The sequence below is a fragment of the Aquibium sp. ELW1220 genome (assembly GCF_030398385.1).
In the GTDB taxonomy this organism is placed as follows: domain Bacteria; phylum Pseudomonadota; class Alphaproteobacteria; order Rhizobiales; family Rhizobiaceae; genus Aquibium.
On sequence record NZ_JAOAOQ010000019.1, the window covers coordinates 55550 to 112113 of the forward strand.

At 66.2% G+C, this 56564-nt stretch carries 54 protein-coding genes, 1 tRNA gene and 2 pseudogenes (2 of these 57 running past the window's edge); 26 read left to right on the forward strand and 31 right to left on the reverse strand.

What is annotated here, in order from left to right:
- Window positions 1-532 carry the 3' portion of a branched-chain amino acid ABC transporter permease gene (locus N1F91_RS17635; RefSeq protein ID WP_289994269.1) on the forward strand. The gene continues 347 nt to the left of window position 1, outside the view, so the window shows 532 of its 879 coding nt (coding positions 348-879); the start codon falls outside the window, past its left edge; the stop codon is at window positions 530-532.
- A 5-nt stretch (window positions 533-537) separates the two neighbouring features.
- The gene (locus N1F91_RS17640) at window positions 538-1518 is read left to right on the forward strand and encodes a branched-chain amino acid ABC transporter permease (RefSeq protein ID WP_289994270.1); all 981 of its coding nucleotides are present in this window, start codon (window positions 538-540) and stop codon (window positions 1516-1518) included.
- A gap of 100 nt (window positions 1519-1618) precedes the next feature.
- On the opposite strand, the gene N1F91_RS17645 is transcribed toward N1F91_RS17640, so the two are convergent.
- The 4 genes from N1F91_RS17645 to N1F91_RS17660 all read right to left on the reverse strand — a co-directional run bounded on the left by N1F91_RS17645 (window position 1619) and on the right by N1F91_RS17660 (window position 6087).
- Window positions 1619-2656 (reverse strand): uroporphyrinogen decarboxylase family protein, encoded by a 1038-nt coding sequence (locus N1F91_RS17645; RefSeq protein WP_289994271.1) that lies wholly within the window; start codon window positions 2654-2656, stop codon window positions 1619-1621.
- 59 nt (window positions 2657-2715) lie between these two features.
- Window positions 2716-4218 (reverse strand): amidohydrolase family protein, encoded by a 1503-nt coding sequence (locus N1F91_RS17650; RefSeq protein ID WP_289994272.1) that lies wholly within the window; start codon window positions 4216-4218, stop codon window positions 2716-2718.
- Between the two features lie 184 nt (window positions 4219-4402).
- Entirely contained in the window at window positions 4403-5218 is an 816-nt protein-coding gene (locus N1F91_RS17655; protein ID WP_289994273.1) for an IclR family transcriptional regulator C-terminal domain-containing protein, read from the reverse strand.
- 11 nt (window positions 5219-5229) lie between these two features.
- The gene (locus N1F91_RS17660) at window positions 5230-6087 is read right to left on the reverse strand and encodes a dioxygenase (protein WP_289994274.1); all 858 of its coding nucleotides are present in this window, start codon (window positions 6085-6087) and stop codon (window positions 5230-5232) included.
- Window positions 6088-6227: 140 nt separating this feature from the next.
- Here N1F91_RS17660 and N1F91_RS17665 point away from each other — a divergent pair, with 140 nt between their 5' ends.
- From N1F91_RS17665 to N1F91_RS17690, 6 genes are read left to right on the forward strand one after another with little or no spacing between them, the layout of a single operon-like run.
- The gene (locus N1F91_RS17665; RefSeq protein ID WP_289994275.1) at window positions 6228-7043 is read left to right on the forward strand and encodes a citryl-CoA lyase; all 816 of its coding nucleotides are present in this window, start codon (window positions 6228-6230) and stop codon (window positions 7041-7043) included.
- Between the two features lie 10 nt (window positions 7044-7053).
- On the forward strand, window positions 7054-8199 hold the full coding sequence (locus tag N1F91_RS17670; protein ID WP_289994276.1) for a CoA transferase: 1146 nt from the start codon (window positions 7054-7056) through the stop codon (window positions 8197-8199).
- Window positions 8200-8220: 21 nt separating this feature from the next.
- Window positions 8221-8604: a YciI family protein gene (locus tag N1F91_RS17675; protein WP_289994277.1), complete on the forward strand. Its 384-nt coding sequence runs from the start codon at window positions 8221-8223 to the stop codon at window positions 8602-8604.
- Window positions 8605-8624: 20 nt separating this feature from the next.
- Window positions 8625-9701 (forward strand): C4-dicarboxylate TRAP transporter substrate-binding protein, encoded by a 1077-nt coding sequence (locus N1F91_RS17680; RefSeq protein ID WP_289994278.1) that lies wholly within the window; start codon window positions 8625-8627, stop codon window positions 9699-9701.
- A 36-nt stretch (window positions 9702-9737) separates the two neighbouring features.
- A complete protein-coding gene (locus N1F91_RS17685) occupies window positions 9738-10295 on the forward strand; it encodes a TRAP transporter small permease subunit (protein WP_289994279.1) in 558 nt (185 codons plus the stop codon).
- Entirely contained in the window at window positions 10292-11614 is a 1323-nt protein-coding gene (locus N1F91_RS17690) for a TRAP transporter large permease (RefSeq protein WP_289994280.1), read from the forward strand. The genes N1F91_RS17685 and N1F91_RS17690 overlap by 4 nt, the downstream gene beginning before the upstream one ends.
- A gap of 50 nt (window positions 11615-11664) precedes the next feature.
- On the opposite strand, the gene N1F91_RS17695 is transcribed toward N1F91_RS17690, so the two are convergent.
- From N1F91_RS17695 to N1F91_RS17745, 11 genes are all read right to left on the reverse strand, one after another.
- On the reverse strand, window positions 11665-12954 hold the full coding sequence (locus N1F91_RS17695; protein ID WP_289994281.1) for an NAD(P)/FAD-dependent oxidoreductase: 1290 nt from the start codon (window positions 12952-12954) through the stop codon (window positions 11665-11667).
- Window positions 12955-12982: 28 nt separating this feature from the next.
- Window positions 12983-13402, reverse strand: a complete 420-nt coding sequence (locus tag N1F91_RS17700; protein WP_289994282.1) for a c-type cytochrome — start codon at window positions 13400-13402, stop codon at window positions 12983-12985.
- 37 nt (window positions 13403-13439) lie between these two features.
- Window positions 13440-14549 (reverse strand): c-type cytochrome, encoded by a 1110-nt coding sequence (locus N1F91_RS17705; RefSeq protein WP_289994283.1) that lies wholly within the window; start codon window positions 14547-14549, stop codon window positions 13440-13442.
- The gene (gene soxC / locus N1F91_RS17710; protein ID WP_289994285.1) at window positions 14533-15804 is read right to left on the reverse strand and encodes a sulfite dehydrogenase; all 1272 of its coding nucleotides are present in this window, start codon (window positions 15802-15804) and stop codon (window positions 14533-14535) included. Before soxC ends, N1F91_RS17705 begins: the two co-directional genes overlap by 17 nt.
- A 130-nt stretch (window positions 15805-15934) precedes the next feature.
- Entirely contained in the window at window positions 15935-17635 is a 1701-nt protein-coding gene (gene soxB, locus N1F91_RS17715; protein WP_289994286.1) for a thiosulfohydrolase SoxB, read from the reverse strand.
- Window positions 17636-17723: 88 nt separating this feature from the next.
- Complete coding sequence (gene soxA, locus N1F91_RS17720) at window positions 17724-18545, reverse strand: sulfur oxidation c-type cytochrome SoxA (protein WP_289994342.1); 822 nt, start codon at window positions 18543-18545, stop codon at window positions 17724-17726.
- Window positions 18546-18629: 84 nt separating this feature from the next.
- A complete protein-coding gene (gene soxZ / locus N1F91_RS17725; protein WP_289994287.1) occupies window positions 18630-18959 on the reverse strand; it encodes a thiosulfate oxidation carrier complex protein SoxZ in 330 nt (109 codons plus the stop codon).
- A 27-nt stretch (window positions 18960-18986) separates the two neighbouring features.
- Complete coding sequence (soxY, locus tag N1F91_RS17730; RefSeq protein ID WP_289994289.1) at window positions 18987-19442, reverse strand: thiosulfate oxidation carrier protein SoxY; 456 nt, start codon at window positions 19440-19442, stop codon at window positions 18987-18989.
- 17 nt (window positions 19443-19459) lie between these two features.
- A complete protein-coding gene (soxX, locus tag N1F91_RS17735) occupies window positions 19460-19924 on the reverse strand; it encodes a sulfur oxidation c-type cytochrome SoxX (protein ID WP_289994290.1) in 465 nt (154 codons plus the stop codon).
- Window positions 19925-20089: 165 nt separating this feature from the next.
- Window positions 20090-20686 carry a thioredoxin family protein gene (locus N1F91_RS17740; protein WP_289994291.1) on the reverse strand — a complete coding sequence of 199 codons (597 nt, stop codon included), beginning with the start codon at window positions 20684-20686 and terminating at the stop codon, window positions 20090-20092.
- 9 nt (window positions 20687-20695) lie between these two features.
- A complete protein-coding gene (locus N1F91_RS17745) occupies window positions 20696-21430 on the reverse strand; it encodes a cytochrome c biogenesis protein CcdA (RefSeq protein WP_289994292.1) in 735 nt (244 codons plus the stop codon).
- Window positions 21431-21520: 90 nt separating this feature from the next.
- On the opposite strand from N1F91_RS17745, the gene N1F91_RS17750 reads away from it, so the two are divergent.
- The 3 genes from N1F91_RS17750 (at window position 21521) to N1F91_RS17760 (ending at window position 23544) form a co-directional block, all read left to right on the forward strand.
- On the forward strand, window positions 21521-21889 hold the full coding sequence (locus tag N1F91_RS17750; RefSeq protein ID WP_289994293.1) for a transcriptional regulator: 369 nt from the start codon (window positions 21521-21523) through the stop codon (window positions 21887-21889).
- 125 nt (window positions 21890-22014) lie between these two features.
- Entirely contained in the window at window positions 22015-22401 is a 387-nt protein-coding gene (locus N1F91_RS17755; RefSeq protein WP_289994343.1) for a metalloregulator ArsR/SmtB family transcription factor, read from the forward strand.
- A 51-nt stretch (window positions 22402-22452) separates the two neighbouring features.
- A complete protein-coding gene (locus N1F91_RS17760) occupies window positions 22453-23544 on the forward strand; it encodes a YeeE/YedE family protein (RefSeq protein ID WP_289994294.1) in 1092 nt (363 codons plus the stop codon).
- On the opposite strand, the gene N1F91_RS17765 is transcribed toward N1F91_RS17760, so the two are convergent.
- Entirely contained in the window at window positions 23545-24492 is a 948-nt protein-coding gene (locus N1F91_RS17765; RefSeq protein ID WP_289994295.1) for an MBL fold metallo-hydrolase, read from the reverse strand.
- Between the two features lie 92 nt (window positions 24493-24584).
- Here N1F91_RS17765 and N1F91_RS17770 point away from each other — a divergent pair, with 92 nt between their 5' ends.
- On the forward strand, window positions 24585-25043 hold the full coding sequence (locus N1F91_RS17770) for a DUF302 domain-containing protein (RefSeq protein WP_289994296.1): 459 nt from the start codon (window positions 24585-24587) through the stop codon (window positions 25041-25043).
- Window positions 25044-25061: 18 nt separating this feature from the next.
- Here the strand turns inward: N1F91_RS17770 and N1F91_RS17775 are convergent, their stop codons facing one another.
- The 7 genes from N1F91_RS17775 to N1F91_RS17805 form a co-directional block, all read right to left on the reverse strand.
- Window positions 25062-26987 carry a methyl-accepting chemotaxis protein gene (locus N1F91_RS17775; RefSeq protein ID WP_289994297.1) on the reverse strand — a complete coding sequence of 642 codons (1926 nt, stop codon included), beginning with the start codon at window positions 26985-26987 and terminating at the stop codon, window positions 25062-25064.
- Window positions 26988-27040: 53 nt separating this feature from the next.
- Complete coding sequence (locus N1F91_RS17780; protein ID WP_289994299.1) at window positions 27041-27622, reverse strand: hypothetical protein; 582 nt, start codon at window positions 27620-27622, stop codon at window positions 27041-27043.
- Window positions 27623-27835: 213 nt separating this feature from the next.
- Entirely contained in the window at window positions 27836-28870 is a 1035-nt protein-coding gene (locus N1F91_RS17785; RefSeq protein ID WP_289994301.1) for an extracellular solute-binding protein, read from the reverse strand.
- A gap of 38 nt (window positions 28871-28908) precedes the next feature.
- A complete protein-coding gene (locus N1F91_RS17790; protein ID WP_289994303.1) occupies window positions 28909-29709 on the reverse strand; it encodes an ABC transporter permease in 801 nt (266 codons plus the stop codon).
- Entirely contained in the window at window positions 29702-30622 is a 921-nt protein-coding gene (locus N1F91_RS17795) for an ABC transporter permease (RefSeq protein WP_289994307.1), read from the reverse strand. Before N1F91_RS17795 ends, N1F91_RS17790 begins: the two co-directional genes overlap by 8 nt.
- Window positions 30623-30626: 4 nt before the next feature.
- Window positions 30627-31721 carry an ABC transporter ATP-binding protein gene (locus N1F91_RS17800; RefSeq protein WP_289994309.1) on the reverse strand — a complete coding sequence of 365 codons (1095 nt, stop codon included), beginning with the start codon at window positions 31719-31721 and terminating at the stop codon, window positions 30627-30629.
- A gap of 323 nt (window positions 31722-32044) precedes the next feature.
- Complete coding sequence (locus tag N1F91_RS17805) at window positions 32045-33712, reverse strand: amidohydrolase (protein WP_289994311.1); 1668 nt, start codon at window positions 33710-33712, stop codon at window positions 32045-32047.
- 261 nt (window positions 33713-33973) lie between these two features.
- Here N1F91_RS17805 and N1F91_RS17810 point away from each other — a divergent pair, with 261 nt between their 5' ends.
- The 9 genes and pseudogenes from N1F91_RS17810 (at window position 33974) to N1F91_RS17850 (ending at window position 42056) form a co-directional block, all read left to right on the forward strand.
- Window positions 33974-35011, forward strand: coding sequence for a histone deacetylase family protein (locus N1F91_RS17810; protein ID WP_289994313.1), 1038 nt, complete (start codon window positions 33974-33976; stop codon window positions 35009-35011).
- Window positions 35008-35877, forward strand: coding sequence for an N-carbamoylputrescine amidase (gene aguB, locus N1F91_RS17815; RefSeq protein WP_289994316.1), 870 nt, complete (start codon window positions 35008-35010; stop codon window positions 35875-35877). Before N1F91_RS17810 ends, aguB begins: the two co-directional genes overlap by 4 nt.
- 189 nt (window positions 35878-36066) lie before the next feature.
- Entirely contained in the window at window positions 36067-37890 is a 1824-nt protein-coding gene (locus tag N1F91_RS17820; protein ID WP_289994319.1) for a monovalent cation:proton antiporter-2 (CPA2) family protein, read from the forward strand.
- Between the two features lie 167 nt (window positions 37891-38057).
- Window positions 38058-39266, forward strand: a complete 1209-nt coding sequence (locus N1F91_RS17825) for an acyltransferase family protein (protein WP_289994320.1) — start codon at window positions 38058-38060, stop codon at window positions 39264-39266.
- Between the two features lie 201 nt (window positions 39267-39467).
- Window positions 39468-39544 (forward strand) — tRNA-Arg (locus N1F91_RS17830).
- Window positions 39545-39712: 168 nt separating this feature from the next.
- Complete coding sequence (locus N1F91_RS17835) at window positions 39713-40051, forward strand: hypothetical protein (RefSeq protein WP_289994321.1); 339 nt, start codon at window positions 39713-39715, stop codon at window positions 40049-40051.
- A 78-nt stretch (window positions 40052-40129) separates the two neighbouring features.
- Window positions 40130-40336, forward strand: a pseudogene (locus N1F91_RS17840) (transposase); the annotation flags it as partial.
- Window positions 40300-40914: an IS5 family transposase gene (locus N1F91_RS17845; RefSeq protein ID WP_289994322.1), complete on the forward strand. Its 615-nt coding sequence runs from the start codon at window positions 40300-40302 to the stop codon at window positions 40912-40914. The pseudogene N1F91_RS17840 and the gene N1F91_RS17845, both read left to right, overlap by 37 nt.
- 45 nt (window positions 40915-40959) lie before the next feature.
- Window positions 40960-42056 (forward strand): annotated as a pseudogene (locus N1F91_RS17850) (IS630 family transposase).
- A gap of 42 nt (window positions 42057-42098) precedes the next feature.
- Here the strand turns inward: N1F91_RS17850 and N1F91_RS17855 are convergent.
- Together N1F91_RS17855 and N1F91_RS17860 are read right to left on the reverse strand one after the other, a co-directional pair.
- The gene (locus N1F91_RS17855; RefSeq protein WP_289994324.1) at window positions 42099-42428 is read right to left on the reverse strand and encodes a helix-turn-helix transcriptional regulator; all 330 of its coding nucleotides are present in this window, start codon (window positions 42426-42428) and stop codon (window positions 42099-42101) included.
- Complete coding sequence (locus tag N1F91_RS17860) at window positions 42425-42826, reverse strand: type II toxin-antitoxin system RelE/ParE family toxin (RefSeq protein WP_289994326.1); 402 nt, start codon at window positions 42824-42826, stop codon at window positions 42425-42427. The genes N1F91_RS17855 and N1F91_RS17860 overlap by 4 nt, the downstream gene beginning before the upstream one ends.
- A gap of 371 nt (window positions 42827-43197) precedes the next feature.
- Between N1F91_RS17860 and N1F91_RS17865 the strand changes: the two genes are divergently transcribed.
- Complete coding sequence (locus N1F91_RS17865; protein ID WP_289994329.1) at window positions 43198-43752, forward strand: carboxymuconolactone decarboxylase family protein; 555 nt, start codon at window positions 43198-43200, stop codon at window positions 43750-43752.
- A gap of 37 nt (window positions 43753-43789) precedes the next feature.
- On the opposite strand, the gene N1F91_RS17870 is transcribed toward N1F91_RS17865, so the two are convergent.
- The 6 genes from N1F91_RS17870 to N1F91_RS17895 all read right to left on the reverse strand — a co-directional run bounded on the left by N1F91_RS17870 (window position 43790) and on the right by N1F91_RS17895 (window position 53232).
- Complete coding sequence (locus N1F91_RS17870; protein ID WP_289994331.1) at window positions 43790-46462, reverse strand: AMP-binding protein; 2673 nt, start codon at window positions 46460-46462, stop codon at window positions 43790-43792.
- A complete protein-coding gene (locus N1F91_RS17875; protein ID WP_289994332.1) occupies window positions 46462-47958 on the reverse strand; it encodes a sugar ABC transporter ATP-binding protein in 1497 nt (498 codons plus the stop codon). The genes N1F91_RS17870 and N1F91_RS17875 overlap by 1 nt, the downstream gene beginning before the upstream one ends.
- The gene (locus N1F91_RS17880; RefSeq protein WP_289994333.1) at window positions 47955-49043 is read right to left on the reverse strand and encodes a hypothetical protein; all 1089 of its coding nucleotides are present in this window, start codon (window positions 49041-49043) and stop codon (window positions 47955-47957) included. Before N1F91_RS17880 ends, N1F91_RS17875 begins: the two co-directional genes overlap by 4 nt.
- A complete protein-coding gene (locus N1F91_RS17885) occupies window positions 49040-51154 on the reverse strand; it encodes an SMP-30/gluconolactonase/LRE family protein (protein WP_289994334.1) in 2115 nt (704 codons plus the stop codon). Before N1F91_RS17885 ends, N1F91_RS17880 begins: the two co-directional genes overlap by 4 nt.
- Window positions 51155-51237: 83 nt before the next feature.
- Window positions 51238-52233 (reverse strand): sugar ABC transporter substrate-binding protein, encoded by a 996-nt coding sequence (locus N1F91_RS17890; RefSeq protein WP_289994335.1) that lies wholly within the window; start codon window positions 52231-52233, stop codon window positions 51238-51240.
- Window positions 52234-52257: 24 nt separating this feature from the next.
- Window positions 52258-53232 carry an ABC transporter permease gene (locus N1F91_RS17895; protein ID WP_289994336.1) on the reverse strand — a complete coding sequence of 325 codons (975 nt, stop codon included), beginning with the start codon at window positions 53230-53232 and terminating at the stop codon, window positions 52258-52260.
- Window positions 53233-53469: 237 nt separating this feature from the next.
- Here N1F91_RS17895 and N1F91_RS17900 point away from each other — a divergent pair, with 237 nt between their 5' ends.
- From N1F91_RS17900 to N1F91_RS17915, 4 genes are all read left to right on the forward strand, one after another.
- Window positions 53470-54411, forward strand: a complete 942-nt coding sequence (locus tag N1F91_RS17900) for a helix-turn-helix domain-containing protein (RefSeq protein WP_289994338.1) — start codon at window positions 53470-53472, stop codon at window positions 54409-54411.
- Window positions 54412-54558: 147 nt separating this feature from the next.
- Window positions 54559-55293 (forward strand): SapC family protein, encoded by a 735-nt coding sequence (locus N1F91_RS17905; protein ID WP_289994339.1) that lies wholly within the window; start codon window positions 54559-54561, stop codon window positions 55291-55293.
- A gap of 294 nt (window positions 55294-55587) precedes the next feature.
- On the forward strand, window positions 55588-56190 hold the full coding sequence (locus tag N1F91_RS17910; RefSeq protein ID WP_289994340.1) for a hypothetical protein: 603 nt from the start codon (window positions 55588-55590) through the stop codon (window positions 56188-56190).
- Window positions 56190-56564, forward strand: the 5' portion of a protein-coding gene (locus tag N1F91_RS17915) for a leukotoxin LktA family filamentous adhesin (RefSeq protein WP_289994341.1). The gene runs 15054 nt beyond the window's last position; only the first 375 of its 15429 coding nucleotides appear in the window; its start codon is at window positions 56190-56192; the stop codon falls past the right edge of the window. The genes N1F91_RS17910 and N1F91_RS17915 overlap by 1 nt, the downstream gene beginning before the upstream one ends.

Sequence of the window (56564 nt, forward strand, 5' to 3'; positions counted from 1 at the left end):
CGGACCCTATCCGATCCCGCAGCCGCTCGCCGTGCCGGGCCATGTCGTCCTCGGCAACGTACACGTGCCGCTGCAGAACCTCTTCATCCTCGGCGTCGCGGTGGTGCTGATGGCGGCCGTCGCCTTCGTGCTGGAACGCACGCGCACCGGCCGCGCCATCCGCGCCACATCGATGAACCGCGAAGCCGCGCAGCTGATGGGCGTGCGGGTCGGCCGCGTCTATGCCCAGGTGCTCGCCGTCTCCGGCGCGCTCGCTGCGGTCTCGGGCGTGATGATCTCGTCGATCGCGACGCTCTCGCCCGTCATGGGCGGCGACCCGATGCTGAAGGCCTTCATCGTCTGCGTCGTCGCCGGCCTCGGTAACGTCTACGGCGCGGTGGTCGCCGCCATCGTGCTCGGCCTTCTCGAAGCCGCCACGCAATACATCCTCGGCGTCCGCTGGAGCTTCGCCACCTTGCTGCTCATCGTCATCCTCGTTCTCATCTGGCGGCCCTACGGGCTCTTCGGGCGGACCCAGGTGGTGCGGCTGTGACTCCCGTGAAACGCGATATCCTGATCGGCCTCGTCCTCGTCGCGGCCGCCTGCGCGCTGCCCTTCCTGCTTCCGGGCCGCTACATCGTCACCCAGGCGACGCTGTTCTTCGTCTGGGCGGTCGTGGTGGTGCAGTGGAACCTGGTGCTCGGCGTCGGCGGCATCTTCTCGCTGGCGCAGATGGCGCTGTTTGCCACCGGCGCCTACGCCACCGCCATGATGGGCTTCTACTGGAAGGTGCCGATGCTGGCCGCGATCCCGCTCGCCGGCGTCGTTGCGGTAGCCATCGGCATGCTGATCGGGCTCGCCTGCCTGCGCCTGCGCGGTCCCTACGTCGCGCTGCTGACGCTGGCGATCGCGCAGGTCATGTATGTCCTGATCGTCAACGACACCGCCTGCTTCACCTCCACCGGCGGCTGCATGCCGCTCTTCGGCGGCGTGCGCGGCATCGGCCAGTTCGGCGACCTCGGCTTCCGCGCGCTGATGCCGAAGAGCTGGCATGTCGCGCACTACTTCGTGGCGCTCGGGCTGCTGGTCGTGGCGGTGGCGATGTCGATCGTCATCATCCGCGGTCCGCTCGGCCTCGCCTTCCGCGCGCTGCGCGACAACCCGGGCTACGCGGTCTCGCGCGGCATCAGCCGCTTCAAGTACCAGCTCTGGATCTTCGCCGTCTCGGCCTTCCTGACGGGCATCGCCGGCGGCTTCTACGCCGTCCAGTTCCGCGTCGTCGGACCGACGGTGTTCTCGTTCCAGCTGCTCCTGTTCCTCATCGCGATGATCGTGGTTGGCGGGCTCGGCACCATCTGGGGACCGCTGCTCGGCGCAGCCGTGCTGATGCTGGCCGACGAAGGCATGAAGGAACTGTCCGACTACCGCAACATCGGCCTTGGCCTGCTGCTGGTCCTGTTCATCATCCTGCAGCCCGGCGGACTCGTCCGGCTGTTCTCGCGCAAGCCGAAGCCGGCCGCCGACGCGAAGACGGGATAGGAGGGGAGCGCTTCCGCCGACCGGCATCCGCCGGCCCGAAACGACGAACGGGGAGGACGCGCGTCCTCCCCGTCCGGATGGCGCGTTCGCGCGACGATTTCTACTGAAGCTCGCGCCGGACGATTGCCGCGCCGTCGGCCATCGCCTTCATCTTGCCGAAGGCGACCTCGCGCGGCAGGTACTTCAGCCCGCAATCCGGTGCGATCACGATCCGCGCCGCATCGACGTTCGGCAGGGCGCGGCGGATGCGCGCCGCCACCGTCTCCGGCGTCTCGATCTCGTGGGTGGAGAGGTCGAGCACGCCGAGGATGATCTTCTTGTCCGGCAGGGATTTCAGCACCGAGGTGTCGAGGTTCGACTGCGCCGTCTCGATCGACACCGACTTGCACGAGCAGCCGGAGAATTCCGGCAGGAAGGAATAGCCCTCCGGACGGTGGTGGATGATGGCGGCGTAGCCGAAGCAGATATGTACGGCCGTCTCGCCTTCGATCCCCTCCAGCGCCCGGTTGAGCGCCGCGAGGCCGTATTGGCGCGCCGGTTCCGGCCGCGCCTGCATGTAGGGCTCGTCGATCTGAACGATGTCGGCGCCTGCGGCGAAGAGGTCGCGGATCTCCTCGTTCACGGCCGCCGCGTAATCGAGCGCCATCTCGGCCGGATCGTCGTAGAAGTCGTTCTGCGCCTGCTGCGACATGGTGAAGGGGCCGGGAACGGTGATCTTGATCGTCCGGTCGGTGTTGGCCCGGAGGAACTTCACGTCGCCCGCCTCCACGGCATGCCGGCGCGAGATCTTGCCCACCACGCGCGGCACCGGGTTCGGATGCCCCGACCGGTCGAGCGCCGAGCCCGGATTGTCGATGTCGACGCCGTCGAGCGCTGTGGCGAAGCGGTTGGAGTAGCTCTCCCGCCGCATCTCGCCGTCGGTGATGATGTCGAGCCCCGCCCGCTCCTGGTCGCGGATGGCGAGCAGCGTCGCGTCGTTCTGTGCCTCCTCCAGATGCTCGGGCGCGACCCGCCAGAGTTCGCGCGCCCGCACCCGCGGCGGAAAGCGCCCGGCCAGTTTGGCGCGGTCGATCAGCCATTCGGGCTGGGCATAGGATCCGACGAGCGAGGTCGGCAGAAGCGGCAGAGTCCGGGCCATCGAAGTCCTCCCTTGCAAAGGCTGGACCGGCGGCGCCTCCTCGCGCCGCCGGGTAGCAATCAGGCTCGGAAGAGATCCTGCTCCACGCCCGCCGCCGAGAAGAGATGGTCGCGGCTGGCCTCCAGCTCGCGCTTCAGCTTCGGCAGGTCGACGTCGAGCAGCTTTCCCTTCCACTTGCGCAGCTTGCCGGCCACCATGACGCTGTCGACGTTCGACCGCTCCATGAGGGTCACGACGGCACCCGGCACGTGGTTCAGCGGCGTCACGTTGATGGCGCCTGCGTCGAGCAGCACGATGTCGGCTTCCTTGCCCGGCGTCAACGAACCGGTGCGGGAACTCAGCTTCAGGCCCTTCGCGCCTTCCAGCGTGGCGAACCGGATCACGTCGCGCGACGTCAGCAGGCGCGGCACGTCGGCGTCGCCGGCCAGCGCCTTCTCGTTGGCGAAGGCGCGCTGCAGCGTGAAGGTCGAGCGCATCTGCGTGAACGGGTCGGCCGTCATGGTGCATTCGACGTCGGACGACAGCGACGGCTGCATGCCCATGTCGAGCGCCTTCTGGATCGGCGGCATGCCGTGGCGCATGGCCATCTCGATCGGCACGGCAAGCGAGACGTGGCTGCCGGCGTCCGCCGCCTTCTGCCAGGCCATGTCGGACATGCCGGTCATGTGGATGAAGATGTTGTCGGGGCCGAACATGCCGGCCTCGGCCATCTGGTCGAAGGTCGGGCGCATGCCGAAGGTGCCCACCACGTGCAGCGCGACGGGGATGCCGAGCTCGCGGCCGATCTTCCAGGACTCTTCGTAGCCCGGAATGTAGATCTCGCCGCCCATCACCATGGTCAGCAGCTGGTCGTCGGAGGAAAAGTACTGCTGTTTCAGGCGGCGCGCGTCGGCGGGATACTTCGCCCGGTCGCCCCAGCCCTCGAAATAGCCGAAGACCGAGCGGCGGCCAGCGTCCTGGAGCGCCTTCACCACCGCGTCCGAATGCTCCGGCGAATGGTGGATCTGCGACACGTCCATGACCGTCGTCACGCCGGTGTCGAGCTGGGCCAGCGACCCGAACAGCTCGTTGATGTAGACGTCCTCCGGCCGGTAGACCATCGAGAACTTCTGCAGGATGTACTCGTAGTAGTTGATCGCGTTCTCGGGCTTGCCGTCGTTGACGAGGATGCCGTCGGCGAGAAAGCTGCGCAGCGCGGTCTCGAACTGGTGATGATGCGTGTCGATGAAGCCGGGCATGACGATCATGCCGCTCGCGTCGATGATCTCCGCGTCGCCTGCGTCGAGGTTCGGCCCGATGCCCTCGATCCGGCGGCCGACGACCAGGACGTCGGCTTCGGCGAAATCGCCCACTTCCGGGTCCATGCTCAGCACGTGTCCGCCGCGAATGAGGACGCGCCGCCCCTCTTCGCCGGTGCCTTGCGGCGTTTCCTGGGCGGACGCGACGCTGGTCGCCGCGAAAACCCCCGCCGCTGCCGCACCCGCGACGAGTGAGGCCTTGAGGAAATCACGCCGCGACTCGCAGTCGACCGGCGGACGACCCAGATCACACAACCTGCACATGTTCTCTCCTCCCGAGAAAATCGTTCCGATGGCAGGCGGCACCGACCTTCCAGCCGACTGACCTGCGGTTAAAGTTTTCGCTATGCGAAATTATTTTCGGAAAGTGTATGTCGCAGCGTCAACATCTGTCAATCGGTGTTTGAGCGCGTAGCAGAGATGGTCGGACGGACGGTGCCGGGTCCGCTCACCGCGTCCCGATGATGGACTCGAGCACCGGGTAGCGCGACAGCGTGTGTGCGAGGCGCGCCGCCGATGCGCGCAGCGGCTGGAGCCGCTTCTCGACGAGGTCCTCGGCGGTGACGAGGCCGGTGTAGCCTGAGGTGTTGAGCGCCGCGATCGGACGGCCCGATGCGCCGCGGATCGGCACGGCGAGCGCCGTGATGCCGTAGTCCAGCTGGTCGGTCGAGGTCGAGTAGTTCTTCTCGCGCACCTCAAGGATGATGTCTTTCAGCGCCGCCTTGTCGATGACCGTCTTCTTGGTCAGCGGCACGGGTTCGACCTCGCGCAGGTAGCGGTCGAAGGCGGCGTCCGGGAGCCCGGCCAGGAGCACGCGGCCGAGCGAGGTGGCGTGCGCGGGATAACGCACGCCGACGACGGCGGTCGGCCGCCGCGCCCGTTGCTCTGAATAGTGTGCGATGTAGAGCACGTCGTGGCCCTCGAGCGTAGCCACCGACGAGGCGTCGCCGAAGGTGCCGACGAGATGGCGCAGTTCCGGCTGCAGGATCTCGTCCACGCGCGCCGAAAAGTAGAAGGCCGAGCCGAGGCTCATCACCTTCGGCCGCAGGTGGAAGCGCTTGTTGGTCTGGCCGACATAGCCGAGCGCCTGCAGCGTGATCAGGCTGCGCCGGGCGGCGGCTGGGCTCAGTCCCACCCGCCGCGCCACGTCGCTCAAGGTCATCTCGGGATGCTCGGAATCGAAGCTTTCGAGGATCGACAGACCCTTGGCCAGCGCCTCGACGAACTCCGCCGGTCGGGCTGCGTCCGGATTGTCTTCGAGCATCGAGTTTCTTCTCAGTCGCCAGGGGCCAGAATGAAGTCGAATTTCAGCATCGCGTCCGGCTTGCGTTCCAGAGGCAGGTCGCCCGCCTTTTCTGCCTTGTAGGGCACGATTTTGGCCAGGAGCGACTTGCGGACACCGAAGACCGCGTCGTTGTCGACATATTCGGTGTTCTCGAAGAAAACTTCCGTCGTGATCGACCGCATGCCCGGAGACCGGATCATGTAGTGCAGGTGCGCCGGACGCCACGCATGCCGGTCGCCCGCCCTGAGCAGTTCGCCGACCGGGCCGTCATAAGGCACGGTGTAGGGCTTGGGCAAGACGGTCGTGTAGTAGTAGCGGCCCTGATCGTCGGCCTCGAAGATGCCGCGCAGGTCGTACTTGTCCTGGCCTGCCTCCTGGATCGGATAGGTGCCCGACCCGTCGGCCTGCCAGGTGTCGACGATGGCGCCAGGCAGCGGATGGCCGAGCGAATCGCGCACGATCCCGTGGCACAGAACCGAAACGCCTTCGCGCGGTCCGGCGAGATCGGCGCCCAGCGTCTTGCGCGGCGCGTTGTCGAGGTAGAACGGTCCGAGGTTGCTGCCCTCCGTCGCGCCGCCGCGCGTGTTGATCATGTCGACCAGCGCCGACAGACCGAGCACGTCCGACAGCAGGATGAACTCGTGCCGCTCCGGCGTGGAGATCTTGCCGCAGTCGTATAGGAAAGTCAGCATCCGCATCCATTCCTCATGCGTCATGTTCGTCTCGCGCGCGAAATCGTGCACGTGGTCGATCAGCGATCGCAGCAGGAACTCGAAGCGGGAGCCCTCCTGCGTCCGGAAGCTCTTCTTCACGGCCTCGGTGATCGTGAACTGGTTGATGTCGGCCATCGGCGCTGGTCCTCCCCTCATCTTCGACGGACGTGCGGTGTCTGCAAAGGACGCCGGCACTTGACAGAAGCGTAAGGCGGCCCGTAGTTTCCGACAAGAGAAAAAATTTTCGGAATGCGAAAAACCAGCTGGGAGGCACGATGCGAATCGGGAAGCAGGAGGGCGCGTTCACGGCGATAGCGACTTCCGACGCGCACTCGATCACGGTGAGGGGGCACGATCTCTGCTCCGACCTGATCGGCAAGATCGATTTCACCGACTATTTCTGGCTGCTCGTGCTCGGACAGAAGCCGACCGAGACGCAGCGCGCGGTCGCCAATGCCTGCATGGTAGCCATTGCCGAGCATGGGCTCGTGCCGAGCGTCCAGGCCTCTCGCATGACGCTGGCCGCCGCGCCGGAAGCCTGGCAGGGCGCCATGGCCGCAGGTCTGCTCGGCATGGGCAGCGTGGTGGCCGGCAGTTCCGAGATCGCCGGGCGCTACCTCGTCGATGTAGTCGCGGACGCCCGCCGTGACAGCGTCGACCTGACGACCGCCGCGCGCCGCAGCCTCGAAGGCCTGAAGGCCAGCCGCGCCAAGGTGCCCGGGCTTGGCCATCCGCAGCACAATGCGGGCGACCCGCGCGCCAACGTGCTGCTCGCCTTCGCCGACGAGCGTGGCGTTTCGGGCGACCATGTCGCCTGCTTGCGGGCGCTGGGCGCAGAAGCCCCGGCGATCATGAACCGCCCGCTGCCGATCAACGTCTCCGGCGCGATCCCGGCGCTGATGCTCGATGCAGGCTGGCCGATCGAGGCGATGAAGGGCATACCGCTGCTCGCCCGCGCAGCCGGGCTGGTGGCGCATCTCTACGAGGAATCGCAGCGCTCCATCGGCTTCATTATGTCCCACAAGGCCGATCAGGCGATCGCCTATGACGGCCCGGCCGGCGCGCACGCCGGCGACCGGAAGACCGCGTGAGGGCCCTCCGATGACCAAGATCCTCAAGGACATCCGCGTCATCGAGATGGGGACCTACATCACCGGTCCCGCGGCTGGCATGCATCTCGCCGATCTCGGAGCCGATGTCGTCAAGGTCGAACGGCCGGACGGCGGCGACCCGTTCCGCGCCTTCAAGGGCGGGCTCTATTCACCGCATTTCCAGACCTACAATCGCAACAAGCGCTCGATCGCCCTCGATACGGCGAAGGGCGGCGACCGTTCGGTCTTCCACGATCTGATCGCCGGCGCCGACGTGTTCATCCAGAACTTCCGGCCGGGCGTCGCTGAGCGGTTGGGCGCCGGCGCCGAAGAACTGCAGCGCATCAATCCGCGCCTCGTCTATTGCGCCATTACGGGCTTCGGCCAGAGCGGACCCGCGCGTGACCGGCCGGCCTTCGACACGGTCGCGCAGGCCGCCAGCGGCTACCTGCGCCTCCTGACCCCGCCGATCAATCCGCGCGTCATCGGCCCCGCCATCGCCGACGCCGTCACAGGCCACTACGCCGCGCTCGGCATCGTGGCGGCCCTGCTGGAGCGGTCGACGAGCGGCAAGGGGCGGCGTCTCGACATCTCGATGCTCGAGGCCATGTGCCACTTCAACCTCGATTCCTTCACCCACTATTTCTCGATGGGCGAGGTGATGGGGCCGCTCAGCCGACCGATGGTCTCGCAGTCCTACACCTTCCCCTGTTCCGACGGGAAATGGGTCGCCATCCATCTGTCCTCGCCGCAGAAGTTCTGGGAAGGGCTGACCAAGTCGATCGGCCGCGAGGAACTCCGCTTCGATCCGCGCTTCGAGGACAGGCTCGACCGCATCCGACACCAGCAGGACCTGATCGACATCATGTCGCCGATCTTCGCCGGGAAGACGCGCGACGACTGGTGCGCGATCCTGCTCGAAAACGAGGTGCCTCATTCGCCGGCATACGATTCCGACGAGGCGCTGGAGGATCCGCAGGCCCGCCATCTCCACATCGCGGTCGAGGCCGAACATCCCACGATGGGCGCCTTCAGGACGGTGCGCGCGCCCTACAGCTTCGACGGCGCGCCGGACCTCGAAATCCTGCCGCCGCCGACGCTCGACGAGCATGGCGACGAGATCAGGACGGAAGTGGCAAGGCGCAAGGCCGGCTGACGGCGGCAGGGGGAGGAGAGCATGGGCATACCGGTCGAAGGCGTGATGCAGGCGAGCAGCGCCATGCTGCAGAAGCAGCTCTACGCCATCTTCACCCGGCCGACGGGCGCCATCGAAGCGGTGCTGGCCAACATGGAAGAGCATCTGGCCTTCCAGGTATCGCTGGAGAAGGACGGCGTCCTCTATGCTGCCGGCCCGATGTGGTCGGACGACGAGAAGACCTGGGAGGGGGAAGGGCTCGTCGTGGTCCGCGCCGGTTCGCGCGGCGAGGCGATCGCCATCGCCGAGCGGGATCCGATGCATCGCAGCGGCGCGCGCGAATTCACGGTCAGACCGTGGATGATCAACGAGGGAACGGTGACGGTCCGGCTCGACATGTCGAGCCAGACTTTTTCGATACTTTAGTTTTCAAGGGAGGAAACGACATGAAGACGCTTACCGGACTGCTGCTCGCCAGCGCCGTCGCCTTTCCGGGCGCCGCGTTCGCACAGGAGACGATCAACCTGACGGTCGCCTCGAGCCACCCTCTGGTCATTCCGTGGGTCGGCATGATCAAGTCGCATTTCATGGCCGAGACGGATCGTCTGCTGGCCGAGAAGGGCAACTACAAGATCGAATGGCAGGAAGCTTTCGGCGGCCAGCTCTACAAGGCGAACGCCACGCTGACCTCCGTCGAGGAAGGCGTCACCGACATCGGCTGGGTGTTCTCCTTCCTCGAGGCGGCCAAGCTGCCGCTGAGCCAGGTGTCGAGCTACGCGCCCTTCGCCACCGCAAATCCGCCCGTCCAGCTGGCCGTCATGGCCGAACTGCTCGAGACCAATGATTCCTTCAAGAAGGAGTGGGAGCAGTACAATCTGAAGGTTCTCGGCCTGACCGGCACCGACAGCTACGACGTCTACACCAAGCAGCCGATCTCTGGCCTCGCTGACCTGAACGGCATGAAGCTGTCGGCGCCGGGCGTGCTCGCCAACTGGCTGCGCGGCACGGGCGCCAACGCCGTCGACGGCGCGTTGACCACCTTCTACACCGACATCCAGACCGGCGTGTCCGATGGCGTCCTGTCGCTGGCGCTCGGCGTCCTGCCGGCCAAGCTCTACGAGGTCGCGCCGTACATCACCCGCGTCGACATCGGCACCGCCTTCTCGGGCGCGGTGGCGATCAACCGCGACTCCTGGAACGATCTGCCCGAGGAAGTGCAGAACGCCATGGTCGAGGCCGGCAAGTTCTACACCGAGGCGCACGGCAAGGACCTGCTGGAGCGGCATGAGGCGGCCTTCGCCAAGATGCAGGAGATCGGTGCCGGCCAGAACCCGCCCGTCACCATCTCGCAGATGTCGGCGGCCGATCGTCAGGCCTGGGTCGACGGCCTGCCGGACGTGGCCGGCGAGTGGGCGGCAGATGCCGAGGCGCGCGGCCTGCCCGGCAAGGCGTTCCTGTCCGCCTACATGGACGGCCTGCGCGCGCGGGGCGAAAAGCCTGCCCGTGACTGGGACAAGCAGTAAGCAGCGGACGGCGGGGCGATCGCCATGGACGCTGGCATGAACAAGGGAGGCGCCGCCGATGGGCGGCGCCGGCCCTCGGCGATCGCGCGGCTCTGGGGTCGTTCCGTGGACGGCCTTGCGGCGCTCGGCACGCTGATGATCCTCGTCCTGATGGCGATGATCGCCTGCGACGTGGTCGCCAGAAACGTCATCGGCGGCTCGCTGCCGCTGATATCCGAGCTCGGCGCGCTGACGCTCGTGATGATCGTCTATCTCCAACTGGGCACGACCATCCGCAACAACCGGCTGGCGCGCACCGACTTCTTCTTTGCACTCGTCGAAGGGCGCAGCCCCCGCCTCGCCGCCTTCGTGTCGGGCTTCTGGGACCTGTTCGGCATCGCCGTCTGCGCCGGAATCGCCTGGTCGACCTGGGGCATCCTCGTCAAGGATTTCGATCACGGCGAGTACATCGGCGTCACCGGCGTCGCGACACTTCAGACATGGCCCTTCCGGGCATTGATCCTGGTCGGCGCGGCCGTTGCCGCCGCCCAGTTCACCGTCCAGGCCGTGCGGTCCTTCGCGATTGCCGCCGGGCGGTCGGGGGAGCAGGCATGAGCGGTATCGAGATCGGCATTGCCTGCGTGGCGGCCCTGATCCTGCTGATTTCGCTCGGCATGCCGATCGGCGTCGGCATGATCGTGGTTTCCTTCGCCGGCGTGAGCTTCATCCGCAACGAGACCGTCGCCATGCGCATGATGGGCTCGGTGGCCAATGACAGCCTGGAGGAGTACCTCTTCGCCGTGGTGCCGCTCTTCGTGCTGATGGGTCTGCTCGTCACCGTATCCGGGGTCGGCAAGGACACGTTCGACCTTTTCGAACGCCTGCTGCGTCGTGTCCGGGCCGGGCTCGGCGTCGCGACCGTCTTCGCCAACGCGGTCTTCGCGTCGATCACCGGCATCTCCATCGCCTCCGCCTCGGTGTTCTCCCGCGTCGCCGTGCCGGAGATGACCCGCCACGGCTACCGGCGCAGCTTCTCCACGGGTGTCGTCGCCGGCAGTTCCGTGCTCGGCATGCTGATCCCGCCATCGCTGCTGATGATCGTCTACGCCGTGCTGGCCGAGGAGTCGGTCGGCCGAATGTTCCTGGCAGGCATCGGGCCGGGCATCCTGCTCGCGCTGCTCTTCTCGGCCACCATCGTCATCATGGCCACCTGGTGGAAGGACAGCGTCTTCGAGCGCGCGCCCGACGTCGAACCCGCCGTCGAGGACGATCGTTCGCTGGGGGGCTTCGTCCTGTCGAAGGGAACGCCGATCATCGTGCTGGTCGGGCTGGTGCTCGGCGGCCTCTATGGCGGGTTCTTCAATCCGACTGAAGCCGGCGCCGTCGGCGCGCTGGGCGCGCTGGTGATCGCGCTGATGCGCCGGTCGCTCGGCGGCGGCAGGATGTGGTCTCTCCTCGTCGAGACCGGTCAGGTCACCGTTTCGGTGCTGTTCCTCATCATGGCCGCGACCTTCTTCTCACGCATGCTGGCCATGTCGGGCCTGCCTGCGATGCTGGCCGAGACCCTGCTGCAGAGCTCGATCGGCCCCTATGGCTTCCTGCTGATCTTCATCGTTCTGATCATCGTTATGGGCTGCCTGATCGATTCCATCTCGATCATGCTGATCCTGCTGCCGATCGCGCTGCCGGTAGCGAAGGCCGCCGGATTCGACCTGATCTGGTTCGGCGTGCTGACCGTCGTCGCGGTGGAAATCGGCCTGCTGACGCCGCCCTTCGGCCTTTCGGTCTACACCATCAAGTCCGCGATCGACGATCCGACGCTGAAGGTCGGCGAGATCTTCCGCGGCACGCTGCCCTTCGTCTTCGCCATGATCGTGGCGCTCGCCATCCTCGTCGCCTTCCCGCAGATATCGGTATGGCTGGCGCGGCTGTGACGGTCACCCGGGCGACGCAAGCGCCGCCCGGCCGCGAACGGAGTTTCCGGTCAGCTGAACATGTCGGCGACGATGCCGTCGTACCAGCCGATCGATTCCTCGTAGGTCGCCTTGCGCAGGGCGGCATCCTCGCCCGTCTGCGAGATGAAGCCCTCGACTGAAGCGATCTTGCCCTCCTTCGGCTCGTACTGCGCGCCGACCTTGACACCGTCATCCGTGTCGATCAGCGACCAGCAGGTGTTGGAGTATTTCGCGGGGAAGGCCTTCGAACCGGTCAGGTCGGCCCGGATCGTCATCGCAGCCACCTTCGCCTGGCTGTTGGCCGAGAAACCGGACTTCGGCATATCGCCGGCAATCGACGCGTCGCCGATGACGAAGATCGCCTCGTCCATGGTCGAGCGCATCGAGGCTGCATCGATCGGGCAGAAGCCGCTGTCGCCCGCCACCCCGGCTGCGGCCGCGATCGCGCCGGCCTTCTGGGCGGGGATGATGTTGAGAAGCGCGCCCTCGAAAGTGTCGAGATCCGTCTCCACCGTTCCGGCGGCGACGTCGACGGACTTGATCCCGCCGTGGACGTCGGGCCCGTACCATTCGACCATGCCGGGATAGTGTTTGTCCCAGCCTTCCTGGAAGAGGCCCTGCTTGGAGAACTTGTCCTTGGGGTCGATGACGAAGATCTTTGAATTCGTGAACCCCTTCGATTTCAGCACATGCGCCATCATCGACACCCGTTCGTAGGGGCCGGGCGGGCAGCGATAGGGGTTGGGCGGGGCGATCATGACGATGTTCTGCCCGTCGGTCAGCGCATCGAGCCTTGCCTTGAGGAGTTCCGTCTGCGGGCCGGCCTTCCAGGCATGCGGCGCCGTCTCAGCGGCGTCTTCCGAATAGCCCGGCACGGAGCCGTAGATGATGTCGATGCCGGGCGAAAGCAGCAGCCGGTCGTAGGGCACGACGGCGCCATCCGCCATGGTGACCGTCTTTGCCATGCGGTCGACCGCCATCGCCAGTCCGGTCACCTTGCGGATGCCATAGGTGGAGACGAGTGCGTCGTAGCCATGGGTGATCGAGTTGAAATCGCGGTAGCCGCCGAGATAGAGGTTCGAGAAGAAGCAGGTCGTGAACGTGTCGCTGTCCTCGATCAGCGTCACGTCGATCGCACCCTTCGAATCCTTCGCGACATACTTGGCCGCGGTCGCGCCGCCCGCTCCGCCGCCGACGATGACGACGCGCGGCTTGTCCTGCGCGCGCAGGTAGGTCGGCAAGGCAAGCGACGCGACCCCTGTGCCGGCGAGCAATCCGAAGCTTCGTCTCGAGATCGTGCCTGTTCTTGTCGTGCTCATGGTATCCTCCCGGGTGAGCCGTTGCAGGTCAGTCTTCCATCCCGGCGATGTAGACGGCCAGGGCCGCGATCTCCTCGTCGGAGAGCCGGGCGGTCATCAGTTTCATGACGGAATTGGGCCGGGCACCGAGCTTGTATTCGATCATCGCCTGCACGGCGTAGTCGACCGGCAGCCCGCGGATGGGCGGAATGCCGCTCGCCGCACCCGAGGCCTGGTGGCATGTCACGCACTCGCCGCCGAGATACTCCCCGTAGGCCGGATCGCCGTCGATGGCGAGGACACGCGTCACGACGTGTTCGACCTCGAGCGCCAGAGCCGCGTCGTCCGACGCATTCGCCGGTGCTGCAGGCCATGCCAGTAGCGCAGCGGCCATGGTGGCGACCGTCCGGCCCGCCAGCAGCCTGACGTTGGCGCCGCCCGGCCGGGGCGGCATGCAATGTCGGATCACCAGGCGCTCCTCCCAAAGGCCCGGGCCGGCGGGATCGTCAGTCGATGCCGCCCCCCGATGCGTTCTCCTCGCCGCCGTCCTCCGGCGTCACGTCTAGCACGGCCGCATGCATGGTGATGGCCGCTGCCCCCGGCCTGCAGTCCGTCATGCACGGTTCCGACCTGTCGGCATAGAACGGCTCCTGCTCGCGGTCGTCATCGAAGAAATTCTCCTCGTTCGGCAGCCGGATCGAGGTGAAATTGTCCTTCGACAGCTCGAACTCCTCGTCGTCGACGATGTCGTTCAGATACAGCAGGTATGCCGTCAGCGCGTAGACATCGTCGTTGCCGAGCGAGCGCGCGTCGCCGAACGGCATGGCGCGGTGCACGTAGTCGAAGACGGTGGACAGATAGGGCCAGTAGGAACCGATGGTCTTTTCCGGCCGCTCGGCCTGCAGCGTGCCCTGTCCGCCGGCGAGCACCGGCCAGCGGCCGACCGCCTCGCCGAAATCGCCATGGCAGGTGGCGCAGCGCTCGTCATAGATCTCCATGCCGTGCGCGACGGTTCCCGACCCCTCGGGCAGCCCCACGCCATCCGGCCGCACGTCGGTGTCCCAGGCGGCGATCTCCTCGGGCGTCGCGGCACGACCGAGACCGCGCTCGCCGTCGGCGACGCTTCCGGTCGTCTCCGGCGATGGCGCGGCGGGTTCGGCGGTTGCCGTCTGAGTCGCATCGGGTGCGGGCGCGGCCGACTGCTTGCCCGGGACGGCCGGCTTCCCGTCCGCGCCGAAGCTCGCGAGATAGGCGATGACGTTGACGACGTCCTCGTCCTTCTTGAGCCCGGCGAAGGCCATCTTGTTACCCTTCAGGTAGGCTTTCGGGTCGTGCAGATAGCCGGCGAGGCTTGTCTCGTCCCAGACGAGACCGTCAGCTCCCGCCTTCGACATGGCCGGCGAGTACTTGAAGCCCTCGATGGTGGCGGCCGCACGGCCGACGATCCCGTTGAGCACCGGGCCGACGCGGTTCTTGGCGTTCTCGCCCACCATGTGGCAGGCCTTGCACTTGGCGAACACCTTCTCGCCGGCCTCGATATCCTGCGCCTCGGCCCCGCCGATTGCGCCCGCGATGAGGGTTGCGGCCAGAAGGATGGCTTTAGGAGATTTCCACATTCTCGATCACTCCGTCGGAATTGACGTGCCAGGTCTGGATGCCGTTGTTGTGATAGATCGAATTCGCGCCGCGCACGGAGCGCAGCTGGTCCTTCGTCGGCTGCACGAAGCCGTGCTCGTCGATGGCCCGCGACTGCAGGAACAGCTCCGAACCGTCCCAGTCGAACTCGTGGTAGAAGCGGTGCAGCGCCTTGGGCAGGCTCGGTCCGTCGAGCCGCGCGGTCGTCCAGTTGCGACCGCCGTCGGTGGTGACGTCGACCCGGCTGATGCGCCCCTTGCCCGACCAGGCCAGACCGGAAAGCACCAGCGGCCCGCGTCCGTGCAGGATCGGCGCCTGCGGGCTCGGATTGGTGATGACCGACTTCACGTCCATCTCGAAGGTGAAGCGCCTGGCCTTTCCGTTGGCCATCAGGTCGGTGTATTTGGAGGTTTCCTCGCGATGCTGCCAGGGCTGATCGCCGATCTCGAGCCGGCGCAGCCACTTGACCCACATGTTGCCTTCCCAGCCCGGAACCACCAGGCGGATCGGATAGCCCTGCTCGGGGCGCAGCGCCTCGCCGTTCATGCCAAAGGCGACGAGACAATCGTCCATCGCCTTGTCGAGCGGGATCGACCGGCTCATGCCGGACGCATCTGCGCCCTCGGCCAGCAGCCACTTGCCCTCCGCCTTTACCCCCGCCTCGTCGAGCAGGTGCTTCAGCCGGACGCCGGTGTACATCAGGCAGTGCAGCATGCCGTGCGTGAACTGGCAGCCGTTCAGCTGCGCGCCGCGCCACTCCATGCCGGTGTTGGCCGCGCATTCGAGGAAGTAGACCCGGTTCTCGCGCGGGAAGCGCTTCAGGTCGGCCATGGTGAAGACGAGCGGCTTCTCGACCAGCCCGTGGATCATCAGGCGGTGGCTGGCAGGATCGATCTCGGCGACGCCGGAATGATGGCGCTCGAAGCACAGCCCGCTCGGGGTGATGATGCCGTCGAGTTCATGCAGCGGCGTGAAGTTGATCGACGAGATCGTGTCGGACGTCAGCCAGGGCACGTTCTTGCGCACCACATGCGCCTCGAACGGCGAGGGCGTCCCGTAGGGCCGCGCATCGACACCGTCGCCGGGATAGCGGTTCCAGTCCTGGATCTCGGTGATCACGCTCTCGCTGGCGGCCGCGCGGCTGGCTGCTGCACCGCCCGCGAGGGCTGCCGCGCCCATGAGCCCGCCCTTCAGAACGGCGCGGCGCGACGCGCCCGGACGCGCATTCGATGTCATCGGCTCCTCCCAGATACCAGAAGATAGTTACATATGAATTTTTATATGTATTGGCGCGACAGTCAATCGGTTTGTTCGGCACCTGCCGGTCGATCCGCCGCCGCGACCGGTCCGGCCGTGCAAGGCTTCGTCACATCACGATCTTGACGGTCCGCTCGTCCGGAACGCTCACGGTTCCCTTGCGACGGATGTGGTCTTCCATCAGGTCGTAGATCGCCGGCCCTTCGACGCCCTCGTTCACCGAAGCCCAGCCGCCGACGACATAAGTCCTGGCCGGGTCGATCGGCTCCCCGGTCGCCGAAAGCCGCATGTCGGAGATGCGGTTGCCGATCGTGCCGTTGACGGCGCAGCTGTAGGTCATGCCGCCGACGCGCACCATGTCGCCGCCCTGCTGCAGGAAGGGGTCAGGGTTGAAGAGGTTGTCGCAGACGTCCTCCAGCACCTCCTTCAGCTGCTGGCCGGTCATCTCGTTGCGATAGACCGCCGGGTAGCTCATCGACGTCTCGGTGTAGAGGTCGTCGCGGGTGATGTCCTGTCCGGGCAGCAGCGTCGTGCCCCAGCGGAAGCCCGGCGACAGCGCGATCTGCGTGTCGCGCTCCTCGATGATCCCCTGGCAGATCAGGTCGTCCCACGTGCCGTTGAAATTGCCGCGCCGGTAGAGCAGCGTCTCGGTGCGCCCCAGCACCTCGGCCGTCTCCGCCTCGAAGGGCGCGCGCACTTCGGCGATCTTCGCCGCCATCTCCGGATCCGACGCGACGACGTCGGAAAACACCGGGATCAGCTTCGAACTCGAGCCGGTGACCTTGCCGTTGGACACGTCCAGGTCGACGCGGCCGAGATATTTTCCGTGCGAGCCGGACGACAGGATCAGCGTCTCGCCCACCCGCACCGCCTCCGGCACGGCGTCATGCGTGTGTCCGGTCAGGATCACGTCGATGCCGGAGACGACGGTGGCGAGCTTGCGATCGACATCGAAGCCATTGTGCGAGATCAGCACCACGACCTCGGCACCCGCCGCCCGGGCGGCATCGACATTGGCCTGCAGGACGTCGGGGCGGATGCCGAACGACCATCTCGGGAACATCCAGCGTGGATTGGCGATCGGTGTGTAGGGCATGGCCTGCCCGATGACCGCGACCTGGACGCCGCCCTTCTCGAACATCTTCGTGTGCTCGAACACCGGCTCGTCCCACTCGGCATCGAAGATGTTGGAGGCGAGGAAAGGATAGGCCTGGCTCTCGACGATCTCCGTGAAGCGGTCCTCGCCGAAGGTGAACTCCCAGTGGCCGGTCATCGCGTCCGGCTTCAGCAGCGCCATGCACTCGACCATGTCCTGCGCGGCGGTCTTGAGCGAGGTGTAGGAGCCCTGCCAGGTGTCGCCGCCGTCGAGGAAGAGCACCTTGTCGTCGCCGCGATCGGCCCGGATGGCCTTGACCAGCGTGGCCGTACGATCGAGCCCGCCGAGCCGGCCGTAGGCTCTGGCCATGTCGACATAGTCGAGGAAGGTGTGCGCATAGGCATAGGCGCTGCCGCGCGCGATGCCGAACTCCTTCAGGAAGGCCTCGCCGACCAGATGCGGCGGGATGCCGGCGAAGGCGCCGACGCCGATATTGGTGTCCGGCGGGCGGAAATAGACCGGCAGCAGCTGGGCGTGCACGTCGGTGAAGTGCAGCAGCGTGACCTGGCCCTTCGCGTCGAAGCGCAGCAGGTCGTCCTGCGTCAGCTTCTGCTGCGCGAGCGCGCGCAGCGGGCTGGCGGCATAGCCTGCCGCCCCGAGCGCGACGCTCGCGTTGAGGGCGAACTGAAGGAAATCGCGTCTTGTGTGGCTCATCGTCAGTCCTGTGGGCCGGCACCGGGATGCGTGTTTCTGGCCCGGCGGAAGGATCCCGCCGGGTGCGGCCGGTTCGGCTCCGGCGCGCTTACTGGCGGACGGCGGGCGTCTCGACCGAAAGGCCGGTGCCGCGCCAGGTCACGTAGACCTCGAGCGCCATGAGTTCGTCCGAGAACGCCTTGGGCATCTCGGCGCGGGTGTCGCGGATGCAGCCGCGGAAGCGGTTGTGCAGCGAGACCATACCGGCCGTGTTGAAGCGGTAGGTCGGGAAGCCGTTCACCTGGCCCTGGCTCAGATGGTCGGCCCGGATGTACTTGCCCATGGAAGCCTCGTGGCACGAGGCGCAGGCGAAATCGAGCTGGCCGGTGCGTGTGTAGTAGAGGTCCTTGCCCTTGTCCCACCATGCCTGCAGGTCGCCCTGCGAGAGGTCGACGCTCATCGGCGTGCCGAGCGACTGGTGCTTGATGAAGGTGGTGAGGGACTTCTGATCGTCGTCGTCGAACTTGTAGGCTTCGGCACCCATGTTCTCGACGCGGCACTTGTCGATCTGCAGCTCGACGTTGATCGGCCGCTTCGCGTCCGCGTCCCATTTGGGATAGGCCGCGCCGACGCCCTTCATCGACACCGCCGCGTCGTCGTGGCAGGACGCGCAGGACTTGCCCATCGTGCCATCGACCGTTTCCCAGATTTCGGCACCGCGTTCCACGGCGAGCATGCCCGGATTCTCGAAGGAATCGGCTTCCGTTGCGCGCGTTTCCGCCTCGCGGAACAGCCAGCCCGACAGGACCTCGTCGAAGGGATGCCCCTCCGGCGCCGCCGCCCGGGTGATCATCGGCACGCCGTCGATTTCGAGCGTGTCGTCGACCGGATCGCCGAAGGCTTTTCCCACGGCCAGTCCGGTCAAGAGCAGACACAGGGCCGTACCGGCCGCCAGTGAAATCCTGTCCACGTTCGTCCTCCCGCTGCACCGCGGCCGTTGCGCCGCGGTTCTGGCCTATTCGACCTTGATGGATTGCTCGTCGGTGTAGACGGAGCCGTCGTCGTCCACCCATATGAACGTGAAGGTTCCGCTTTCGGGCACCCTGGCGCTGAACTCGAAATAGGGGTTGGCGGAGACGGCCGGGTCGAGGTCGCAGGAGAAGACCGGCTTTCCGTTGAACGCGCACGAGAATTTGTTGATGATCTTGCGCGGGATCGGGTTGCCGTCCTTGTCCTTGCGTTGACCGGACTCCATCTCGTGGCTGATGAGCGTCTTGATGACGATCACCTCGCCGGCGGACGCTGTCTTGGGTACCTTGACCCGGGGCTTGGGAGCAGATGCCATGTTGTCGTTCCTCCGGAGTTCGCCGCCTCAGCCGCCGCAGCCGCCGATGGTGACCTTCACTTCCTTCTTGTCCATGTAGACCGAACCGTCCGCCATCCGGGCCAGCGCGATCACGTTCTGGGTTCTGGCCAGACGCATGCGCGTGGTCGCGGCCGCACTTCCGCTCATCGCGGTGAAGTGGAAGGTGGCGACCTCGGGCCTCGGATTGCCATCGGCCAGGATCATCACCGCGTCGACCATGTCGGCGCCATCCATGGCGCTGTCGACATCGACCGAAATCGGCACCGTGTTGCCGTTCTCGGCGATCTCGGGAGCCGTCAGCGTGATCTTGCCGGTCTGCGGCTCCTTGCCGCCCGAAAAATCCGCCATCATCTTGGTAACGTCCTCGGCCGCGGCGAAGGCCGCGCCCGGGAACAGTTGCAACGCGGGAATGGCCGCCGCTCCGGCGGCCAGCATCAGCACACGACGCCTGGACAGTGTCATGCGAACCTCCTCTTGTGCTATTCCTTGAGCGTGGCCAGGAAGGCCACGACGTCTTCGACCTGCTGTGCCGTCAGGATCGTCTTGCCGACCAGATCCTTGCGGACGTTGATGCCGACGTTCAGGCTGTAGAAGGCCGGCATCATCGTTTCCTTCGTGAAGACCTGCTTGGAATCGACCACGATCGCGCGAAGCTCCTCGACCGACCAGCGGTCCGCCGCTCCGTCGAGCGAAGGCGCGACGTCGCCATGGAACTGTTCCTTCGAGAGCGCCGAGACGGCATGGCAGGCCAGACAATTGCCAAGGCCGCGATTGGCGAGCGCCTTTGCGCCTTCCTCGGGATTACCGGGCATGTCCGTCAGCGACGTCGTGACCTTCAAGTCATCGAACGCGACGTCGCCTGGGGCGATCTCGCCGGCAGATGCCGCCAGCGGATGGACGACCAGCGCCACGGCACAGGCCATGCCCGCGAGAATGCGCCTCATGGTTTTCTCCTCCCACCTGTCGGATCGCCGGGGCGGTCCGTTCCTCCATTTGCGACGATAGATCGGCTCGTTGCGCTAATCAATACAAAAATATGAATTTCTGCATGTATTGGTTTGGCGAGCCGGGCGAGGCTGCCTGGACGGCATTTCGAGCGCGATCGGCAGTCAGTCGTCGCCCTCGCCGAGCCGACCCTCGGCGCGCAGTTCGGCGATGATCCGGGCGTGGTAGTGCTGGAAGTGCTCGCCGCTTTCGTAGCCCTTCTCGTTGACCCATCGGAACATGTTGAGGAAGGTCCATTTGCCGAAAGCCCCGGGCATCGTCGCCACCGCGGCCTGCGCCACCGTGTCGCCTTCGGGCGCCTCTTCGGGCAGGAAGACGATGGTCGGCGTGAAGACGTAGCCCCATTTGCGCGCGGCGGTCTTCTCGGTCAGGACCTCGCCGTCGAGATCGGTGACCTCCTCGTCGCCGAACATGTTGTACTGCACGACCATGAAGTGCTCGCGGATGTAATCGCGCACCTCCGGGTCGGACAAGAGCTTCTCGTGCATCTCGCGGCAGTAGATGCAGCCGCGCTGCTCGAAGGTGATCGCCAGCCGCTTGCCCTCGCTGCGTGCGTGTTCGATGTCTTCCGCGATGTCGCGGAAGGTCATCGCGAACCATTCCTGCTTGTGGAGCCCGTCCTCGCCGATCTCGACGGCCATGGCGGGCAGCGCGGCGGCCGCCGCGAAGAGGAAAACGACGAGCGATGCGATGCGGGACATGATGACCTCCTATCCGATGGTCTGGAAGATCGGGAACGTTTCGAGAAGCCAGAACGAGATCGTCGACATCTGGCCGGTGATGAACAGGATGCCGGTCAAGACGAGCAGCGCGCCCATCGCCATCTCCACCTTGTGCATGTGGCGCTTGAAGCGCGCCGCCCAGCCGAGGAAGCGGCTGGCGAACACCGCGGCGAGCACGAAGGGAATGCCGATCCCCAGCGAATAGGCGGCAAGCAGCAGCGCGCCCTGCGCGGCACTGCCCTCGCTTCCGGCAATGAAAAGGATGGCGGCCAGCACCGGCCCGACGCAGGGCGTCCAGCCAAAGGCAAAGGCGAGCCCGATGACATAGGCGCCGATCATGCCGGCCGGCTTCCGGGCCACCTGGACGCGGGCCTCGCGATACAGCATCCCGATCCGGAACACGCCCAGGAAGTGCAGGCCCATGACGATGATGATGACGCCGGCGATGACGGACAGCGTGTCGAAGTATTGTGCGATGGTCTTGCCCAGGACGCTGGCCGTCGCGCCGAGCGCGATGAACACCGTGGCGAAGCCGAGCACGAAGGCGATGGCGGCGACGATCACCCGCCGCCGCTGAACCGCACCCGGCTCCGTGTCCTTCAACTCGTCGAAGCTCACCCCTGCCAGCCACGCGAGGTAGGGCGGCACGATCGGCAGGATGCAGGGCGAGACGAACGACAGGAGCCCGGCAAGCAGCGCTCCCCCAAGACTGACATCCAGCATCGTTCCTCCCAACGCCACCCGGTCCGGCATCACCTTGGCAGAAGCATTCAAAAAATGCTATATTTATATGCAACAGGGGAGCATTGGACCATGAAGCTTGCAGGATTGGCCCGGTGGGGCCTCGTCGCGGCGGGCCTCCTGGCGCCCTCGGCGAGAGCCTGTGCGGCGGAACTGCTGATGCTGGAGCAGCCGGGCTGCGTCTGGTGCGCGCAGTTCAACGCCGAAATCGCGCCCGCCTGGCCGAAAACACCGGAGGGACGTCTGGCGCCGCTCCGGCGCGTCGACATCACAAGGCCCTGGCCGTCCGACCTCGAAGGGGTTGCGAAGGAGCGGTTCACGCCTACCTTCGTGCTGATGGACGGCGGCCGGGAGATCGGCCGCATCCGTGGCTATGTCGGCGACGAGTTCTTCTGGTACCGTATCGGCGAGCTGCTGGCGCTGCTGCCGGTCCGTCCCTGAAACGGCCCGCGGGCCAGGGATTTCCGGATCGCTTGACCTGGATCATGCTGCGCGATCTGGACATTTGGCACGCTTCGCGCCATGTCCAATGAACGCCGAAGAGACCAAGGGTGCTGTCCGTTCTCATGAGCTTGCCCAACATCAAGGACGCGCAGACGCCGGAGCAGTTCAACGAACTGCTTGCGCAGGCGCGCGAAGCCAGCGAACTCCTGAAGGCGCTCGCTCATGAAGGTCGCTTGCTGATCCTGTGTCTTCTTTCGGAAGGAGAGAAGTCCGTTTCGGAGCTCGAGGAGGCGATGCGCCTGCCGCAGGCGGCGGTATCGCAGCAACTCGCGCGCCTGCGCTTCGACCGCCTCGTGAACACGCGCCGCGACGGTCGCGTCATCTATTATTCGATCGCCAGCAAGGAAGTGTCCTCCGTGATCGAAACGCTGTACAATCTCTTCTGCGCTCCGGTGCGAAAACCGGAGGGAAACGACAAGAACGGGGCGCCGGGCAACGACGCCGACTGAAGACGGCAGGCTGGAGACCTGCCGGTGGGCGCAAGCCCGCGGGAGGGAAAAATGAGCCTGGCCACATATGCGTGGTTTCTTCCGGCCGCAGGCCTGTGCGCCGGTGCCGTTCTTGGCTTCGCCGCGAGGGCCAACCACTTCTGCACCATGTCCGGGCTGGAACGCTACTGGTACGCCGGTGACGGGCGCGGGTTGCGCACCTGGATGCTGGCCGCCGTCGTGGCGCTGGTCGCGACCCAGGCACTCCAGGCGACCGGCCATGTCGACACCGCCGACAGCTTCTACATTCGCTCGGACTTCGCCTGGATCGGTGCCATCGCCGGTGGAATTGCCTTCGGATTCGGCATGGCCCTCGTCGGCACCTGCGGCTTCGGCGCCCTGGTGCGGCTCGGCGGCGGCAGCCTGCGGTCGCTGATCGTGCTGATCGTGCTGGGTCTCGCCGCCATGTCGGCCCAGAAGGGCGTGATCGCCCAGGCCAGGGTCGCGCTGTCCGACAACCTCGCCATCGATCTGTCCGGCGTCGGCGGCCAGTCGCTCGGCGCCATTGCCGGGCATTTCGCCGGTGTCGACCTCACCATCGCCGTCACCGCCGTCGTCGCCGCGGCACTGCTGGGCTGGATCTTCGCATCGGCCGACTACCGTCGCCGCTTCGGGTCGATGGCGACCGGAGCCACCGTCGGCCTCGTCATCGCCTTCGGCTGGTGGGCGACCAGCCAGGCGGCGGCCCATTCCTTCGAGATCGTCCAGATCGAGGCCGGATCCTTCGTCGTGCCGGTCTCAGACACGATCCTGCAGTTCGTCACCTTCACAGGCATCCTGCCGGATTACGGCGTCGGCCTCGTCGTCGGCGTGGTGCTCGGCGCGGCCGCCTGCGCGCTCTGGAAGCGCGACGTACGCTGGGAGGCCTGCGACGATGCCCGCGAACTCGGCCGCCATCTGGCGGGCGGACTGCTGATGGGCGTGGGCGGCGTCTTCGCCATGGGCTGTACCATCGGCCAGGGCGTCACCGCCGTCTCGGCGCTCGCGATCTCGGCGCCCGTCGTGCTGGCGTCGATCTTCCTCGGCGCACGCATGGGACTGTCCTATCTCATCGAGGGCTCGCCCTTCGGCGCCTTCCGGGCGGCCAGTGCGCCGGCGGAGTGATCAGACGGGGACGTAGCGGTACCCGCCGTCCTTCCGCTCGACGAGGCCCGCGCCGGGATGCGGGAAGTGGAAGCCGATCGCGCGCGCCCGGTCCTCCGCCAGCCGGTCGAGCAGTGCCAGCCGCGTCCGTGCGCCGAGGTCGGCATCCTGGTCGCTGCCCGACGGCCAGTCGGGCCGCGCAAACGAGATCACCGTATTTGAGATTGCGTCGCCGACGATCAGCACCGGCTCCGCACCCTGGATCATGAACGACAGGTGCCCCGGTGTGTGGCCGGGCGTCGCCACCGCCTCGATTCCCGGTATCACCTCCTCGCCGTCCTCGACGAAGATGATCCTGTCCTCGATCGCGGCGAAGCGGTTCTGCGCCCCCACCACGAAAGTCTGGCGGTCGGCGGGAACCTTCGAGAGCGTCTCCGGCGCCGACCAGAAGTCCCACTCCGTCCTGCCGATCCGGTACTGCGCATTCGCAAACACCAGTTCGTCGAAATCGTCGGTCAGGCCCCAGAGGTGGTCGGGATGCGCATGCGTGAACACCACGTCGGTCACGTCGGCGGGATCGACACCCGCCGCGGCGAGGCCGTCGGCGAGCTTGCCGGCCGTCGGCATGAAATTGGCGCCGGCCCCGACATCGAAGATGACCAGCCTGTCGCCGATCCTTGCCAAAGTCACGTTGCAGTCGGGCAAAAGCGCGTCGGCGGGCATGGCGTTTTCGGCGAGCAGCCTCGCCAGGTCCTCCGGCGGCACCTCCGGATAGGCGAAGCCCATCGGCAGCACGAGATGGCCGTCGCTGACGACGGTTATCTCGGCAGCACCCGTCGACAGCGTCTGTGCGTGGGCAACCCGCGGCGCGACGAGCCCGCCGGCAAGCGCCATCACCGTGGTCGACCCGGCCGCCGCGAGAAAACGCCGGCGGTCGAGGCCAGGCGACCCAACGCGCCTTGAGTTCATGCCGTCCTCCCATGCAAACATATTATTTTTTGCATATTTATGAGAACTCGACTACGCTTGTCGAGGGGCAAAGCGCCTCAAGGGAGGAAAAGATGCGCGGATATGGACTGCCGGCGGTGCTGGCCGCACTTGTCGGGCTGTCGACCCCGGTGCTGGCGGAAGAAGCCGTCACGACCCGGGAAACGGGGGCGCCGTTTGCCGACGTCATCGCCGATCTCGAGGACGCGGTGGTGAACCGCGGCTACAAGATCGACTATCACGGCCATATCGGCGAGATGCTGAAGCGGACGGCGGGTGACGTCGGCGCCGCGGGGCTGCTCTATCGCGATGCCGAGTTCCTGCAGTTCTGCTCGGCGGTGGTATCGCGCAAGGCCATGGAGGTCGACATCGGCAACATCGCCTTCTGCCCCTATGTTCTCTTCGCCTACGAGGCGGAAGCTGAACCGGGAAAGGTCGTGGTCGGCTTCCGGCGCCTGCCTTCGGGACCCGGCCGCGACGACGTCAACGCCTTGCTCGAGGAGATCGTCGAGGACGCGGCCGAGGGGTTCTGAGCACAGCGCTCGCGCGCCTCAGAACTCTTCCCAGCCGTCAGCCTCGGCCTCGATGTCGAGCGCGTTCGCGCCATGGGTGGCGGCGCGGGTGCGCGGCGGCTCGCGCCAGCTGTTGGCGGGCTCCGGCCTGCGGCTCGGCGCGACCGACGCCAGCGCCGGTGCGCGACGGGCCGGCGCCAGGCGAGGCGCGTCGCGACGCTCGTCGCCATGGCTCTCGGCGCCGCGGAAATGCGCCATCAGCCGGTTCAGCTCCTCGCCGTCGCGGGCGAGGCCGCGGCTCGTCGAGGTGAACTGCTGCGCCATCGCCGCACCCTGCTGGGTAGCGGTGTCGATGCCGTTCATGGCCGAGTTGATCCCGCGCAGCGTTGCGGCCTGCTCCTCGGCGCCGCGGGCGATCTCCGTGACGATAGAGTTGATGCTCTCCACCCGCGCCGCGATCCGGCCGATGACGTCGCCGGTCTCGCCGACCAGCTTCGCGCCGGTCTTGACCTGCGTGGCGGAGGTCTGGATGAGCTGCTTGATCTCGCGCGCGGCGTCCGCAGAGCGCTGCGCCAGGCCGCGCACCTCCTGCGCGACGACGGCGAAGCCGCGACCGGCCTCGCCCGCGCGCGCCGCCTCAACGCCTGCGTTGAGGGCAAGCAGATTGGTCTGGAAGGCTATCTCGTCGATGACCCCGATGATCTTTGAAATCTCCTCGGACGATTTCTCGATCCCGCCCATTGCCGAAATCGCCGCGCCGACGACCTTGTCGCTGTGGCCGGTGTCGGTGGTCATGTCCACCACCGCGGCGCGGGCCTGTCCGGCACCGGCGGCTGTGGCGGAAACGGAGCGCGTGATCTCGCCGACGGCGGCCACGGTCTCCTCGATCGTGGCGGCCTGCTGCTCGCTGCGGCGGGCCAGTTCGTCGGCGGCGCGGCTGATCTCGTCGGTCCCGAGTTCGAGCTGACGACCCGTCGCGACGATCTGCTGCATGGCATCCTGCAGCCGGTCCATCGCCGTGTTGAAGTCTTCCTTGATCTTGCGGTAGTCGGGCGGGAAGTCGACCTTGAGCCGCGTCGTCAGGTCGCCGTCTGCGAGACGGGCGAGCGCTGCGCCGATCAGCTTCACGACGGCCGCCTGGAGCTTGGCCGCCGAGGCGCGCGAGGCGTCGTTCTCGTCGCGCTGTTCCTCCATCTGGCGGCGCTGGGTGTCGAGTTCCCGATCAGCCTCGAGCTTTTCGAGCGAGGCCTTGCGGAAGCCTTCGAGCGACCGGGCGATGATGCCGACCTCGTCGGAGCGATCGAGGTTCGGGACGGCCGATTGAAGGTCGCCGTTCGAGAGCTTCTCGATCCGCGCGGTGATCGCGCCGAGCGGACGCCCGACCACGAGGCGGATGCTGAGGAAAAGCAGGGCGAGGAGCAGCAGCGCCGAGATGGCCTGGACGCCGATCGCGCCCAGCCGGAGCGAGGACCGGGCATCCTCGACCGGTCCGGTGTTCCACGCGACGGCAACGTAGCCGAGCGGCTTGCCTTCGCCACTCGTTCCAGACGGAGCGACCATCAGCACGTTGCCCTCGATGGCCTCGACCGCCGTGCCGTCGCGCGGCGCGGCGAGCAGGCGGCGAAGCGAGGCATCGATCCCGCCTGCGACGACGCCCGGCGCCGTGAATTCGGCGATCACGTTGCCGGTGGGATCGAAGGCGATGGCGCGGGACAGGATCCGGTCCTCGTTGTCGAGGTATCCCGCCCAGGCGTCCGCCACCACCTCCGGTTTCTTCCACTTGATGCCGCCGGCCGCGGCCGTGGCGATCTGCCCGGTCTGGATCACCCAGGCATCCGTGGCGAGGTCGTAGAGACTGTTCTCCGCCGTCCGGTCGATGAGGGCCACGGATGCACCGAGGCCCGCAAGGCTGACGCCCAGCGCCGCCAGCACCAGCTTGAACGTGATCGATCGATTGCCGAACATTCCAGACACCACCCCCGTACTCATTGCTCGATACGACGCGTCCCGCGAAGGCCTCAGAGGCCTTCGACGTCGATCCCGAGCGTGATCGCGCCGATGGCCTGGCCCGTGGCCGGGTCGCTGATCGCGACGCTGACCTGCGACTGCAGCGTCTGCGTGGATTCGTCCTTCTCGACGTCGTCGACGAAGATGGCGCCCGCGCCGGCGCCGAAGGATTTCTGCCACTTCGCCTCGTCGCCCTGCCAGTAATCGGAGGTGACGTCGCTCTGGCCGACATTCAGGCCCTTGTTGTCCATGACGAAGGCTTCGGTGATCATGCCGCCCGCTTCCGCCTGCTTGGCGGAGAGGAATTTCGACAGGGCGTTGCCCAGCACCTTGTCGATCATCGGCTTGCTTCCGGCCTCGACCTCGGCGCGCCACTGCTTGTCGAGCGTGTCGATGTCGGCCTGCGACAGGCCGGCATGGGCGGCGTTCTGTTCGTTGATCGCGGTAATCACCACCGGATCGGACAGCCACGTCGCCACATTGGCCTTCACGTATTCGGTGATCGGGCCGACGTGGTCCTGCGCCAGTGCCGGACCGCCGAACGCACTCGCCCAGATGACGGCCGACAAGGCCGACGCTGCAAGTAGTCTCATGTTCCACCCCCTTGGTGCCTGACGGCAAACCCGGTTGCGAAGCGTCGCGCCCCGCCTGCGAATCGCCGCACGGATCGGAGCATCAGGGAGAAAGGTTTAACGATGCTTAATCAAATATGAACGATACCGTACATAGTTGGATTTCCAATGGTTTGAACGCAAAAAAGCCCCGGCGGGAGACGCCGGGGCTCGGGTGGGGCAGGTGCGACGCTGCTACTTCTGCAGTTCGGTCCAGATCGCGGTGTAGAGGTTGCGCGCCTCCTCCGGGCAGGTCAGCGCGAAGGTGCCGGCCGCCTGCAGTTCTTCCGGCACGACGATCTCCGGCGCGTCGGCCATGCTGGCCGGCATGAATTCCTCGGAGCCGTCGATGCCGTTCGCATATTTCGCGAAGTCGGAAATCATGGCGGCGTTCTGCGGGTCCATGATGAAGTTCATGAACAGCTTGGCGTTCTCGACGTTCTTGGCGTCCTTCAGCACGGCGACGTTGTCCATCCAGATCGGATAGCCTTCCTTCGGATAGCCGTACTTGATGTTCGGGTCCTGCTCGCGCATGCGCAGCGACGCACCGTTCCAGTTCACCGTTGCCAGGAAGTCGCGCTTGGTCATGGCTTCGATGTTGCCGTAGTTCATCGAGATCCACTTCGGCTTGGCTTCGAGCAGCTTGTCGCGCACCTGCTTGAGGATCGCCTTGTCTGCCGTGCAGGGCTCGCCGCCCATGTAGGTGATCGCGAGGTGCATCACGTCCGCCATTTCCGGAATGACGTTGATCTTGCCTTCGAGCTCGGCCGGCGGGTCGAGGAAGATCGCCGAGGTGTTGATGTCGCCCTTGTAGTCGGCGGTGTTGACCGACAGGCCGACGGTGCCCCACTGCCACGGCACGGTGTACTTGCGGCCCGGATCGAACGGCACGTCCTTCCAGCGTTCGGCGACGTTCTTGAAGTTCTCCATCTGGTTCGGGTTTGTCTCGAGCAGCAGGTCTTCCCGGATCCAGATCGGGATCACGCTGGCCGACGGCACCACGATGTCGAAGCCGTGGCCGCCCTGGCGCACCTTGGCGAGCGCCGTGTCGTTGGAATCATAGTCGGTCAGCGTCACCTTGACGTCGAACGCTTCCTCGAACTTCTTGATCATCTCGGGACTGGTGTAGTTGCCCCAATTGTAGATGTTGAGTTCGCCCGCGGCATTCGCGAGCCCGGAAGAGGCCAGCATCGCGAGGCCTGCGGCGGTCGCGGTCAGTTTCCAGTGCATCGTCGTTCTCCCATTGATTGGCGTCGTGGCATCGTTCTTCAGGTCTTCTTCCTGCTGATCAGGAAGAAGACGGTGACGATAGCGACCGACAGGACGAGGAAGGCGGTCGATATCGCGTTGATCTCGGGCGTCACGACGCGACGCAATTGCCCGAGCATGTAGGTGGGCAGTGTATCCTGACCGGCCGATTTGACGAACTCCGTAATCACCACGTCGTCGAGCGAGATCACGAAGGCCAGCATCAGGCCGGCGATGATGCCCGGCCAGAGCAGCGGCAGCGTCACGCGCCGGAAAACCTGCCAGGGCGTTGCGTAGAGGTCGGCGGCCGCCGTCTCCAGCGCTGTGTCCATGCTCTCGAGGCGCGCCCTGATCGGCAGGTAGGCGAAGGGAATGCAGAACGCCGCATGCGCGATCATCAGATAGCCGAGGCCGGAATAGCCCGTGGCGATCTTGATGCGTGAGAAGAAGATCAGCAGCGCCACCGCCGTCACGATCTCCGGCACCATCAGCGGCTGGTTGATGAAGGCATATTTGAAGGTCAGCCCGCGATAGGGCCGCGTGCGGGTGGTGGCCAGCGCTGCCATCGTGGCCGCCACCGTCGCGATCACGGCGGCCACGCTGGCGATCTGCACCGAGCGGATCGAGGCGTCGACCACCTGCTGGTTGCTCCAGGCCTGCACGAACCAGCGGAACGAGAACCCTTCCCACACCGCGATCGACGTGCCGGCGTTGAAGGCGAAGATCACCACCACCGACAGCGGCAGGTACAGCAGGAAGAAGCAGAACAGCGCCACCGTCGGAAAGCCGGTCTGGCGGCGGATGTCGAACCGGCTAGCCATGGTTGCGTCCCCCGGTGCCGGCATAGCGGATGTAGATCAGCAATGCCGCCATCACGATGACGAGCAGCGTGATCGACAGCGAGGCGCCGAGCGGCCAGTTGCGTCCCTGCCCGAACTGCAGTTCGATCAGGTTGCCCAGCATCAGGTTGCGACCGCCGCCCAGGATCCGCGGCGTCACGTAGGCACCCAGCGAGGGGATGAAGACCAGGATGGAGCCGGCGACGATGCCGGGCTTCACCATCGGCAGGATGATCCGCCGCAACACCTGGAAGCGGGTGGCGTAGAGGTCGTAGCCGGCTTCGACCAGCCGGAAGTCGAGCTTCTCCATCGAGGCGTAGAGCGGCAGCACCATCAGGGGCAGATAGACGTAGAGCATGCCGATCATGATGGCGGTGTCGGTGTAGATGATCTGGATCGGCGCCGAGATCAGCCCGAGCTTCATCAGCGCGACGTTGAGCAGGCCCTCGTTGCGGATCACCTCCTGGATCGCGAAGGTGCGGATCAGGAGGTTCGTCCAGAACGGGATGGTGATCAGGAACAGCCAGAGCGCGCGGGTGCGCTCCGGCCGGGTGGCGATGAAATAGGCCGTCGGGAAGCCGAAGAGGAACGCGAACACCGTGGTGGCGAGCGACAGCAGCACCGACCGCCAGAAGATCGCCACATGGGCGTCGGCGATCGAAAGCGTCTCGTCGAAGATGTCCCGCTGCAGGATGACGCTCACCCAGGCGTCGGTCGAGAAGGTCCAGCGCACGTCGCCGTAGGAGCCGGGCTCGAGGAAGGAGTAGACGACGACGATGGCAAGTGGCCCCGCGGCGGCGAAGAAGATGATCAGCAGCGCGGGAGCCGAAAGCAGCCAGCGCTTGCGGATGTCGTCGCGCTCGGCCTTGCGGGCGGTCTCTGCGGCGCCGGCCATCCCCTCAGTCCCTCAGGACCTGGGCGGCACCCTTGCCGACGACGATCGACACCCGGTCGCCCTCGCGGGCGCGGCGGCGGTCGTCGCGCGTGTTCTGCTCGCGCACGATGAAGGTGCCGCCGACGTCGAGATCGACATGGAAATGCGTGTCGGTGCCGAAATAGACGATGTTGGAGAGCTTTCCCGAAAGTTCGCCGCCCGCCTCGGCAAGCCGCGCGTGCTCGGGACGGATCACCACCGTGACCTTGCCGGTGGACGAGAATCCCTCCGGTACGGAGGCCTCGATCACGGCACCGGAGCCGAGCCTGACGCCGGCCCGTCCATCGGAGGACGATTCGACGGTGGCTTCCAGGAAGTTGGTCTCGCCGATGAAGTCGGCGACGAAGCGTACCGCCGGACGATCATAGATGTCCTTCGGCGAACCGACCTGGAGGATGTTGCCCGCCGACATGACGGCGATCCGGTCGGACATGGTCAGCGCTTCTTCCTGGTCGTGCGTGACGAAGATGAAGGTGATGCCAGTCTCGTGCTGCAGGCGCTTCAGCTCGATCTGCATCTCCTTGCGAAGCTTGAAGTCGAGCGCCGAGAGCGGCTCGTCGAGCAGAAGCACCTTGGGCTGCGGCGCCAGCGCGCGGGCCAGCGCGACGCGCTGCTGCTGGCCGCCCGAGATCTGCGCCGTCGAACGGTTGCGCAGTTCCTCCATGCGCACGAGTTTCAGCATCTGGGTCACGCGCGCGTCGATCTCGGCCTTCGGCCGGCCGAGCATCTCGAGGCCGAAGGCGATGTTCTGCGCCACCGTCAGGTGAGGAAACAGGGCATAGCTCTGGAAGACGGTGTTGACCGGCCGCTTGTAGGGCGGCAGCGGAGCGATGTCCTGTCCGTGCAGCAGGATCTCGCCATCGGTCGGGAAGTCGAAGCCGGCGATCAGCCGGAGAAGGGTGGTCTTGCCGCAGCCGGAGGGGCCGAGCAGCGTGAAGAACTCATTCTCGCGGATGGCGACCGAGACGGTGTCGAGCGCCTTGACCGGGGCGTCACCGCCGCCGAAGAACTTGCTGACACGGCGGATTTCGATTGCATTCCGATCCGGACTTTCCGGCACGTTGACGCCTCACTCTCCACCCCGCGCCAGGCGGGCCCCATCCATGGTCGATGTGACCATACGGCCGCGATGTTGGCAACCCGGCAGCTTGAATGACAGTTCAATATCGGAACAGGCACCGGCGGTCCGGTGAGCCGGGTGGCTATCGAACAAGCCGCTGCGCAATCGGCAGGCAGACATGCCGCCAGGAGAGGCTTTCGGAGCTGGCTGCCCCGTGCCGCGAACCAGAGGTCCGCAGGCCTGCCCGAGGCTGTGGTAGGGCCACATGCGGAACATGCCGTGGCTGACCACGGCGCCGCAGGCCGCGTCGTCCCCTTCCGCTTCTATGCCCGGTAGGTGACGCGGCCGCCGCAGATCGTGACGACCGGCCGCACCTCGTGCAGCGCTTCGGGCGCGACAGCCTCGATATCGCCGGAGAGCACCACGATGTCGGCGAGGTAGCCGGGCTTGAGCCGGCCCTTGCGGTGTTCCATGAATTCCGCGTAGGCGCCTTCGACCGTATAGCCGGCAATCGCCTCGTGCAGGGAAAACGCCTGGTCGGGCAGGTCGTCCGCCCAGCGCTTGCGAACCACTGCGGCCTGGATGCCGGCGATCGGGTCGATCGGCGACACCGGCCAGTCGGAGGCGAAGACGACGTGCGCCCCGGTGTTCTTGATCGTCCGCCAGGCATAGGACAGCCGCCACCGGTCGCGACCGATCTTCGAGACCGTCGGCTCGAGCGGCAGGCCCATCGAGCCGGGCGGATGCGGCGGCTGCATCGAGGCGATGACGCCGAGATCGGCATAGCGCGGCATGTCCGCGTCGGTCGTCACCTCGATATGTTCGATCCTGTGGCGGCTGTCGCGCCGGCCGTTCGCCTTCGCCGCCGCCTCATAGCCGTCGAGCACGGTGCGCACGGCTGCGTCGCCGATCGCATGCACCGCGATCTGCAGCCCGCGCCGGTCGATCTCGGTCGCCAGTTCGGCGAACTCGGCATCCGAGAAATAGGGCTCGCCGCGCCAGTCCGGCATGTCGCCATAGGGCTCGATCATGTGTGCGGTGCCTGAATCGAGCACGCCGTCCATGAACACCTTGACCATGCCCGAAGAAACCCACTCCGACCTGTAGTCCTGCGCCATGCGCGACGCCTTCTCCAGGTCGGCCAGCGTCATGAACGGCTTGAAATGGAACGGGATCTGCGCGCGGCAGAGGAGGCCGCCCTCCTTCTCGATCTCGGCCAGGATCTCGAGCTGATAGAGATTGCCGTCCATGTTGTGGAACGAGGTGATGCCGTGGCTGGCGGCATAGTCGAGGCCGCGGCGCATGATCGCCTTGTCGGCCTCCCATTCCTCCGGCGTCGGCCGGCGATCGGGCTCGCCGCCCGTCTGGATGCCGAGCCGGACCCGGCTTTCGCCGGCGAGATGCACCACGGGCGTCATAGCCTCGGATTCGCGCAGCTCGCCCGTAGCCAGTCCGTCGGCGCCCACGACCACCTCGTTGCCCGGGTTGCAGGCCTTGCCGTGCAGCAGCCCGGCCATCTCCAGCGCCTTCGTGTTCGCCCACATCGTATGATGATCGGGCGCCACCAGCGCGACAGGGCGGTCGGCGACGATGCGGTCGAGATGATGGCGCGTCAGCGGCTGGCCGACCCCGAGGATCGTGTAGTCGCAGGACTGGCCGAACAGCACCTTGTCGTCGGGCCGCTGCGCCGCATAGGTCGTCAGCGCCTCGCTCAGCGCCTCCAAGCCGTGCACGCCGAAAAGCTGCAGGTGCACGAGTTCCGCCGCACCCATGAACAGGTGGACGTGGCTTTCGATGAAGCCCGGCAGCACCGAGCCGCCCTTCGCGTCGATGACCCGCGTGTCCGGACCGGTCCACGCCGCCGCGTCGGAAGCCGTGCCGACGAAGGTGATCTCGCCGTCCTTCACCGCCAGTGCTTCGGCGCGAGGCGCGCCCTCGTCCATGGTCAGCACGCGGGCATTGGTGACGATGAGGTCGGCAGGCGTCGGCATGGCGGATCTCGTTTCCGGATTTTTTCAGAGGCTAGCACCCGGATGCGCGCTGACGCCAGACCAGCTGGCAGGGGCCCTTTGGCCCAGCAGATTTTCTGCCTGCCTCACTGGAAGACACCAGCGGAGTTTCGGAAAACCATCCTATGGTTTTCCACCCGAGAACCCAGGCTTTCCGGGACGTGCGGAAGGCGAAACATTGGCGAAGTCGCGCAAGTCTGCTTAAGGGTTTTTGCGGAGAGACACGCGACCAGTGGGGGACGCATGAAGACCATCTATTCGCCGAGACACGCCGGCCATGCCGGCAATGTCGAGCTGATGACGGGCAGGATCATGCCGGCCTTCGAGATGCCGTCGCGTGCCGAGTTCATCCGGTCGCGGGCCGAGGAGGTGGGTCTGGGGCCTATCCTGCCGCCCGACGCGTTCGAACTCGACACCGCCCGGCGCGTGCACGATCCCGCCTATGTCGACTTCATGCCGACGGTCTGGGAGCGCTGGACGGCGGCGGGCTTCGGTGGCACCGCGCTGCCCTACACCTGGCCGACGCGGGGCCTGCGCGGCGACGTCGTGCCGGACGTCATCGAGGCGCAGCTGGGCTACTACTCGTTCGACGCGGGCGCCGGCTTCGTGGAAGGCACCTGGGACGCCATCAAGTCGTCGCACGACGTGGCGCTGACCGCCGCCAGCCTGGTGTCCGGCGGCGAGCGCGCCGCCTTCGCGCTCTGCCGTCCGCCCGGCCACCATGCCGGCCGCGCCTTCATGGGCGGCTACTGCTACCTGAACAATGCATCGATCGCCGCGCAATGGCTGCTCGACAATGGCGCGCGCAAGGTCTCGATCCTCGACGTCGACTACCATCACGGCAACGGCACGCAGGAGATCTTCTACGCGCGCGGCGACGTCCAGGTCCTCAACCTGCACGGCGATCCGAAGATGGAGTACCCCTATTTCCTCGGCTACGCCGACGAGCGCGGGGAGGGGGAAGGAGAAGGCTTCAACCACAATTATCCGCTGGCCTGGGGCACCGGCTGGGACGGCTGGGGTGCGGCTCTCGTCGACGCCTGCCTGAAGCTGATGGCCTACGGGCCGGACGTCGTCGTCGTGTCGCTCGGCGTCGACACATTCGAGCGGGACCCGATCTCGAAGTTCAAGCTCGTCACCGAGGACTATCCCAAGATCGGCCGCCGCATCGAGGCGCTCGGCCTGCCGACGCTGTTCGTCATGGAAGGCGGCTACGCCGTCGAGGAGATCGGCGTCAACGCGGTCGGCGTGCTGACCGGCTTCGAGGAAGGCAACACGTGAGCGCCACAGTCACCCTCGGCGTCGTCCAGTTCGCCTGCTCGGACGACGTCGCGGAAAACGTCGCGACGGCTTCCCGCCTGGTGCGCGACGCAGCCGCGCGCGGTGCCAACGTCGTGCTGGTGCAGGAACTCTTCGAGGGGCACTATTTCTGCCAGGAAGAGGAAGCCGCCCATTTCGACCGCGCCCGGCCGCTGCAAGGCCACCCGACGATCGCCGCCTTCGCCGACCTCGCGTGCGAACTCGGCGTGGTCATTCCGGTCTCCTTCTTCGAGCGCCGCAACCAGGCCTTCTTCAATTCCGTCGCCATGGTCGACGACACCGGCACGGTGCTCGGCGTCTATCGCAAGTCGCACATCCCCGACGGGCCGGGCTACGAGGAGAAGTTCTACTTCACGCCCGGCGACACGGGCTTCAGGGTCTGGCACACCCCCTTCGGCGCCATCGGCGTCGGCATCTGCTGGGACCAGTGGTTTCCCGAGGCGGCCCGCGCCATGGCGCTGACGGGGGCGGAGATGCTGCTCTATCCCACCGCCATCGGCTCGGAGCCCGGCCGGCCGGACTTCGATTCCATGGAACACTGGCGCATCACCATGCGCGGCCATGCCGGCGCCAACCTGATGCCGGTGGCGGCCGCCAACCGCATCGGCACCGAGATCGTCGGCGGCCGGACCCAGACCTACTACGGTTCCTCCTTCATCGCTGGTGCGGCAGGCGAGCTTGTCGCCGCGGCCGGCCGGGACGGCGAGGCGGTGCTGACCGCCAGCTTCGACCGCGCCGCACTCGCCCGCCAGCGCGCGGCCTGGGGCCTGTTTCGCGATCGCCGGCCCGGCCTCTACGGTGCGATCGCCACGGCCGACGGCGGCTGAGAGGATGTGAAAGAATGCCCGTTTCGGCAGTTTAAGCCAGGAATCTCAGGGATTTCAGGGGGCATTCTTTCGCATACTCGATTGATTCACGCACTCTGACCGCTTCGTGATGCCTGCCATGCGGCGGGGTGCTGGCACCCGTCGCGCAACTGTGGTGTATCGAGGGATCGGAGCAGGGAATCCGGCGGCATGGCGGCAGAAGCGGGCGGCAACGAACTGGTCCAGGTGGTGGTGCTGCTGGCGGCGGGCGTCGTGGCCGTGCCGATCTTCAAGCGGCTCGGCCTCGGCTCCATCCTCGGCTATCTGGCCGCGGGTCTCACCATCGGACCCTTCGGCTTCGGCCTCTTCGACGATCCGGAGGCGATCCTGCATGTCGCCGAAATGGGCGTCGTCATGTTCCTCTTCATCATCGGCCTGGAGATGCGGCCGTCCCGCCTCTGGGGCCTGCGCAAGGAGATCTTCGGCCTCGGCCTGCTCCAGGTCGCAGCCTGCGCGGCGCTCTTGACCGGCGTCGGCATCGCGCTCGGTCTCGCCCCGATGGTCGCCTTCGTCGCCGGCTCCGGCTTCGTGCTCACCTCGACGGCGATCGTCATGCAGCTGCTCGAGGAGCGCGGTGACATCGCAACGCCCGCCGGCCAGCGCATGGTCTCGATCCTGCTGTTCGAGGACCTGATGATCGTGCCGCTGCTCGCGCTGATCGCCTTCCTGGCGCCGGGCGGCGAGGAGGCGACGCTCGCCGGCCGCCTCACCGACGTCGGCATCGGCGTCGGCGCCATCGCCGGCCTGCTCGTCGCCGGTCGCTGGCTGCTCAACCCGCTGTTCCGCATCCTTGCCGACGCCCATGCCCGCGAGGTGATGACGGCCGCCGCCCTGCTCGTCGTGCTCGGTTCCGCGCTCGCCATGCAGCTCGGCGGCCTGTCGATGGCAATGGGCGCCTTCCTCGCCGGCGTGCTCCTGTCGGAATCGAGCTTCCGCCACCAGCTCGAGGCCGACGTCGAGCCCTTCCGCGGCATCCTGCTCGGCCTGTTCTTCCTCGCTGTCGGCATGTCGCTCGACCTCGCCGTTGTCGCCGACAACTGGGGCATCGTGGCGCTGTCGGTGGTGGTATACATGGCCGTCAAGGCGGCGGGCATCTATGCGGTGGCGCGCGTGCTGCGCCATGGCCATGGTCAGGCGCTGGAGCGCGCCGTCGTGATGGCGCAGGGCGGCGAGTTCGCCTTCGTGCTCTATTCGGCCGCGGCCGGCGTCGGCCTTATCGACGGCACCACCAACGCGGTCCTGACCGCGATCGTCATCATCTCGATGGTGCTGACCCCGCTGGCGATCCTCGGCCTGCGCCGGATGGTGCCACGCCCGGCCGAAAATATGGACGGCGTCGATGTCGCCGACGGGCTCGACGGCAGCGTGCTGGTCATCGGCTTCGGCCGCTTCGGCCAGGTCGCCGCCCAGCCGCTGCTGCTCAAGGGCATCGACGTGTCGATCATCGACAACGACGTCGAGATGATCAAGGTCGCCGCCACCTTCGGCTTCAAGGTCTATTACGGCGACGGCGCCCGGCTCGACATCCTGCACGCTGCCGGCGCCGGCCGCGCGCGCGCGGTGCTCGTCTGCGTCGACAAGGCCGAGACCGCCATCCGCATCGTCGAGCATCTCAAGGCCGAGTTCCCGCTGGTGCCGGTGCTGGCGCGCGCCTGGGACCGCGGTGCGGCGCTCGACCTGATCCATGCCGGCGTCGACTTCCAGATCCGCGAGACGCTGGAATCCGCCTTCGCCTTCGGCGAGACCACGCTGAAGACGCTCGGCCTCGACGCGGCCGAGGCGGCCGAAATCATGGAGGACGTGCGTCGGCGCGATGCCGAGCGGCTCGAGATGCAGCTCACCGGCGGCATCTATGCCGGCACCGGGCTTCTCAAGGGCAACGCCCCGACGCCCGCTCCGCTGTCGCAGCCACGGAAGCCCGGCCAGGTGATGAATCCCGGTGCGGCGCCGTCCCCGCCGACGGGCGGCAGCTGACCGTCCGCGCCCCGGGCGCCGTCGGCTTGCCGGCACGGCACGGCAGGCCGCCGGCAGTCGTCCTTGCGGATCGATAAGACTTTCCCGAAGGGGGAGGCATGGTCGTTAAGGTTGTCGCGCTAGCATTCCTCCCGCGGGCGTCGCGCGGCGGCGTCGAACGGGGATCGATGATCGTGACGACAGGCAGGCTCCATTACGTCGACTGGCTGCGGGTTCTCGCCTTCGGCCTCCTCATCCTCTACCATTGCTCGGTCGCCTTCTTCCCCGACATGTCCTGGCTGGTGAAGAGCGACGAGACGAGCCAGGCCCTGTCATGGGCGATGGATTTCCCGCGCGCCTGGCGGCTGGCGCTGCTTTTCTTCGTCTCGGGCATGGGCACGTGGTTTGCCTTCCGCTCCGCGCCGGGGCTCACCTTCCTGCGCGACCGCACGCTGCGCCTGCTCGTGCCGCTGCTCTTTGCCATGGCCGTCGTGGTGGTGCCGCAGGTCTGGCTCGAGCGCGTCATGGAAGACGGCTACCAGGGTTCGCTGCTGACCTTCTGGATCGAGCGTTACTTCACCGAGGGAAAATATCCGGCAGGCAACATCACCTGGGCCCACATGTGGTTCGTGGCCTATCTGCTGGTCATGGCCGTCGGCCTGTTCCCGATCTTCCGGTTCCTGCAGTCGCCGTGGGGCGTGGCCCTGTCGCGGGCCTTCGCCGCCCTGGTGCGCTCGCCCTTCGTCTTCCTGATTTTCCTGGTCCCGCTGGCGCTCAACCTGGCGCTGACGCCGTTTTTCCCGCGCCAGACCAACGCACTCTACAATGACGGCGCCTGGTTCGCGGTCTGGGCCTCATGGTTCGGCTTCGGCTTCCTGTTTGCCCGCCACCATGCCGAGATCATCGGTTCCGTCGTGGCCCGCCGCTGGACCAGCGCCGCACTGGCGGCGGGCCTCACCGCCGCGCTCTACGCCTTCTGCTTCCTGCCTGCCGACGATGCGGCCGGCTCGCTCGGCTCCTGGGAAAACCAGACGCCGGTCTTCAAGGCGCTGGTCTTTTCGCTGGCCTGGACGATGATCCTCGCCGCCATCGGCTTCGCCGCCCTGCATCTCGACCGGCACAGCGCAGCACTCGCCTGGCTGAACGGCAAGGTCTTCGCGCTCTACATCGTCCACCAGACCGTCATCGTCTGGGCGCTCTATCACGTGCTGCCCATCGAGGCGGGCGCCTGGACCAGGTTCGGCCTCGTGGTCGCGATCACCGCCTGCCTCTCGCTCGCCATCGCCGTCGCAGCCGAACGCCTGCCCTGGCCGCTGCGCCTCGCCTTCGGCTTCGCCGACCGCCCCGCCGCACGGCGCGGTGTGCCCGCCGCCTCCACGTCGCGCCCGGCAAGCTGATGCACGTTTCCCCGAAGCGGCTTCGGTTTCAGGACGAATACAAGCAAACACCCGAAGCATCTGGAGCACGCCTGGACGGGAGCGACACGCTTCAGACCCGACATCCCCTGTTGAAGCGCCGCGCCGCTTCGGCTATGAAGCCAGTGCCCGTGCCGCTTTCTCGCGGCCCGGGCCGATGCGGAGACCCTGTCCTCGCGGCGCGCACCCGTAGCTCAGCTGGATAGAGTGCTGCCCTCCGAAGGCAGAGGTCACAGGTTCGAATCCTGTCGGGTGCGCCAATAAAATCAATATTTTAGATGGAATTCCCTCTTTTCGTACGGAACCGGTACGGAAAAGGGGTGACTGCGCCGTACCACTTAATTTGTTCGCGGGTGATTCGCTGATTGAAGTATGACGCCAGGAGGTCAACTGGCTGCGGGATAGCTCGGGCAGGGGAAGGGGGAGCCATGAACATCAACCTTTGCGTTCAATGCGACGAGTGTTCAAGCAAAACCAATTGCCGCGTTGGCATGAGCAACCGGGATGTTCAGCCACTTAAATTCTCCTGCAAAGGGTGCGGCTCGCTGATTTCCCTGGACTTTGATGTGCGTGGTGCGGACACCCTCGACAATCGCGCTATCGAAGCCATCTTGGCGGGCAAGGGGCCGAAAGACGTACGGTTAAATCAGGGTGCTACGCACAAAATCAGCGGCGCGACTGAGGTACCGATTGAGCGCGGTTTCGACCCGGGCATCGACTTCGTGGATTTGCACTTAGGCCGTGTGGACGAATTGGCTCAGGTATAGGTTTGAGGGTTCCGCCTCGGAATCCGATCTGATTCATAGATAGCCGACTGATTCTGGAGGTCGGCGATGTCCACAAGGATGACGGAAGCGGATTGGGCGCACACGCTGGAGGTGTTCCGGGCCTGCCTGCCTCGACGCGGGCGCAAGGCGGCGGACGACCGGTTGTTCCTGGAAGCGATACACTTCTTCACAGTGGAGAACGTGCGCTGGCGGGCGCTCCCGGAGCGGTTCGGCCCCTGGAATTCCGTGTGGAAGCGCTTCGATCGGCTGAGCAAAGCGGGCGTGTTCGAGGCCTTCTTCGACACGCTGGCGTCGATGAGCACATCGGCGCATCTGATCCAGATGTTCGACAGCACCATCGTGCGCGCCCATGTCTCGGCGGCCGGTGCAAAAGGGGGCAGCAGGGTCAGGCGCTCGGCCGCTCGCGCGGCGGGTTCACGACGAAAATCCATGCTAAATCAGACGCATCGGGAGCCGTGATTGGTTTCGACCTGACTGGCGGCGAGAAAGCCGACGCACCACACTTCTCCATCCTCCTCGACATCGGACCGGACATCGCGCCTCGTGCCGCCATCGGCGACAAGGGCTATGCCAGCAAGGCGAACCGGGCCGCCGCACGAGCCAGAGGCATCGCTCCGGTCATTCCCTACAAGGCCAACGAGAAGGACAAGCCCGCGTTCTTCGCAAAGTTCCTCTACAAGGATCGCGCCCGCATCGAGCAGGGCATCGGCGTCGTAAAGCGCTTCAAGCGTGTCGCCCTGCGGTGCGAGAAAACGGCCCGCAATTATCGATGCATCGTCAGCTTCGCAGCGGGACTATGCTTGCTTAAATTCGTCCACACGACCCACCTGGAACTAAAGTAGGCATCATTTTGTTATACTTCTGTAGCAACGGTAGGAGTGTGACTGATGGTCGGCAGGCAAGCGGACCTTGTCGCTCTGAGCGACGAGGATAGGAATTTTCTTGAATCGCAGGTGCGTCGGCACAAGGCGCCGCGCTCGTTGTCGGATCGATGCCGGATGGTTTTGCTGTGCGCACAGGGCCTGCAGAGCAAAGATGTTGCCGAACGCCTTGGCGTCCACGAGCACACGGTTGGCAAGTGGCGCCGCCGGTTCGTGCAGGATGGCATTGACGGCTGACCGACGAATATCGCGCGGGTCGGCCACGAACCGTCTCTGACGCCCAGGTAGCCGAGGTCGTTGAACGGACATTGAACACCACCCCGAAGGATGCCACGCACTGGTCTATCCGTTCGATGGCAGCCGACCGTGGGCTGTCGCACACCACCATCCGTCGAATATGGACCGCCTTTGGTTTGCAGCCACATCGCTCGGAGACATTCAAGCTCTCTTCCGATCCGCTGTTCGTCGATAAGGTGCAAGACATAGTCGGCCTTTACATGTCGCCACCGGACCGGGCAGTCGTGCTATGCGTGGATGAGAAATCGCAAATCCAGGCACTGGATCGCGAGCAGCCGGTTCTGCCCATGGCGCCGGGCATCGCCGAGCGGCGCACCCATACCTATGTCCGCAACGGCACGACATCCCTGTTCGCCGCGCTCGATGTTGCGACTGGCGCGGTGATCGGCCAGTGCTACAAACGTCACCGGGCGACCGAATTCCTCGACTTCTTGAAGCGAATTGACGCCGAGATGCCCAAGGGACCGGACGTGCATCTGGTGATGGACAACTATGCGACCCATAAGACGCCGAGGATCAAGGCCTGGCTCGCACGCCGTCCGCACTGGCATGTTCACTTCACACCAACTTCAGCCTCCTGGATCAATCAAGTCGAGCGGTGGTTTGCAGAACTGACGCGCAAGCAGTTGCAACGCGGGGTCCATCGTTCCACTGCTGAACTGGAAGCCGACATCGACGCGTTCATTACAACGCACAACAAGAATCCCAAGCCATACAGATGGGTGAAATCCGCCGACCAAATCCTCGCTTCGGTCAAGCGTTTCTGCCAAAAAACAATGAACCGAACTTCAGATTCGGGTGACTAGGCGCGACGCGAGCAAGCGCCTGATCCCCGCGTCCCCAGGCATCTATGATGGATGCAGGGCTGGCTGGCCTTCACGCGGATGCACATGGACTGATACGTCCACCTTCTGGTCAAGGCGCCCAAGAACGGCCATGAGCCGGTCGATCGTAAAGCGATCAAGCTTTGCCTTGCGGATCCTCGAAAAGTCAGCCGCCGCAATGCCGGTGATGTCCTCGGCCTTCCTGGTGCTGAGCTCGCGCGCGTCCATCACTCCGATGATCTGGGCGGCGAGAATGGATTTGAGCTGCTCGGCGTCGGCGTTCGCATAGCCGAAATCGCGGAATACGTTTCCAGAGCCTCTGATGATTTCGAAGTCGTCGTTCTTGTCGGTCATGATAGGGCCTCCTTAAGTCGTTTGATGCGTGTCCGGATCAGATCCACCTCGTGCTGAGGCGTGCTGATGCCGGACTTGGATTTTTTCTGAAACGCGTGAATCACCCAAAGATCATCGCCAATCTGGGTGGCGTAAACGACGCGGTAGGCGTCGGTGCGATACCGCAGTACGATTTCAAGGATTCCACCTCCATGGCCGGTCAGCGGCTTGGCGTTGTCGGCCTTTTGCCCTTCGGCGGCGATCGTCAACGCCCGCAAGGCTTCGGTTTGAACGTCGCGAGGGAAATCCTCGAAATCCTTCTTCGCCGCCTTAATCCATGAAATTGATCGTGTTTCAGTCATGCAATGACTGTAGTCAAATATGACAACACTTGCAAGGTTTTTCTGTCCCGTATTCATCTTACGCCCTTCAAAGGGCCGAAGGTGTGAATCAGCACCAAATCTTGCCCCCCATTCCGACACCCAATAGCCCTCTGATTTCCGATCTGAAGCCGAGAATTGGTGGGGTCACCATCGGCGCCGATGGTGACCCCACCAAGACGGCAAATTCCGTCGAAGAATCATGCGCTCGCCGCCATCCGAGTTGGGGGTCAAGATTCGGTGCTGATTCACATCAGGAGCCTTGACGGTACCGCCGGTTCCATCCAGTTCCGCGCCCATGCCCGGTGTCGCGGAAAACCCCGCAGGCATGCGATCGCTCGACCTTGCCGGGCTTCGCAGCATCGGGGCAAGGCCGCGCGTACCGCGCGCCGATCGCCGAGAGGAACGTCATGCCGCCCACTTGCCCGCCGCTCACGGATGCCGACTGGCCGGAGGACCTCGCCGCGATGCGGGAGGGCTTTGCCGGGAAACTCAACGTCTACCGGGTGATGGCGCATCACCCCGCGCTGCTTGCGGCCTGGGCGCCCCTCCGCAACCACGTGGTCTCGGCCGATGTGCTCGGCAAGCAGCTGAGCGAGGTCGCAATCCTGCGCACGGGACATCACATGCGCTCCCGCTATGAATGGAGCCACCACGTCAGCAGGGGCCGGGCCTGCGGCATGTCGGACGCGCGCATTGCCTCCATCGCCGGCGAGACCGGTCAGATGTCGGCCGAGGATGCAACCGTGGCCACGGCCGTCGACGAGTTGTTCGGCCACGGCCGCCTCGAGCCGGATACGCTCGCGTCGCTTGCATCGCTGGTGGGGATGAAGGGCGTCTTCGACGTGATGGCGACGGTCGGCATGTACGCGACGCTCGGCTACATCGTGAACACGTTCGAAACGCCGCTCGATCAGGCCATCGACGAGGAACTGGCGGCGCGGCCGCTGTCCGTGGGGACCTGATCCGGCTTCGGTTCACCGTCCACGTCCCGCGCCTGCCTCACCGGCCGTCCCGGAAGACGGGCATCCGCTTGCCGCGGAAGGCCGCCAGCCCTTCGGCGAGGTCGGTGCCCTCGAGATGCAGGCGGAAGCGGTCGATCTCGGCGCGCAGGCGGGCCTGGCGGTCTTCGTCCGCAGAGGGGCGCGTCAGCGCCTTGACGTGCCGCACCACTTCGGGGCTCGCCGCGCAGATCTCACGGGCGATCTCGATCGCGCGGATCATCAGGCGGTCCTGCGGCAGCACCTCGTCCACCAGGCCCCAGGCGGCCATGGTCTGCGCGTCGACCAGAGCGGCGGTGTAGAACAGCCGCGCGGCGCGGCCCCGGCCGATGCGCTCCGTCAGCCGCACGGTGGCGCCGCCGGCCGGCACCACGCCGTATCTTGCATGTCCGTCGCCCATCCGCGCGCCGTCGGCGGCGAGGATCATGTCGCAGGCGAGCAGGAGTTCCAGCCCGCCGGCCACGGCCGTGCCGTTCGCCGCACCGATCACCGGGACCGGCAGGTCCTCGATCATCTGGATGACGGTCTGGTTGTAGGCGAGCGCGTCGATCAGCGCCGTGCCGCCGGCTTTAAGCAGCGCCTCGAACTCGATCAGGTCGCCGCCGGCGCAGAAGGCGCGGCCGGTTCCGGTCAGGATCACGGCGCGCAGGCCGGGCAGATCCGGGACGGCTCGGAGCCGGCGCTCCAGCGACCGCATCATCGCCGCCGAGGCCGCGTTGAGGTTTCCGGGCCGGTTCAGCGTCAGGATGGCGATGCCCGCCTCGAAGGACAAGAGCACGGGCTCCTCCGCTTCGGCCGGCATCGCCCGCACGACATAGGTCTGCGGCAGCGGCATCAGCGCGGCTTCCAGCGCGGCGACTTGCTGCGGCGCGGCACCGTCCACCGCGACCTCCACCCGGATGCGCATCTGCGCGTCCGATGCCACGTCGACCGATGCAACGGCCTTGGGGCCGCAGGCGCGCTCGACCTCGACCCGGACCTTTTCACGCACTGCCAGTTCCCGCAGCGCCGGCTTGAAGATCTTGCCGACCGCGGTCACCGGCAGCGCCGCGACGATCAGCACGGTGCGCGGCCGTGCCGGCGGCTCGTGGATGTGTTCCCCCAGATGCCGCTGCAGCGCATCGAGATCGATCGCGGTGCCGGGCTGCGGCACGACGAAGAGCGCGGGCACCTCGCCCGCGTGCTGGTCGGGCATGCCGACCGCGGCGCTGATCTGCACGCCCGGGAAACGGTTGGCGACGTCCTCGATGGCCGCGGGATCGATGTTGTGGCCGCCGCGCACGATCAGGTCCTTCTCGCGGCCGGTCAGCACGAGGCGGCTGTCGGCGGTCAGGTAGCCGACGTCGCCCGTCGTCAGCCAGCCGTCGGGGGCGAGCGTGCCGCGATCATGCGCGGGATCGACATAGCCGGGAAAGACCTGGCGGCCGCGCACCTGCACCAGCCCGGTCTCGTCCGGGCCGCACGGTTCCTCGCCGGCTCCGAACCGCACGACCCGGATCTGCGAGAACGGCGCGCGGAAGCCGACGCTGCCCGCCACCGGCGACCCCCTTCCGGGATTGAAGGCGATGGCGGCGGCCGTCTCGGTCATGCCGTAGGTCTCGTGGAGACGGATCCCGGTCCGCGCCTCGAAGCGGTTGCCGACGGCGGCCGGCAGCACCGCTCCGCCGGTGACGGCCATGCGCACGGCAGACACGTCGGTTCCCTCGCGCCAGCTGTTGGTGATCGCGGCGATCGAGGTCGGAACCCCGCCGACGACGGTTGCGCGGAAGGCCTCGACCAGGCTCCAGTACCGCTCGATCACCTGCGGCGGGCGCAGCCCGTGCGGCGAGGGCACCACCACGTGGCCGCCGGCCGCCAGCACCGAAAGGCCCACTGTCATCGTGCCGCCGACATGAAACAGCGGGAAGCCGTTGATGACGACGTCGCGCTCGTCATAGCCGAACACCTGCGCGAAGCCGAAGGCGGCGTGGATCTGGTTGCCATGCGTGAGCTGCACGAGCTTGGGGCGGCCCGTGGTGCCGCCGGTATGGAACAAGGCGCAGACGGCATCGCGGTCGTCGGCCGGCTCGAAATCGAGCCGGTCGGACCGATGTCCGTAGAGCGCATCGTCCAGCCTCTCCCATCCCTGCGGCAGATCCCCGGCGCCACCGATCACCAGCACACGCTGCAGCATCGGCACCGCGGCAAGGATGCCTTCCGCCTTCGCGAAGCAGGCCGCGTCCAGCTCCGCTGCCGGCACGACGAGCACCGTCGCCCGCTCAGCGTCGAGCAGGTCGACGATCGCCTCGCGGCTGAGCAGATGGTTGAGCGTGCTTGCCACGCCCGCCACCTGCGCACCCAGCAGCAGCGGAAACAGTTCGGGCACCGTCGGCGACAGGAAGGCTGCCACGCCGTGCCCCGGCACAAGACCATGCGCGCGGAAAAGGTTGGCCGCGCGCGTGACCGCGCCGAGCAGTTCGGCATGCGTCAGGGAAATGCCGACATCGGCGGGGTCCGGCGAGCGCAGTACGGTGAGGGCCTTGCGCGAGCCGCAATGTTCGGCAGTTGCCAGGAAGAGATCGTAGAGGTTCCGTGCCGTCACCACTTCGTCATAGGGCAGCGCTTCGATCGCCTCGACGTCCGCGATGGTGCGGACGGCGCGGACGGGACGCGTCGTCTTCAGAACGCGCGCCATCAGTGCACCGCGGCATACATGATCGTTTCCTCGTCGGTGCGCAGCCCGTCGAACTCCTCGACGATGCGCCCCTGCCGGCAGACCAGGATGCGGTCGGAAAGCTGCAGGATTTCCGGCAGGTAGGACGAGATCACCATCACCGCGATGCCGTCGTCGGCGAGCCGGTTGATCAGCTGGTGGATCTCGGCGATGGCGCCGACGTCGACGCCGCGCGTCGGTTCGTCGAAGATCACGAGGCAGGGCTTCTGCACCAGCGCCTTGGCGACGACCACCTTCTGCTGGTTGCCGCCCGACAGTTCGATCACCTTCGCATCGGCATTGATCGCCTTGACGTTCAGTGCGGCGATCCACTCCTGCGCTACCGCGCGCATCTCGCTCATCGACACGGTCGCCGATGTCGTCCGCCCGCCGGCCAAAGCGCCGAGATGGATGTTCTCGGCGATCGACATGGTCTCGAAGAAGCCTTCGAGCTTGCGGTCCTCGGTGACGTAGATGATGCCGTCGCGCACCGCCGGCCGCGGCACGCGGTAGCGGACGGACCGTCCGTCGAGCCGCACCTGGCCGCCGTGGAAGAGGTCGCGCTTGAGCACGCCCGACACCACCTTCGCCGTCTCCGTGCGCCCCGAGCCGATGAGCCCGAACACGCCGGTGATCTGCCCGGCGAAGAGCGAGAAGGACGTGTTGCGCACGACGCTGCCCATCGACAGGTTCTGGACGCTGAGCACCTTCTCGCCCGCCGGGCGGATGCGGCGGCCTTCCGTCGAGCCGTAGATCTCGCTGCTCAGCGTGCGCCCCACCATCGCCCGCACGATCTTCTCGCGGTCGAAGGCCGAAGCCGCGTCGGTGACGACATGTTCCCCGTCGCGCATGATGGTGATGCGGTCGGCGATCGCCAGAGCCTCCTCCAGCGCGTGGCTGATGAAGATGATCGAGACGCCGCGCTGCTTCAGCCGGGCGACCAGCGAGAAGAACTGGTGCTTCTCCTCCGGCGTCAGCGTCGCGGTCGGCTCGTCGAAGATGATCACCTGCGCGTTGTGATGCACGGCGCGTGCAATCTCGACCATCTGCTTCTGGCCGGCACCCAGCGCCGACACCATCGCGGTGGGGTCGACATGGAAGTTCAGCGACTGCAGGAACTGCTGGCCGGCGATGTAGATGCCGCGCAGGCGGTGGAAGCGCTGTGCGTCGGTCATGTAGATGTTCTGCGCCACGGTGAGCGAAGGGACGAGGCTCGTCTCCTGATAGACCATCGCGATGCCGCGCTTCAGGGCTTCCGAGGGCGAGCCGATGTCGGCCTTCGCGCCATCGATCCAGATCTCGCCGGAGGTGGGCTGCACGACGCCGGCGATCATCTTGGTCAGCGTCGACTTGCCGGCCCCGTTCTCGCCGAGCAGCGCATGCACCTCGCCGCGCTCGAGCGTGAAGGACACGTTTCGCACCGCGGGTACGCTGCGATACTCCTTCGTGCCGTTGCGGACTTCGACGATCGGATTCACGCCGCATCTCCCTTCACGTCCGAAAGCGGGATCCGCGCCACGACGCCGTCGCCGCGCGCCGCGACGATGATCTCGCCGTCATGCTCGATCACGCTGGTCACGCCATGGGTGGCACCGTCCGCGCGGCTCTGCAGGCTGACGCGAGGCTGGAAGGCCCGGTCGAGACGCGCGCAGAGGCCGAACGACATCGTCGGCGCCCATGGTTTCAGAAGCCCCAGATGCTTCACCCCGCCGCCCTGCAGCGGCTCGTAATAGCTGCGGCCGGACCTGAGCTTCGGGGCGACCCAGAAGGGCTGCGCCACCTCCGCCATCATCCGCCGCCGGTAGACGGGTTCACGCAGCACGAACTCGACCAGCTGGCTGCGCGGCGCAAACAGCGAGAGCCACCAGCCGTCCGCGGCCGGCGAAAGGCGCCCGGGGTAACCCGGCAGGTCGGCCAGCATCACCCGGTCCACAGTTCCGCCCGCGTCGAGCCGGACCAGGCGATGCCGCCAGGCTTCCGAGACGACGAGCCCGTTCCCTTCCGGCGCGATGCCGCAGGGCCAGGCGAGGCCGCTGGCGATGCGCGTGCCGGCGCCGCTGCCGAGGTCGATGCGCCAGACGCTGCCGGAGGCATTGCGCTCCAGCAGGTCGCGCTGCCACTCTCCGGCGTCGTTGGTGGCCGAGCCGTTGGCAAGGTAGAGCGCGTCGCTGGTCGCGGCGATCGCCGTGATGCACCGGATGGCGGGATCGACCCGGTATCGCCGCCCGTCGAAGGGGCCACCCTCGATCACCACGTAACCGCTATCGAGCGCGACGGCCAGACCGTCCGGACCGACGGAGGCGATGCAGACGACGGGCGAGCCGTAGGTCCTGCGCAGCATCCAGCGTCCGTCGGGCAAGGCGGCATGGATGTCGCTCCCGGCGGATGCGACGAGCACGCTGTCGTGGAAGGCGAGGCAATCGACGTCCGGCAGGGGCATCCGCGACCGTGCCGTGTCGAGGAGGCGGTTCGGCCTCAGGGCGCCGTCGAGCGGCGGCACGGTGACGGCGGCCTCGCCGCGGCCGAGCAGATTGTCGAAGGTGCGGGAGAGGAGGCCGATCATGACTGGCTCCAGTAGGAGGACTGCCCCGTCCATTCCGGGTCCATGCCGTCCAGCTTCAGTCGTCCGACACGGTTGTTGAGGATGCCGCCGATGTAGAGATGGCCCTTGTGCTCGCGCATCGAGGTGATCATCGGATGATTCTCGCCTCCGGAGTCCCACAGCGTTTCGATGACCCGGCCCGTCTCGTCGAAGCGGACGACACAGCCCGTGTTGATGTTGGGATACATCCATTCGTCCGGCGCGATGCGGCGCGCCATGCGCTTGCGGAACCCCGGCATCTTCAGCGCCAGGTCGAGCGACGGCGTGCGGATGCCGACCAGCGCCAGCCAGTAGCTGCCGTCGGAGGCGCGATTGATGTTGTCGGGATAGCCGGGCAGGTCCGGGATCACGATCTCCACGGTGCCCCGCTTCGGCCCGTCGAACCAGTAGCGGCTGACGCGGCAGGCCCAGGTCTCGGCAAACAGGAAGGACTGTCCGTCGTGCGTCATGCAGATGCCGTTCGGAAAGACCAGGTTCTTCAGGACCGTGCGCGTCGAGCCGGTGTTGGGGTCGTAGCAGATGATCCGGCCGTTGCCGCGCGATTCCAGGCAATCCACCGGCCATTCATGCATCTCGTAGCGCACGGTCGCCTCGCTGAAGAAGACGCGGCCGTCGGGTGCGATGTCGAGATCGTCGGCGAGCCTGAGGCGCGAATCGTCGATGATCGAGAGCCAAGAGCGATTGGTCTCGTCGGTCAGCTTCGCGACGGTCCCGTCCCTGCCGATGCGGTAGAGGCCCATGCCGCCGATGCAGACCAGCAGGGCGCCATCGCGCGCGAAGGCCATGCCGAGCGGCCGCCCGCCGGTATGGGCGAAGACTTCCTGGCGCACATAATCGGGCGCGAGGAAGCGGACGATGTCGCCGGTGCGGTTGCCGACATAGATGTTGTCGTCCTCGTCCAGGATCACGTCTTCCGGGCCATCGATGCGGTCGAGGCCGATCGCCTCGACGCTGCGCAGCCGGTCGTTCAGCGCATAGGCCGATGCGCCCGATGTCGCGGGTGCCGCGGGCAGCTCCGAATAGGTCGGCGACACGTAGACCTTCGACAGGAACTTGTGCCGGTTCTTCAGCCAGCGGACGTCGATGGCGACGGCGAGGAGCAGCACGGCGCCGAGCAGCAGAGAATTCGCGCCGCTGGTCACGCCGAGCCGCACCAGGCTGTTGACCATGATCATCACGATGACCGATCCGATCACCGCCTTCGCCGCCGAGCCGCGGCCCCCGCCGAGGCTGTTGCCGCCGAGCACGGCGGCAGTCAGCGCGGCGATCTCGAGGCCGATGCCGGTATCGGCGCCCGCACCGCCGAGCCGCGAGGCGAACAGCGCGCCGGCGAGCGCGGCGAGCGTGCCCGAAACGACATAGGTCGAGCAGATCACCCGGCGGACCGGGATGCCGACATTGTGCGCCGACCGGCGCGAGCCGCCGACCGCGAGCACGTGCCAGCCCGCGCGGCTTCGGCTCAGGAAGAGGTGGAGGACGATGGCAAGCGTCACGGCGACGACGACGCTGAAGGGCACGCCCAGCACGTAGCCTTCCCCGAGATAGTACCAGACGTCGGAGTCGGGATAGACGGCCGCGATCGCGACCGAGTACTTCAGCAGCAGCATGTCGACGACGGCGCGCACGATGATGAGCGTCACCAGGGTCGTCAGGAACGCCCGCAGCCGCAGATAGCCGACGAGCAGCCCGTTGACGAGCCCGACGGCCGCACCGCAGGCCAGCGTCGCTGCGATGACCGCCGGCACCGGCCATCCCGCGACGCTGAGAAGTCCGAGCGCGACGATGTTGCCGAGCGCGAACACCGACCCCACGCTGAGGTCGATGCCGCCGGCCACCATGACGATGGTCAGCGCAAGCACGATCAGGCTGAACTCGCCCCATTGCCGCGACAGGTTGGAGATGCTCGCGGCCCCGAAGAAATCCGGGATCAGCGACCCGAACACGCCGATGACGATCAAGAGGATGGCGAAGGGGATCGCGTTGTCGACCCAGCGCTTGGTGAGGATCTCGCCGACCAGATGGTCGGGCACGATCCGGTAGCGCCAGCGTGCGATCGTGTCGGATGCGGCCATGTTCATTCTCGCAGTGAAAGCAGGACACGGGCGGCGGCGCCGCCCGTGAGGCGGCCTTCGCCGCCCTTGTCGGCCGGGCCGGTTCAGCCCTTGGCGGGCAGGTCCCAGCAGGAGGCCGCGGTCATGTTGTCCTTCGTCAGGAAGGTGAGCGGCGTGAACAGCGTGGTTTTGGTGGTTCCGGCGGGCTGCTTGAGCTGCAGCAGGTGCTTGATCATCGTCGCCATGTCGCGCGCCTGGCCGGGCACGAAATAGACCACGACCTCCGAATAGGTGCCGTTGGCGAGGCCGTCGCAGGCCATCCGGTTGCCGCCGCCCTGCGTCAGCAGGTAGACGTCCTTGCCCGATTCCTTGATGGCGGCCGCCGTGCCGACGTCCATCACGTCCCAGAAGCCGGTGATGGCGCAGAGGTCCGGATGCTGCTGGATCACGGTCGCGGCGATGTTCTTCGCCTTGGTCGCGTCCCAGTCGGCCGCCTGGTTGGAGACGAGCTGGACCTCGGGATGCTTCGACAGCACGTTGCTGATGCCCTGCATCTGGTAGACGCTGGCGGCCGCCGTCAGGACGCCCTGCGTGATCGCCACCTTGCCGCTGCCGCCGTTCGCCGGCGAACATTTTTCGACCAGCCGCTCGCCGATCCGCTCGCCCATGCCGACATAGTCGGCGCCGATGAAGGCGTCGGTGGAATAGCTCGAGCGCATGTTGACCTGCACCACGTAGATGCCGGCCTCCTCGGCCTTCCGCAGAAGGCGTGCGTAGGACTGGACGTCGGGGTTGTGGACCACGATGACGTCGGGCTTCTCGGAGATCAGCGAGGTGATCGCCGATGCGCCGGCGTCCGTGCTCCAGTTCGGATCACGGATGTCGAAGGTCACCCCCAGCGGCTCGAAGGCTTCCTTGAGGCCGGCGGCCCAGCCTTCGGTCAGGTCGAAACCCATCGCCACGGGCACGTAGGCGATGCGCTTGCCCTGGAACGAGTCGTAGTAGGGCGCGCGGGTGGGGTCGTCGATGCCCTGGGCAACCGCGGCGCCGGCGGTCAGGGCGAGCGTCGCGGCCAGCATGCTTGTCTTCAGCAGTCTCATGTTTTCCTCCCAATGAGAACGAGCCTAGATGTCCCCTTGCTGAGCGGTCTGCTCGTCGCGGGGGTTGATGATCGTGTCGATCACGATCGCGGTGAGAAGGATGACGCCCTTGATGACGTTCTGGACGGTGTACTGGATGTCGAGGATCGTCATGCCGTTGAGCAGCACGCCGATCAGCAGCGTGCCGACGACGACGTTGCGGATGCCTCCCCTGCCGCCCGACAGCCCGATGCCGCCGAGCACGACGACGAGGATCACGTCGTAGACATAGGTCGAGATGGCGACGCGGGTGTTCATGCTGGCGACGGAGGCCGCGGTCACGATCCCCGCCATGTAGCCGATCAGCGAGGAGATCACATACTGCAGCACGACCACCGGCCGCGTCGGAACCCCGGTGATGCGGGCGGCGAGCAGATTGTCGCCGACGGCGCGCAGGTAGTGTCCGGTCCTGCTGTAGCGCAGTAAGAGATGGCCGCCGAGGCAGACCCCGGCGAAGAGGAAGATCGGTACCGGGACGCCCTGGATCGTGCCCTGGCCCAGCCAGAGCAGCGGCCGCGCGGCGTCCGACATGTAGACGACGTCGAGACCGAACAGGAAGTAGCGGCCGAAGCCATAGATCAGGGTTCCCATGGCCAGCGTCGCAAAGATCGCGGGGATTTCCACATAGGCGACCAGCCAGCCGCTGAAGGCGCCGACGGCGAGGCTGAACGCCAGCCCGAGCGTCAGCGCCAGGGGCAGCGGGATGCCGCTGCCGACGAGGTGCAGGGTCCAGGCGACGGAAACCGCCATCAGCGCGACCAGCGACAGGTCGATGCCGCGGCCGATGACGACGAGCCCCATCGCGACGCCCAGTATCCCGAGGATCGAGACGCTGCGGACGAGGTTCAGGATGTTGCTGGTCGTCAGGAAGCCCGGCAGGGTCAGCGCGAAGACGAGACACATCAGCAAGGCCAGGGCGAAGACGATCTGCTCCTGGCTGAGCCGTCCCAATGGTTGCATGTCCGCCCTCCCGCAGATGCCGTCGACGGACCGAACCGCCCGACCGACGCCGGCAAACTAGCGGCCGGGCCGGAGGCGTTCTTTCGTGACCGTGCACAAGTTTTGCTCGAGAGCGCACAAGGCCCGCGAACCGCTGGACGAGGTCGATCCGCAGGATTACGCTGCGGAATTGCCGGATCGGTCTGACGGGAGGGGTTGTCGGACGTATCGTCGGCGCACGGCTCGGGAGGGGAAACCGTGGACCTCGTCTTTTCGACGGACGATCACGAACCCGCGCGCCGCTACGCGGCCTGGCGCGACGCCATCTGCGACGTCTACGTGCATGTCGACGTCGCCGCGACAGACCCGGATCGCTATCGCGGCTTCATCCGCGAGGCGAAATTCGGCGAAGTCGCGATGACCGACATCCTGCTGTCCGAACAGCGGATCCAGCGCAACAGGCAGCATATCTCCCGGCTCGACAAGGACTGCTACTACCTGCAGCTCATTCACCGCGGCAATCTGAGCGTGCTGCAGCACGGCGCGACGCACCGGTCGAATGCGGCCCGCGGCGCACTCTTCTGCGCCACGGAGCAATATGAACTCCAGTGTCACGGCGAGGTGAGGTCCTTCTATCTCGAGATTCCGCGCGACGAGTTCGCGCAGCGTTTCCCGCGTGAGCGGATACCCGTCTCGGCCTCGATCAACACGACGCAGGGGCTCGGCCGCATCGCGACCGAGTTCTGCGCGACACTGGCCACGGAGGGATCCAGGCTCGACGATCCGATCCGCGCTGGTCTCGGCAGCCAGCTGATGGACATGCTGGCCTTCACCCTCCTGTCGTCCGAAGGCGACATGCCGGCTGCCGAGGGTTCGGTGAAGAAAGCGCGCCTGATGTCGGTCCAGCAGTGGATCGAGACGCATATCGGCGAGCCGGACCTGTCGCTGGAGAAGATCGCCGCCGAGAACGGCATGTCGCTGCGCTACCTCCATCTCCTGTTCAAGCCTTGCGAGATGTCGGCTTCGGAGTGGATATGGAATCGCCGGCTGCAACTCGCCTACGACCGGCTGGCCAAGGGCGACGCACGCACTGTCACCTCCGTCGCCTTCGACCACGGCTTCAACAGCTCGGCCCATTTCTCGACCATGTTCCGGAAAAAATACGGGATATCTCCGCGCGACGTCGGGCGGCCGCGCTGAAGCCATCCAGCCGTCCGCGTCCCTGATCGACGCACAAGGCGACGTCGCGGCAGGATGGGCATTGGACCGAGCGATTATTCCGTTGTTCCGCGGCCACGCTATGCTCTACCGTGCGCCCACCGAAACGCCGACAAAGATGCCGAGGCCATGAAGAACCCGCTTTTCTACAAGAAGATCGTCCCGCTGGACAACGTCAAGCACCGCGAACTGCGCATGGCGCGGAAAGGCAACGTGTTTCCGTTCGCCCGCGGCGCCAACCTGGTGCCCGCGGTGATCGACGAGTTCGGCGCGGCGATGGCGCATCTTCCCATCGCCTTCCTGCCGGGAGCCAAGCAGCCCGCGGCGGTGTTCGTGCTTGGGCTCGAACCGGGCAACAACCTGTTTCTCGAAGGCGACGACAGCTGGGCCGGACGCTACGTTCCCGCCTATCTGCGCCGCTATCCGTTCATCGTCGGCGACGTCAAGGGCGGCGAAGCCCTGCTTTGCATCGACGAGGCCGATGAAGGCGTCAGCCGCAAGGACGGCGAGCGCCTGTTCACCGACGGTGGCGAAGCTGGGCCGGCGGTGACGCAGGCGCGCGACCTCTGCGCCAACTACAAGCGCTCGGCCGACCGCACCGACGCGTTCTGCGCGACCCTTCAGACGCTGGGCCTGTTCTCGTCGGTGACGCTGAACGCGCAGACGCCCGGTCGCGGCAACATGGTCGTGCACGGCCTGTTCACCATCGACGAAGCCGCCGTCGACCGCCTCGGCGCCGACGACGTGAAGCTGCTGCACGAGAAGCGCTTCCTGAAGCCGATCTTCCAGCACCTCGCCAGCATGGGCGCGATCACGAAGCTGGCCGACCGCAACGCCGAACGGTTGAAGGCATCGGCAGCCTGACGGCATTCGCACCTGAGCGAGCTTGCGATACTCGAAATTGCACGGCCAGTTCAGTCGAACTGAGCCATTTGCATTCGACTTCATGGGCTGGACCCGATTTAATTCGGGTTCGGCCTTTTGCTTTGAAAAATTTCGGAAAATTACGTTTGAAGGTATATTTTCGGTACCAACCCATATAGCTTTCCACGACTGTGGGGCTGGAGTGGGAAAATCTTGCATAATATTTTTATTGTTGCGCGCGAAGCGTGCAAAATATTAGTCGTTTCCGCCGTCGGGCTGGGCGCATTTGCTGGTGTGTCGGCGCATGCCCAGAATCCGGCCAAGTCGGCTGCTCCCGCGGCGGAGGCCGCCGCTGCCAAGGCTGTCGTCGACGGTTTTCGTTCGGCCAAGTTCGGCATGACCATGGACAAGGTCCGCAAGGCGATAGCAGCCGACTTCAAGCTGTCGGGCGATGCGGTGGGCGAAGGCGAGAACGTGGCCGAGCGCACGGCGCTGCTCACGATCCGGGTCGATGACGTTCTGAAGGATGGCGGACCTGCGCAGGTATCCTACGTCTTCGGCTACGACTCGAAGACCCTGATCCAGGTTGGCATCCTCTGGGACATCCAGTCGAGCAGCGAGGCGAAGCTGCTGGCGAATGCCGAAGTCCTGTCCTCCTACTTTCGTACCGCAGGCTACGATCCGGCGACGGTGCGGTCCAGCCTTGCGCTCGACAACGGTCTCCTGATCTTCCGCGGCGAGGATGCCGAAGGGCGGGCGACCGTCCTCCTTCTGCAGGGAACCTTCACGGACGCTGGCGACCAGCGCCGCTCGCTTGCTCCATCGGCACTCGCGCTGCTCTACGCCGTCGATGCCGACAATCCGGACGTCTTCCGCATCCAGTCAGGCCAATTCTGATGAACAAGCGAGCCGCAATGCCCACGATCGGTCGGTCGGCTCGCGTTTCTCAGCTCAGGCAGCTGCGACAGGGATTGCTCGGTCGCGCCAGCCCCTTCGTCATCGGACTGGTCGCCGGACTGCTTCCGGCGGGACAGGCCCATGCGCAGGCCGTCAATCTCGACGGAGGGATGACGAACATCCTCGCCGATGGACGCACGCGAACCCGCATCGAGACGACAGGCAACCACACCACCATCCGCACGGACACCGTTTCGAAGGGGACCGGTTTCAATTCGTTCTCGGATTTCCGGCAGGCGGCCGGCAGCCAGGTCGACCTCTACGTTCCCGACAATGCGGGCAACCTCGTCAACATCGTCCGCAACGGCCCGGTC

Coding starts and splice junctions, on each gene's coding strand:
- N1F91_RS17665 (WP_289994275.1), top strand. CDS start 6,228: ATGCGAATCGGGAAGCAGGAGGGCGCGTTCACGGCGATAGCGACTTCC.
- N1F91_RS17820 (WP_289994319.1), top strand. CDS start 36,067: ATGGCGGCAGAAGCGGGCGGCAACGAACTGGTCCAGGTGGTGGTGCTG.
- N1F91_RS17765 (WP_289994295.1), bottom strand. CDS start 24,492: ATGAACTCAAGGCGCGTTGGGTCGCCTGGCCTCGACCGCCGGCGTTTT.
- soxC (WP_289994285.1), bottom strand. CDS start 15,804: ATGACATCGAATGCGCGTCCGGGCGCGTCGCGCCGCGCCGTTCTGAAG.
- N1F91_RS17655 (WP_289994273.1), bottom strand. CDS start 5,218: ATGCTCGAAGACAATCCGGACGCAGCCCGACCGGCGGAGTTCGTCGAG.
- N1F91_RS17685 (WP_289994279.1), top strand. CDS start 9,738: ATGAACAAGGGAGGCGCCGCCGATGGGCGGCGCCGGCCCTCGGCGATC.
- N1F91_RS17895 (WP_289994336.1), bottom strand. CDS start 53,232: ATGCAACCATTGGGACGGCTCAGCCAGGAGCAGATCGTCTTCGCCCTG.
- N1F91_RS17795 (WP_289994307.1), bottom strand. CDS start 30,622: ATGGCCGGCGCCGCAGAGACCGCCCGCAAGGCCGAGCGCGACGACATC.
- N1F91_RS17810 (WP_289994313.1), top strand. CDS start 33,974: ATGAAGACCATCTATTCGCCGAGACACGCCGGCCATGCCGGCAATGTC.
- N1F91_RS17780 (WP_289994299.1), bottom strand. CDS start 27,622: ATGAGACTACTTGCAGCGTCGGCCTTGTCGGCCGTCATCTGGGCGAGT.
- N1F91_RS17760 (WP_289994294.1), top strand. CDS start 22,453: ATGAGCCTGGCCACATATGCGTGGTTTCTTCCGGCCGCAGGCCTGTGC.
- N1F91_RS17755 (WP_289994343.1), top strand. CDS start 22,015: ATGAGCTTGCCCAACATCAAGGACGCGCAGACGCCGGAGCAGTTCAAC.
- N1F91_RS17785 (WP_289994301.1), bottom strand. CDS start 28,870: ATGCACTGGAAACTGACCGCGACCGCCGCAGGCCTCGCGATGCTGGCC.
- N1F91_RS17905 (WP_289994339.1), top strand. CDS start 54,559: ATGAAGAACCCGCTTTTCTACAAGAAGATCGTCCCGCTGGACAACGTC.
- N1F91_RS17770 (WP_289994296.1), top strand. CDS start 24,585: ATGCGCGGATATGGACTGCCGGCGGTGCTGGCCGCACTTGTCGGGCTG.
- N1F91_RS17750 (WP_289994293.1), top strand. CDS start 21,521: ATGAAGCTTGCAGGATTGGCCCGGTGGGGCCTCGTCGCGGCGGGCCTC.
- N1F91_RS17835 (WP_289994321.1), top strand. CDS start 39,713: ATGAACATCAACCTTTGCGTTCAATGCGACGAGTGTTCAAGCAAAACC.
- N1F91_RS17860 (WP_289994326.1), bottom strand. CDS start 42,826: ATGAATACGGGACAGAAAAACCTTGCAAGTGTTGTCATATTTGACTAC.
- N1F91_RS17865 (WP_289994329.1), top strand. CDS start 43,198: ATGCCGCCCACTTGCCCGCCGCTCACGGATGCCGACTGGCCGGAGGAC.
- N1F91_RS17745 (WP_289994292.1), bottom strand. CDS start 21,430: ATGCTGGATGTCAGTCTTGGGGGAGCGCTGCTTGCCGGGCTCCTGTCG.
- N1F91_RS17855 (WP_289994324.1), bottom strand. CDS start 42,428: ATGACCGACAAGAACGACGACTTCGAAATCATCAGAGGCTCTGGAAAC.
- N1F91_RS17740 (WP_289994291.1), bottom strand. CDS start 20,686: ATGTCCCGCATCGCATCGCTCGTCGTTTTCCTCTTCGCGGCGGCCGCC.
- N1F91_RS17650 (WP_289994272.1), bottom strand. CDS start 4,218: ATGTGCAGGTTGTGTGATCTGGGTCGTCCGCCGGTCGACTGCGAGTCG.
- N1F91_RS17695 (WP_289994281.1), bottom strand. CDS start 12,954: ATGAGCACGACAAGAACAGGCACGATCTCGAGACGAAGCTTCGGATTG.
- N1F91_RS17775 (WP_289994297.1), bottom strand. CDS start 26,987: ATGTTCGGCAATCGATCGATCACGTTCAAGCTGGTGCTGGCGGCGCTG.
- N1F91_RS17675 (WP_289994277.1), top strand. CDS start 8,221: ATGGGCATACCGGTCGAAGGCGTGATGCAGGCGAGCAGCGCCATGCTG.
- N1F91_RS17670 (WP_289994276.1), top strand. CDS start 7,054: ATGACCAAGATCCTCAAGGACATCCGCGTCATCGAGATGGGGACCTAC.
- N1F91_RS17805 (WP_289994311.1), bottom strand. CDS start 33,712: ATGCCGACGCCTGCCGACCTCATCGTCACCAATGCCCGCGTGCTGACC.
- soxZ (WP_289994287.1), bottom strand. CDS start 18,959: ATGGCATCTGCTCCCAAGCCCCGGGTCAAGGTACCCAAGACAGCGTCC.
- soxX (WP_289994290.1), bottom strand. CDS start 19,924: ATGAGGCGCATTCTCGCGGGCATGGCCTGTGCCGTGGCGCTGGTCGTC.
- N1F91_RS17690 (WP_289994280.1), top strand. CDS start 10,292: ATGAGCGGTATCGAGATCGGCATTGCCTGCGTGGCGGCCCTGATCCTG.
- N1F91_RS17885 (WP_289994334.1), bottom strand. CDS start 51,154: ATGGCCGCATCCGACACGATCGCACGCTGGCGCTACCGGATCGTGCCC.
- soxB (WP_289994286.1), bottom strand. CDS start 17,635: ATGAGCCACACAAGACGCGATTTCCTTCAGTTCGCCCTCAACGCGAGC.
- N1F91_RS17890 (WP_289994335.1), bottom strand. CDS start 52,233: ATGAGACTGCTGAAGACAAGCATGCTGGCCGCGACGCTCGCCCTGACC.
- soxY (WP_289994289.1), bottom strand. CDS start 19,442: ATGACACTGTCCAGGCGTCGTGTGCTGATGCTGGCCGCCGGAGCGGCG.
- N1F91_RS17790 (WP_289994303.1), bottom strand. CDS start 29,709: ATGGCTAGCCGGTTCGACATCCGCCGCCAGACCGGCTTTCCGACGGTG.
- N1F91_RS17870 (WP_289994331.1), bottom strand. CDS start 46,462: ATGGCGCGCGTTCTGAAGACGACGCGTCCCGTCCGCGCCGTCCGCACC.
- N1F91_RS17825 (WP_289994320.1), top strand. CDS start 38,058: ATGATCGTGACGACAGGCAGGCTCCATTACGTCGACTGGCTGCGGGTT.
- N1F91_RS17880 (WP_289994333.1), bottom strand. CDS start 49,043: ATGATCGGCCTCCTCTCCCGCACCTTCGACAATCTGCTCGGCCGCGGC.
- N1F91_RS17680 (WP_289994278.1), top strand. CDS start 8,625: ATGAAGACGCTTACCGGACTGCTGCTCGCCAGCGCCGTCGCCTTTCCG.
- N1F91_RS17705 (WP_289994283.1), bottom strand. CDS start 14,549: ATGTGGAAATCTCCTAAAGCCATCCTTCTGGCCGCAACCCTCATCGCG.
- N1F91_RS17645 (WP_289994271.1), bottom strand. CDS start 2,656: ATGGCCCGGACTCTGCCGCTTCTGCCGACCTCGCTCGTCGGATCCTAT.
- N1F91_RS17660 (WP_289994274.1), bottom strand. CDS start 6,087: ATGGCCGACATCAACCAGTTCACGATCACCGAGGCCGTGAAGAAGAGC.